The 57,671-nt window shown below is 47.2% G+C and carries 55 protein-coding genes and 1 tRNA gene (1 of these 56 running past the window's edge); 27 read left to right on the top strand and 29 right to left on the bottom strand.

Translation table 11 applies throughout. The features are described from left to right. The first annotated feature begins 20 nt into the window (after window positions 1-20). Window positions 21-93 (top strand) — tRNA-Lys (locus T495_RS0110790). Window positions 94-154: 61 nt separating this feature from the next. On the opposite strand, the gene T495_RS0110795 is transcribed toward T495_RS0110790, so the two are convergent. The 6 genes from T495_RS0110795 to gyrA all read right to left on the bottom strand — a co-directional run bounded on the left by T495_RS0110795 (window position 155) and on the right by gyrA (window position 7,355). Then, complete coding sequence (locus T495_RS0110795; protein WP_231495095.1) at window positions 155-781, bottom strand: DKNYY domain-containing protein; 627 nt, start codon at window positions 779-781, stop codon at window positions 155-157. A 5-nt stretch (window positions 782-786) separates the two neighbouring features. Beyond that, window positions 787-1,284 (bottom strand): nitroreductase family protein, encoded by a 498-nt coding sequence (locus tag T495_RS0110800; RefSeq protein WP_033148703.1) that lies wholly within the window; start codon window positions 1,282-1,284, stop codon window positions 787-789. 10 nt (window positions 1,285-1,294) lie between these two features. After that, window positions 1,295-2,227, bottom strand: a complete 933-nt coding sequence (locus tag T495_RS0110805; RefSeq protein ID WP_028904263.1) for a UDP-glucuronic acid decarboxylase family protein — start codon at window positions 2,225-2,227, stop codon at window positions 1,295-1,297. A gap of 64 nt (window positions 2,228-2,291) precedes the next feature. Further along, on the bottom strand, window positions 2,292-3,437 hold the full coding sequence (locus tag T495_RS0110810; protein WP_051652007.1) for an SGNH/GDSL hydrolase family protein: 1,146 nt from the start codon (window positions 3,435-3,437) through the stop codon (window positions 2,292-2,294). Window positions 3,438-3,513: 76 nt separating this feature from the next. Beyond that, a complete protein-coding gene (locus T495_RS0110815) occupies window positions 3,514-4,728 on the bottom strand; it encodes a hypothetical protein (RefSeq protein ID WP_033148704.1) in 1,215 nt (404 codons plus the stop codon). A 71-nt stretch (window positions 4,729-4,799) separates the two neighbouring features. Then, a complete protein-coding gene (gene gyrA / locus T495_RS0110820) occupies window positions 4,800-7,355 on the bottom strand; it encodes a DNA gyrase subunit A (protein WP_033148705.1) in 2,556 nt (851 codons plus the stop codon). A 241-nt stretch (window positions 7,356-7,596) separates the two neighbouring features. Between gyrA and T495_RS0110825 the strand changes: the two genes are divergently transcribed. Then, on the top strand, window positions 7,597-10,119 hold the full coding sequence (locus T495_RS0110825) for an ATP-dependent Clp protease ATP-binding subunit (RefSeq protein ID WP_033148706.1): 2,523 nt from the start codon (window positions 7,597-7,599) through the stop codon (window positions 10,117-10,119). Between the two features lie 43 nt (window positions 10,120-10,162). Here T495_RS0110825 and T495_RS0110830 read toward each other — a convergent pair whose 3' ends face one another. From T495_RS0110830 to T495_RS0110870, 9 genes are all read right to left on the bottom strand, one after another. Then, window positions 10,163-12,097: an NAD(+) synthase gene (locus T495_RS0110830; protein ID WP_033148707.1), complete on the bottom strand. Its 1,935-nt coding sequence runs from the start codon at window positions 12,095-12,097 to the stop codon at window positions 10,163-10,165. Beyond that, a complete protein-coding gene (locus T495_RS0110835) occupies window positions 12,094-12,792 on the bottom strand; it encodes a DUF2027 domain-containing protein (protein WP_051652008.1) in 699 nt (232 codons plus the stop codon). The genes T495_RS0110830 and T495_RS0110835 overlap by 4 nt, the downstream gene beginning before the upstream one ends. A gap of 93 nt (window positions 12,793-12,885) precedes the next feature. Beyond that, entirely contained in the window at window positions 12,886-13,488 is a 603-nt protein-coding gene (rsxA, locus tag T495_RS0110840; protein ID WP_028904259.1) for an electron transport complex subunit RsxA, read from the bottom strand. Between the two features lie 3 nt (window positions 13,489-13,491). Next, window positions 13,492-14,076 (bottom strand): RnfABCDGE type electron transport complex subunit E, encoded by a 585-nt coding sequence (locus tag T495_RS0110845; RefSeq protein ID WP_033148708.1) that lies wholly within the window; start codon window positions 14,074-14,076, stop codon window positions 13,492-13,494. Window positions 14,077-14,079: 3 nt separating this feature from the next. Further along, window positions 14,080-14,709, bottom strand: coding sequence for an RnfABCDGE type electron transport complex subunit G (locus T495_RS0110850; protein ID WP_033148709.1), 630 nt, complete (start codon window positions 14,707-14,709; stop codon window positions 14,080-14,082). Further along, window positions 14,706-15,698, bottom strand: coding sequence for an RnfABCDGE type electron transport complex subunit D (locus T495_RS0110855; protein WP_033148710.1), 993 nt, complete (start codon window positions 15,696-15,698; stop codon window positions 14,706-14,708). The genes T495_RS0110850 and T495_RS0110855 overlap by 4 nt, the downstream gene beginning before the upstream one ends. 38 nt (window positions 15,699-15,736) lie before the next feature. After that, window positions 15,737-17,104, bottom strand: a complete 1,368-nt coding sequence (gene rsxC, locus T495_RS0110860) for an electron transport complex subunit RsxC (protein WP_033148711.1) — start codon at window positions 17,102-17,104, stop codon at window positions 15,737-15,739. Beyond that, entirely contained in the window at window positions 17,101-17,982 is an 882-nt protein-coding gene (locus T495_RS0110865; RefSeq protein ID WP_033148712.1) for a Fe-S cluster domain-containing protein, read from the bottom strand. The genes rsxC and T495_RS0110865 overlap by 4 nt, the downstream gene beginning before the upstream one ends. A 25-nt stretch (window positions 17,983-18,007) precedes the next feature. Beyond that, entirely contained in the window at window positions 18,008-18,421 is a 414-nt protein-coding gene (locus T495_RS0110870; RefSeq protein WP_028904254.1) for a SoxR reducing system RseC family protein, read from the bottom strand. Between the two features lie 152 nt (window positions 18,422-18,573). Here T495_RS0110870 and T495_RS0110875 point away from each other — a divergent pair, with 152 nt between their 5' ends. Then, window positions 18,574-19,014 carry a hypothetical protein gene (locus tag T495_RS0110875; RefSeq protein WP_028904253.1) on the top strand — a complete coding sequence of 147 codons (441 nt, stop codon included), beginning with the start codon at window positions 18,574-18,576 and terminating at the stop codon, window positions 19,012-19,014. Here T495_RS0110875 and T495_RS0110880 read toward each other — a convergent pair. From T495_RS0110880 to T495_RS0110910, 7 genes are all read right to left on the bottom strand, one after another. After that, window positions 19,011-19,646 (bottom strand): hypothetical protein, encoded by a 636-nt coding sequence (locus T495_RS0110880; protein ID WP_155950138.1) that lies wholly within the window; start codon window positions 19,644-19,646, stop codon window positions 19,011-19,013. The genes T495_RS0110875 and T495_RS0110880 overlap by 4 nt on opposite strands. A 10-nt stretch (window positions 19,647-19,656) precedes the next feature. After that, on the bottom strand, window positions 19,657-21,141 hold the full coding sequence (locus tag T495_RS0110885; protein WP_033148713.1) for a family 10 glycosylhydrolase: 1,485 nt from the start codon (window positions 21,139-21,141) through the stop codon (window positions 19,657-19,659). Further along, window positions 21,131-23,833 carry a methionine synthase gene (gene metH / locus T495_RS0110890; protein WP_051652009.1) on the bottom strand — a complete coding sequence of 901 codons (2,703 nt, stop codon included), beginning with the start codon at window positions 23,831-23,833 and terminating at the stop codon, window positions 21,131-21,133. Before metH ends, T495_RS0110885 begins: the two co-directional genes overlap by 11 nt. Before the next feature lie 14 nt (window positions 23,834-23,847). Beyond that, complete coding sequence (gene smpB / locus T495_RS0110895) at window positions 23,848-24,330, bottom strand: SsrA-binding protein SmpB (RefSeq protein ID WP_028904250.1); 483 nt, start codon at window positions 24,328-24,330, stop codon at window positions 23,848-23,850. Window position 24,331: 1 nt separating this feature from the next. After that, window positions 24,332-24,835 carry a DMP19 family protein gene (locus T495_RS0110900; protein ID WP_033148714.1) on the bottom strand — a complete coding sequence of 168 codons (504 nt, stop codon included), beginning with the start codon at window positions 24,833-24,835 and terminating at the stop codon, window positions 24,332-24,334. Window positions 24,836-24,868: 33 nt separating this feature from the next. Next, entirely contained in the window at window positions 24,869-25,684 is an 816-nt protein-coding gene (locus tag T495_RS0110905; RefSeq protein ID WP_033148715.1) for an MBL fold metallo-hydrolase, read from the bottom strand. A 75-nt stretch (window positions 25,685-25,759) separates the two neighbouring features. Further along, complete coding sequence (locus T495_RS0110910) at window positions 25,760-27,958, bottom strand: BamA/TamA family outer membrane protein (protein ID WP_033148716.1); 2,199 nt, start codon at window positions 27,956-27,958, stop codon at window positions 25,760-25,762. A gap of 94 nt (window positions 27,959-28,052) precedes the next feature. On the opposite strand from T495_RS0110910, the gene T495_RS0110915 reads away from it, so the two are divergent. From T495_RS0110915 to T495_RS0111015, 20 genes are all read left to right on the top strand, one after another. Then, entirely contained in the window at window positions 28,053-28,796 is a 744-nt protein-coding gene (locus T495_RS0110915) for an RNA methyltransferase (protein WP_033148717.1), read from the top strand. Window positions 28,797-28,995: 199 nt separating this feature from the next. Then, on the top strand, window positions 28,996-29,730 hold the full coding sequence (locus T495_RS0110920; protein ID WP_033148718.1) for an RHS repeat-associated core domain-containing protein: 735 nt from the start codon (window positions 28,996-28,998) through the stop codon (window positions 29,728-29,730). Next, window positions 29,720-30,343, top strand: coding sequence for a hypothetical protein (locus tag T495_RS0110925; RefSeq protein WP_028904244.1), 624 nt, complete (start codon window positions 29,720-29,722; stop codon window positions 30,341-30,343). The genes T495_RS0110920 and T495_RS0110925 overlap by 11 nt, the downstream gene beginning before the upstream one ends. A 38-nt stretch (window positions 30,344-30,381) precedes the next feature. After that, window positions 30,382-30,915, top strand: coding sequence for a hypothetical protein (locus T495_RS0110930; protein ID WP_155993602.1), 534 nt, complete (start codon window positions 30,382-30,384; stop codon window positions 30,913-30,915). 187 nt (window positions 30,916-31,102) lie between these two features. Next, window positions 31,103-31,618: a hypothetical protein gene (locus tag T495_RS0110935; protein ID WP_155993604.1), complete on the top strand. Its 516-nt coding sequence runs from the start codon at window positions 31,103-31,105 to the stop codon at window positions 31,616-31,618. A gap of 58 nt (window positions 31,619-31,676) precedes the next feature. Next, complete coding sequence (locus T495_RS0110940; RefSeq protein WP_155993606.1) at window positions 31,677-31,877, top strand: hypothetical protein; 201 nt, start codon at window positions 31,677-31,679, stop codon at window positions 31,875-31,877. Window positions 31,878-32,014: 137 nt separating this feature from the next. Beyond that, complete coding sequence (locus tag T495_RS0110945) at window positions 32,015-32,626, top strand: hypothetical protein (protein WP_155993609.1); 612 nt, start codon at window positions 32,015-32,017, stop codon at window positions 32,624-32,626. A gap of 71 nt (window positions 32,627-32,697) precedes the next feature. After that, a complete protein-coding gene (locus tag T495_RS0110950; protein WP_155993612.1) occupies window positions 32,698-33,360 on the top strand; it encodes a hypothetical protein in 663 nt (220 codons plus the stop codon). Beyond that, on the top strand, window positions 33,357-33,779 hold the full coding sequence (locus tag T495_RS0110955) for a hypothetical protein (protein WP_155950104.1): 423 nt from the start codon (window positions 33,357-33,359) through the stop codon (window positions 33,777-33,779). Before T495_RS0110950 ends, T495_RS0110955 begins: the two co-directional genes overlap by 4 nt. Before the next feature lie 340 nt (window positions 33,780-34,119). Further along, entirely contained in the window at window positions 34,120-34,581 is a 462-nt protein-coding gene (locus tag T495_RS0110960; RefSeq protein ID WP_028903833.1) for a hypothetical protein, read from the top strand. A 165-nt stretch (window positions 34,582-34,746) separates the two neighbouring features. Beyond that, window positions 34,747-34,977: a hypothetical protein gene (locus T495_RS0110965; protein ID WP_028903832.1), complete on the top strand. Its 231-nt coding sequence runs from the start codon at window positions 34,747-34,749 to the stop codon at window positions 34,975-34,977. Between the two features lie 521 nt (window positions 34,978-35,498). Further along, window positions 35,499-36,614 carry a peptide chain release factor 1 gene (prfA, locus tag T495_RS0110975; protein ID WP_033148725.1) on the top strand — a complete coding sequence of 372 codons (1,116 nt, stop codon included), beginning with the start codon at window positions 35,499-35,501 and terminating at the stop codon, window positions 36,612-36,614. A gap of 29 nt (window positions 36,615-36,643) precedes the next feature. Then, on the top strand, window positions 36,644-37,507 hold the full coding sequence (gene pyrF, locus T495_RS0110980) for an orotidine-5'-phosphate decarboxylase (protein ID WP_028903829.1): 864 nt from the start codon (window positions 36,644-36,646) through the stop codon (window positions 37,505-37,507). Between the two features lie 33 nt (window positions 37,508-37,540). Further along, the gene (locus T495_RS0110985) at window positions 37,541-38,770 is read left to right on the top strand and encodes an HD domain-containing protein (protein WP_033148726.1); all 1,230 of its coding nucleotides are present in this window, start codon (window positions 37,541-37,543) and stop codon (window positions 38,768-38,770) included. 39 nt (window positions 38,771-38,809) lie between these two features. Next, the gene (lpxD, locus tag T495_RS0110990) at window positions 38,810-39,853 is read left to right on the top strand and encodes a UDP-3-O-(3-hydroxymyristoyl)glucosamine N-acyltransferase (protein ID WP_033148727.1); all 1,044 of its coding nucleotides are present in this window, start codon (window positions 38,810-38,812) and stop codon (window positions 39,851-39,853) included. A 90-nt stretch (window positions 39,854-39,943) separates the two neighbouring features. Beyond that, the gene (locus T495_RS0110995) at window positions 39,944-41,335 is read left to right on the top strand and encodes a bifunctional UDP-3-O-[3-hydroxymyristoyl] N-acetylglucosamine deacetylase/3-hydroxyacyl-ACP dehydratase (protein WP_155993649.1); all 1,392 of its coding nucleotides are present in this window, start codon (window positions 39,944-39,946) and stop codon (window positions 41,333-41,335) included. Between the two features lie 21 nt (window positions 41,336-41,356). After that, window positions 41,357-42,130: an acyl-ACP--UDP-N-acetylglucosamine O-acyltransferase gene (gene lpxA, locus T495_RS0111000; protein WP_033148728.1), complete on the top strand. Its 774-nt coding sequence runs from the start codon at window positions 41,357-41,359 to the stop codon at window positions 42,128-42,130. Continuing rightward, complete coding sequence (gene miaA, locus T495_RS0111005) at window positions 42,117-43,037, top strand: tRNA (adenosine(37)-N6)-dimethylallyltransferase MiaA (protein WP_033148729.1); 921 nt, start codon at window positions 42,117-42,119, stop codon at window positions 43,035-43,037. The genes lpxA and miaA overlap by 14 nt, the downstream gene beginning before the upstream one ends. Further along, entirely contained in the window at window positions 43,018-45,510 is a 2,493-nt protein-coding gene (locus T495_RS0111010; protein WP_081832101.1) for a transglycosylase domain-containing protein, read from the top strand. Before miaA ends, T495_RS0111010 begins: the two co-directional genes overlap by 20 nt. Continuing rightward, entirely contained in the window at window positions 45,510-47,282 is a 1,773-nt protein-coding gene (locus T495_RS0111015) for an ATP-dependent RecD-like DNA helicase (protein WP_028903823.1), read from the top strand. Before T495_RS0111010 ends, T495_RS0111015 begins: the two co-directional genes overlap by 1 nt. Here the strand turns inward: T495_RS0111015 and T495_RS0111020 are convergent. Then, a complete protein-coding gene (locus tag T495_RS0111020) occupies window positions 47,279-47,731 on the bottom strand; it encodes a nucleoside deaminase (RefSeq protein WP_033148730.1) in 453 nt (150 codons plus the stop codon). The two genes, T495_RS0111015 and T495_RS0111020, sit on opposite strands and share 4 nt — an antisense overlap. 40 nt (window positions 47,732-47,771) lie before the next feature. Here T495_RS0111020 and T495_RS0111025 point away from each other — a divergent pair, with 40 nt between their 5' ends. Both T495_RS0111025 and pyrH read left to right on the top strand, forming a co-directional pair. Continuing rightward, window positions 47,772-48,503, top strand: coding sequence for a biotin--[acetyl-CoA-carboxylase] ligase (locus T495_RS0111025; protein ID WP_051523112.1), 732 nt, complete (start codon window positions 47,772-47,774; stop codon window positions 48,501-48,503). Between the two features lie 11 nt (window positions 48,504-48,514). Then, a complete protein-coding gene (pyrH, locus tag T495_RS0111030) occupies window positions 48,515-49,225 on the top strand; it encodes a UMP kinase (RefSeq protein WP_028903820.1) in 711 nt (236 codons plus the stop codon). A 26-nt stretch (window positions 49,226-49,251) separates the two neighbouring features. Here pyrH and T495_RS0111035 read toward each other — a convergent pair whose 3' ends face one another. Genes T495_RS0111035 through T495_RS0111045 form a run of 3 tightly spaced genes read right to left on the bottom strand, consistent with a single transcriptional unit; the run spans window position 49,252 to window position 51,033 of the window. After that, window positions 49,252-49,611: a DUF4834 family protein gene (locus T495_RS0111035; protein WP_197020388.1), complete on the bottom strand. Its 360-nt coding sequence runs from the start codon at window positions 49,609-49,611 to the stop codon at window positions 49,252-49,254. 15 nt (window positions 49,612-49,626) lie between these two features. Then, the gene (locus T495_RS0111040) at window positions 49,627-50,310 is read right to left on the bottom strand and encodes a phosphatidylcholine/phosphatidylserine synthase (protein WP_033148869.1); all 684 of its coding nucleotides are present in this window, start codon (window positions 50,308-50,310) and stop codon (window positions 49,627-49,629) included. A 33-nt stretch (window positions 50,311-50,343) separates the two neighbouring features. Beyond that, window positions 50,344-51,033: a phosphatidylserine decarboxylase family protein gene (locus T495_RS0111045; protein WP_033148732.1), complete on the bottom strand. Its 690-nt coding sequence runs from the start codon at window positions 51,031-51,033 to the stop codon at window positions 50,344-50,346. Window positions 51,034-51,175: 142 nt separating this feature from the next. On the opposite strand from T495_RS0111045, the gene dnaE reads away from it, so the two are divergent. Together dnaE and trxA are read left to right on the top strand one after the other, a co-directional pair. Beyond that, window positions 51,176-54,907, top strand: coding sequence for a DNA polymerase III subunit alpha (gene dnaE, locus T495_RS0111050; protein ID WP_033148733.1), 3,732 nt, complete (start codon window positions 51,176-51,178; stop codon window positions 54,905-54,907). Between the two features lie 68 nt (window positions 54,908-54,975). Then, on the top strand, window positions 54,976-55,290 hold the full coding sequence (gene trxA / locus T495_RS0111055; RefSeq protein ID WP_028903815.1) for a thioredoxin: 315 nt from the start codon (window positions 54,976-54,978) through the stop codon (window positions 55,288-55,290). A gap of 22 nt (window positions 55,291-55,312) precedes the next feature. Here trxA and tsaE read toward each other — a convergent pair whose 3' ends face one another. The 3 genes in view from tsaE to T495_RS0111070 are tightly spaced (at most 12 nt apart) and all read right to left on the bottom strand, a layout consistent with a single transcriptional unit that may run on beyond the window. Next, window positions 55,313-55,726 (bottom strand): tRNA (adenosine(37)-N6)-threonylcarbamoyltransferase complex ATPase subunit type 1 TsaE, encoded by a 414-nt coding sequence (gene tsaE / locus T495_RS0111060; RefSeq protein ID WP_028903814.1) that lies wholly within the window; start codon window positions 55,724-55,726, stop codon window positions 55,313-55,315. A gap of 7 nt (window positions 55,727-55,733) precedes the next feature. Further along, window positions 55,734-57,311: a bifunctional response regulator/alkaline phosphatase family protein gene (locus T495_RS0111065; protein WP_033148734.1), complete on the bottom strand. Its 1,578-nt coding sequence runs from the start codon at window positions 57,309-57,311 to the stop codon at window positions 55,734-55,736. A 12-nt stretch (window positions 57,312-57,323) separates the two neighbouring features. Beyond that, a protein-coding gene (locus tag T495_RS0111070) for a tetratricopeptide repeat protein (RefSeq protein WP_081832102.1) crosses the window boundary here: on the bottom strand, window positions 57,324-57,671 show its final stretch. 2,505 nt of this gene lie beyond the right edge of the window; the window shows 348 of its 2,853 coding nt (coding positions 2,506-2,853); the start codon falls outside the window, past its right edge; the stop codon is at window positions 57,324-57,326.

The raw sequence follows: 57,671 nt of genomic DNA on the forward strand, positions 1-57,671 counted from the left end.
TTAAAGACCACCAAAATGATGCACCCGTAGCTCAGTTGGTAGAGCACCTGACTCTTAATCAGGGTGTCCAGAGTTCGAGCCTCTGCGGGTGTACAAAGAAAAGAGATAAGCATTGAGCTTATCTCTTTTTTCGTTTTAGAAACATCTACTTCTGCTATTCAAGTTTCCGGCCTTTATAATAATCGTTGAAGGCATCCTTGGCATAGCCGTCGCCAGTATATTTAAATGTTGCTGCAGAAGCGCCTTTAACTTTCTTTCCAAAGTAATATACATTGAACGCATCCTTGGCATAACCACCTTCCATCAACTTGAATGAAGTTGCTGAAGCATCAAGCTTTTTGCCATGATAAAACACGTTGAAGGCGTCCTTGGCGTAACCACCACCAACCTCCTGGAAAGATGATGCCGAAGCGTCAATCTTCTTGTCGCCATAGTACACGTTGAATTGTGATTTATAATAGCCATGGCGCCCTTGACCATGATCATACATATCACGGGTTTCGCGAAAATGTGTGGTAGCACGATCTTTCAAACGGAACGTAGCTGGGTCGACATATTCGAGAATACGACCATTGAGATATACATTATCCCGATCCTTAGCATAGCCGCGCCCCAAGTCCACAAAGCTATGAGCATCGGCATACTTCAGGGGCTCATGACCAAAATACACCTGACCATGGGAAACATCATATGTTTGTGCCTGGATTGAGACACTCCACCCTATCAGTCCTATCACCATGAGTGACTTAAGAGACAGGCCAGCATTATTCAATTTTCTCATACGCATTACTTACATATTTCCGCAATCTCCTTACGTTTCTTCTCCTTAGGCTCGTCGGCAGCATAACCGATGGGAATCAGCACAGCAGGCTCCTCATTGTCGGCAAAGGTGAAGAGCTGCTTACACTTCTCGGCATCGAAGTTGCACACCCAGCAAGTAGCAAGTCCCTGCTCTGTAGCAGCCAGACACAGATGCTCCACGGCAATGGCTATATCGATATCGCCATGATGCTTACCGTCCTTGCGCACCCATTCCTCGTCGTGCAGGATGCTGCAGATAATGTACATCGGAGCAGAATTGAACCAATCGCGGCTATAGCACTCCTGAAGCTTTGCCTTGTCAGCCTCATCCTTCACCACACGGAACATCCATGGCTGTTTGTTGACTGCCGAAGGGGCAAAGCGCACACACGCCATCACATAGTCCAGCTTCTCCTGTTCCACACTCTTCTCCTGATAGCTTCTACAGCTATATCTCTGCTTTACTAAATCTAAAAAACTCATATTCTTCTTTTTAAATTTTGGTTTTGAAATATTCTATGGTCTTTGCCAGACCTTCGTCAAGCTTTACTTTTGGTTCCCAATCCAGCTTCTCCTTAGCCAACGAGATGTCGGGGCGACGCTTCTTGGGGTCGTCAGATGGCAGGGGACGGAATATAATCTTGCTCTTTGAACCAGTCATCGCGATTACCTTCTCAGCCAGTTCCAACATGGTGAACTCGCCAGGATTACCGATATTCACCGGACCAAGGAAATCATCGTCACTGGCCATCATCCTGGTCATTCCATCTATCAGATCAGAGACATACTGGAACGAACGTGTCTGAGTGCCATCACCGTAGATGGTGATATCCTCACCACGCAGCGCCTGCATGATAAAGTTTGAAACAACCCGACCATCATTCGCGGCCATGCGTGGACCATAGGTATTAAAGATGCGTATGACCTTGATGCGAACACCATGCAGACGATGATAATCGAAAAACATCGTCTCTGCACAACGCTTGCCTTCGTCATAACATGAACGAATACCTATCGTATTGACGTTTCCCCAATACGACTCTGGCTGAGGATGAACAGCAGGATCGCCATACACTTCGCTTGTTGAAGTCTGAAGTATCTTACATTTCGTTCTACGAGCCAGTCCCAGCATGTGATAGGCGCCAAAGACAGATGTCTTGGTGGTCTGTATCGGGTCGTTCTGATAATAAACCGGTGAGGCGGGACATGCCAAATTGTAAATCTCATCGACCTCTGCCCAATACGGCTGACATACATCATGACGAACAATCTCAAAATTATGTTCGCCTAACAAATGCCAGACATTCTCTTTACTACCGGTATAAAAGTTGTCGAGACAAATCACGTCATTGCCCTCACTGACCAATTTTTCGCAAAGGTGGCTGCCTATAAAACCAGCTCCCCCTGTAACTAATATTCTTTTCATGATTACATTGTTTGGTTATTATTGTAGATAGATAGTCCTTTTTTCCTATTTGGCAGACAGATATTCATCGTCGCGTACCAGCACCTTCTCTATTATGCCAACATACATGATGTGCTGCAGCCTGGGCCATAGCCTCATAGGCTCGCTCGCTGGGATGCAAGTGGTCGCCACTATCAAAACCGTCGGCAAATGCCTTAGGATTACTGTTACTACGCACAGCAGCATCGAAATCAATACATCCGTCAAAAACAGGTGACGTGCGTAACCACTCGTTAAACCGCTGTCGCATCATGTCGCGCTGTTCGTTATATGTACGCCAACCGTAGATAGGCAACAAGGTACCGCTCCATACTTTCAGTCCCATGGCCTTAGCAGGTTTTACATAGATATCCTCAACACCATGCTCCATCTCCTCTACTGTTGGCAGATCGCTCCAGGGGCGGAACGGATTGACATCCTCGCCCACAGGGTGGATAATATCGTTGATGCCATGCTGGATGATGACATCTGACGCACCTGCCACATTCATCTCGATAGGAAAACGTGTGGCACCTTTCAAGCCGTAAGCCTGATAGGTAATACAATCATACTGACGCAGGATGCGCGTGCCACTCACAGCACGGCGGATAATGGAAACATTGGAGCCAAGCGCCATCTCTGCCATATAATCAGGCCACGACTGCGCGGTGATAGAATCGCCATAGCATACTACAGCGTGATTATCGGGCGATGTGAGTACATCGATGGTATTCAGAAAGTAGAACCAGTTGGTATGTCGTGTCAGATTGAGTGGCAACTCAGTTGCTTCGGCATAGTCGCCATAGGTGTAGAAGCCCTTTGATAACGGACCTGTAATGAGCGTGCCGCTATTCATCTGCGTATAATCAGCCAGATAGAAGCTCACGTTGATGATGTCGCCCATATGGACAGCGTGACTGATGGCATCGCTCTCAGTCTCCTTTCCCGGCATCAACGTCACTTGCGTTTCGCCACCGAAGGTGATAGGCGTATGCTCTACAAATACCTTCGAGAGAACCACGGGTTCTGTGCCTGTCAGGTTGGAAAAACGGAAACGCAGCTGACTGCCGCCAAAGGGCATACGGATAGGATAACGCAGCGTAAGGTCCTTGGCATAGATGGCCTCCCCGCGGTTAGTGATAGAGGTAGCATTGCCCCAACAAGCCACCCATTTCTGTTCTTGATTCGTCATGTATTGTTGTTTTGCAATAAAGAGGCCCGCCATTCATTGGCAGGCCTCATCACGGTTTATCTATATAAATCGTAGATTAGTGCATATCCTGCTCAGCCTGCTTAGTCTCAGCAGCATTCTCGCCATAGTAGTTGTAGTAGGCATTGTAACGGTTGTAACCCCACTTAGCCTGCAACATATCTGGATCGAGCTGCTTAGCCTTGTCGAACATATCGATAGCCTGCTTGTAGAGCTCCTTCTTCTTGGCAGCATCCTCGATATTCTGAGCCTCTACACTATAAGCAGTACCTGCATAGGTAGCGATGATAGCGTTGTCGGGCTTAACCTCGAAGGCCTTCTTCAGATAAGGGATAGCCTCAGATGCCTTGTTAGCCTGCAACAGAGCCAGACCCTTGTCGGCCAGAGCTACGAAGTTGTTAGGATCCTTTGCCAGTGCATCGTCGAGAATTTTGTTAGCCTCGGCGTCATTGCCCAAGCCCAGCAGTACATTGTACAGCTTCTCCATAACACCGTTCACCTTGTGCTCGGCATAAATACCCTTCAGGTTCTCGGCATACTTTACTGAATCGTCCTTTGTCTTCAGACCATCACCCAGAATCTCGAGTTTCAGGTTGAGGGCATTCTCATACTCCTCAGGATCCTTCATGGCTACATCAGCAAGCTCGAGGGCCTTAGCCATATCCTTATCCTGGTAAGCGAAGATTGCAGCAAAACGAGCTACCTGACCGAAGAAAGGCTTCTGTGCCTCGCGGTCCTGAGCCTTGAACATAGGTGCAGCATCGCTCTCGGTAAAGAGCTGCCAGTACTTACGAGCTGAAGCATTGTCCTTAGCAGTAAGGGCATCCTGACCAGCGTTAACCAGTGTGTTACGTGGAGCAAGCCACAGGCGCTGAGCGTTCTTAGAGGCAAACTTTGGAGCCACCTTACCCTTCTCGTTAGGCTTCTGATCGTACTTATCGCACTCAAGACCTGCAACGAGGGCATTGTATGCCATCTCTGACATCAGCTTGGTGTCAACGGGCTTCTCTTCCTTACCCATCTGCTTAGCCAGCTGGTTCTCGGTCTGAATGGTGCTCTGAGCGTCGAACTGAGCCATAGCCAGATCAACGAGCTTGTTGTATGCCTTAGCCTTCTCAGCATCGCTGGCGAGAGAGCCAAGATTGCTCTTTACAAGTGCTTCTGCTTCTGCATAGGTCTTTGCCTTGAGGATTGCCTTCAGGGCGTCACTGTCACCGGCAAATGCGGTAGCGCTTGCTACCATCATTGCTGCCATTACAAATAATTTTTTCATAAGCTTTAAAATTGGTTATACCATTAATATTGATTGATTTTACTCATTTGACGTATCAACTTTCTGATGGTTTAATCCTTTGTCTCGGGTGTAGTCTCAACGGTTCCCTCGACGGTACCCTCAGTAACAGCCTCATCAGCAATCTCAGCTTCCTCGATATCCTCGTCCTCAGCCTGAGAGTGCATCACCTTACATACAGAAGCGATTACATCATTTTTCTTTGTCAGGTTGATCAGGCGAACGCCCTGAGTAGCACGGCCCATCACACGAACATCGGCCACCTTCAGGCGGATCAATACACCACTCTTATTAATAATCATCAGATCGTTCTCATCGGTTACTACCTTGATAGCTACCAAGCGACCAGTCTTCTCGGTGATAGCGAGGGTCTTCACACCCTTGGCACCACGAGCAGTCTTACGGTAATCCTCTACCTCAGAACGCTTACCATAGCCATTCTCGCTGACAACCATGATAGTCTCAGTATTAGGATCGTTCACACAAACCATACCTACAACTTCATCATCGCCACCATCGAGACGCATACCGATTACACCGGTAGAAACACGACCCATGGTACGTACATCATTCTCGTCGAAACGCACAGCACGACCATTACGGTTGGCCAACAGCAGTTCGTTATGACCATTGGTCAAGCGAACACCAACAACCTCATCGCCCTCGTTAATATTGATAGCAATCACACCATTGGCGCGTACATTCTTATATGCATCCAGACAGGTCTTCTTGATAATACCCTGCTTGGTTGCGAATACAACGTAGTGCGACTTCAAGAACTCCTCGTCATTGAAGTTCTTGATACGCAGAACGGCATTAATAGAATCATCAGGATCGATGTTCAGCATATTCTGAACGGCACGGCCCTTTGAGTTCTTATCGCCCTCAGGTATCTCATAACACTTCTGCCAGTAGCAGCGACCCTTCTGGGTGAAGAACAGCAGAGTGTTATGCATGGTGGCAGGATAGATATACTCTGTGAAGTCGTTGTCGCGATGACGGGCAGCCTTTGAACCCATACCACCACGACCCTGCTCGTGGAACTCAGACAGTGGTGTACGCTTGATGTAACCCATGTGCGAGATAGTAATTACAACAGGATCATCGGGATAGAAGTCCTCTGCATTGAACTCGTGATCGAATGGAATAATCTCTGTACGACGCTCGTCGCCATACTTCTCCTTCACCTCGAGCAGATCCTGTTTCATCACCTCCTTACAACGCTCAGGGTTATCCAATATCTCCTGCAACTCGGCGATGAGTTTCTGCAGGTCGTCGAACTCCTGGTGGAGCTGATCAACACGCAGACCTGTGAGCTGAGCCAGACGCATATCTACGATAGCCTTCGACTGAAGCTCATCCAGATTGAAGCGCTGCTCCAAGTTACGCTGAGCATCGGTTGGGGTCTTAGAGTTACGAATAATATGCACAACCTCATCGATATTGTTAACGGCAATAATCAAGCCCTCGAGGATATGTGCACGTTCCTGTGCCTTGCGCAGGTCGTACTTAGTGCGACGAATGGTCACATCGTGACGATGCTCAACGAAGTACTTCACGCATTCCTTCAGTGAAAGCAGACGTGGACGGCCCTTTACCAGAGCGATGTTATTCACTGAGAATGAGCTCTGTAAGGCAGTCATCTTAAACAGCTTGTTCAACAGTACATTGGCATTGCAGTCGCGCTTACAGTCAACTACAATACGCATACCCTGACGACCTGACTCATCGTTTACATTAGCAACACCCTCAATCTTGTGCTGGTTTGCCAAATCAGCGATATAAGCCACAAGGTCAGCCTTATTGACACCGTAAGGAATTTCTGTTACAACAATCTTATCATGCGTTTCGCCGCTTTCAATCTCAGCCTTGGCACGCATCACGATACGACCACGACCTGTCTCATAGGCATCCTTTACTCCCTGAAGACCATAGATATAAGCACCTGTTGGGAAGTCAGGACCAGGGATGAACTGCATCAGACCATCGGTATCGATATCAGGATTGTCGATATAAGCACAGCAACCATCAATCACCTCGCCCAAATTGTGGGTAGGCATATTGGTAGCCATACCTACAGCAATACCGTTACCACCGTTAACCAGCAGGTTAGGAATCTTGGTAGGCATCACAGTTGGTTCCTCGAGCGAGTCGTCGAAGTTAGGAGCCATATCAACGGTTTCCTTGTCCAGGTCGTCCATAATGTGCTCACCCATCTTTGAGAGTCGACACTCAGTGTAACGCATGGCAGCTGGTGAGTCACCATCAACCGAACCGAAGTTACCCTGACCGTCAACAAGGGTGTAACGCATGTTCCAATCCTGTGCCATACGAACCAAGGCACCATATACAGAAGAGTCGCCATGTGGGTGGTACTTACCAAGCACCTCACCTACCACGCGCGCACACTTCTTATAAGGCTGTGTAGATACGTTGTTGATGTTCATCATACCGTAGAGGATACGGCGGTGAACTGGCTTGAAGCCGTCGCGAACATCTGGAAGGGCACGTGCCACAATGACTGACATTGAGTAGTCGATGTAGCTCGATTTCATCTCTTCTTCGATGTTGATCTTAATAATTCTGTCGTTGTCGAATGTTTGATCCATCTTTTTATTTTACTATTTAACTATATACTTTTTTGTCGTTTTCGCGTTTAAGGCCATTTTTAAGCCCGCTGACGCGTTTTTAACCGTGCAAAGGTAATTATTTTTTTGCGACCTACCAAACCTTTTAAACTATTTTATGGGAAAATATTTCGTTTTTGTGGCATGATGTTTGCAAGATTTGTTGTATCTTTGCAAAAGATATAATTAAATTAGGTATAGAATAATAGACAGAAAGATTGATATGACAACGCAATTTTCGCCAAGACTATCGGAAATATTAGCCTTCTCACGTGAGGAGGCTGCCCGACTTGCTAGTCGTTCCGTAGGTCCAGAGCACTTGTTACTGGGAATTCTCAGAAGCAAGGACGGACCAGTCATCGACTTGTTTAGCCGCCTGAACCTGGATATGCAATCGGTGAAAACTGAACTGGAAACAAGAGTCAGACAAGACGAACTGACGGAATCCATTCATGCCACTGACCTGACACTGAACGAGCAAGCCAATAATGTATTGAAACTCGCCGTTCTTGAAGCCAGACTACAAAGAGCGGCTACTATTGAAGAGCAACATCTGTTGTTAGCTATCTTACACGACATGGCCAACAACGGTGCAAAGCAAGTATTAGAACAGTTCCATATGACATACAATGAAACATCTGCCATGCTGTTTGCACCCAAAAACACCAATGTGAGCAATGGTATCGGACTTCCAGATGAAGAGGAGGAAGAGTATGAAACCACTGGTAGCAGCAAGGGCAGCAATAGTTCGAACGCCACTACCACCCAAAAGAGGCCAAACTCGAAAACGCCTGTGCTCGACAGCTTCGGAACGAATCTGACCAAGGCAGCTGCTGAAGGGCAGTTAGATCCCTGTGTAGGCCGCGAGCGCGAGATACAGCGTGTAATCGAGATTCTGGGTCGTCGTAAGAAGAACAACCCTATCCTGATTGGTGAACCTGGTGTTGGTAAGAGTGCCATCGTAGAAGGTTTAGCCCAACTCATTGAGAAACATCATACCAGTCCAATGCTGTTTGGCAAACGTATCTATACACTCGACATGACAGGTGTTGTAGCAGGTACTAAGTATCGCGGACAATTTGAGGAACGCCTGAAGGCCCTCATGAAAGAGCTCGAAGCCAATCCTGACATCATTGTATTCATCGACGAGATACACACGATTATCGGTGCAGGATCTACACCAGGTTCGATGGATGCAGCAAACATCCTGAAACCTGCTCTGGCCCGTGGCACTATCCAGTGCATTGGTGCCACTACACTCGACGAATATCGCGAGAGTATCGAGAAAGATGGAGCATTAGAGCGCCGTTTCCAGAAGGTTCTGGTAGAACCTACTACTAACGAGGAAACACTACAGATTCTGCACAACATCAAGGATCGTTACGAGCAGCATCATCACGTCACCTATACAGACGAGGCGTTGGAAGCTTGTGTCAAATTGACAGACCGCTACGTCACCGACCGTTTTATGCCTGATAAGGCTATCGATGCGCTCGACGAGACCGGTTCGAAAGTTCACTTGGGCAATGCACAGATTCCACCTGAGATCATTGAGAAGGAAAAAGAGATGGAAGAGGTGAAGGATAAGAAACAAGCTGCCGTAAAGAATCAGAATTACGAGTTAGCCGCAAGCTATCGTGACCGCCAACTGGCACTCGAAAAAGAATTGAAGGAACTCAACGAACGCTGGAGCAATGGCGAAGGAGAGGAACGTCAGGTTGTAGATGCCGACCAAGTAGCCGAAGTGGTGTCGATGATGACAGGAGTACCAGCTCAGCGTATGGCAGAACAAGAAGGTATCCGCCTGAAAGGCATGGCTGTAGAACTGAAGAATGCCGTGATTGCTCAGGATGCCGCTATCGACAAAATGGTCAAAGCCATCCAACGCAATCGCGTGGGATTGAAGGAACCCAACCACCCCATTGGCGTATTCATGTTCTTAGGTCCTACGGGTGTCGGCAAAACCTATCTCGCCAAGAAGTTGGCCGAGTTTATGTTTGGTAGCAGCGACGCCTTGATCCGTATCGACATGAGCGAATATACCGAAAGCTTCAACACCTCGCGCTTGATTGGAGCACCTCCGGGATACGTAGGCTATGGCGAGGGTGGACAACTGACAGAGCGTGTACGCCGTCACCCCTACTCTATAGTCTTACTCGACGAGATTGAGAAAGCACATTCAAACGTGTTCAACCTGTTATTGCAGGTGCTTGACGAAGGACGTATGACAGATGGTAACGGACGATTGGTTGATTTCCGCAATACCGTTATCATTATGACCTCGAATGCAGGAACACGCCAGTTGAAAGACTTCGGCCGTGGAGTTGGTTTCGGTGTTACAAACAGTACAAGTCTGATGCTGAACGATAAGGACAAGCAGAATGCACGTGACATCGTGCAGAAAGCTCTCTCTAAGCAGTTCTCACCCGAATTCCTGAACCGTCTCGACGAGATTATCACCTTCGACCAGTTGGATCTGGATGCCATCAAGCGCATTATTGATGTCGAATTGAAGGGATTATATCATCGCATCGAACAGATAGGTTATCATATTGACCTAAGCGACGAAGCCAAGGAGTTTGTTGCCGCCAAGGGATACGATGTACAGTTTGGTGCCCGACCGTTGAAACGAGCCATCCAGAACTATCTGGAAGATGGTATCAGCGATATTATCGTGAACGGCGATATCAAACCCGGCGATACGATACACATTACATTAAAAGAAAATGAGTTAGCATTCAGCTAACTCATTTCTTTTTTATCGTGTTGATACTTGTCATTGCTTTCGCTTAATCGAGGCTTTCGCATTCTTTCAACCAGAGAGCACTCGAAGCATCGCTCGGCATACGCCAATCACCACGGGGCGAGAGGCTCACGCTTCCTACTTTAGGGCCATCAGGCAGACAAGAACGTTTGAACTGCTGATTGAAGAATCGGCGACAGAATGTAGTCAGCCATTTTTTCACAGTCTCCTCATCGTAGAGTGCCGGCTGACCGTCCTTAGATGTGCAGAACGCACGCTGAGCCAAGAGGTAAATCTTCTTCGGACTGTAGCCATAACGCATGAAATAATAGATAAAGAAATCATGCAACTCGTAAGGACCTACCAAATCCTCTGTTTTCTGTTTGATATTACCATTTTCATCAGCAGGAATCAGCTCGGGCGATATCGGCGTATCAATGATATCAAGCAATGTCTCGGAAGCCATCTCGTTTGCCACATAACGAACCAAATAGCGAATCAGCGTCTTAGGTACACCCGCATTCACACCATACATCGACATATGGTCGCCATTATATGTTGCCCATCCAAGTGCCAGTTCCGATAAATCGCCAGTTCCAATTACAATAGCATTCTCCTTATTTGCCACATCCATCAAGATCTGGGTACGCTCACGAGCCTGCGAGTTCTCGTAAGTAATATCATGAACCTTAGCATCGTGATTGATATCAGCAAAATGCTGGGTTACCGCCTTTGCAATACTGATTTCACGGATGGTCACACCTAATGCTTCCATCAGTTTCAAGGCGTTGTTATAAGTACGGTCAGTCGTACCGAAACCTGGCATGGTAATACCAATGATACCCTGACGGTCGAGCCCTAACTTATCAAAAGCTTTCACCACCACCAACAACGCCAACGTAGAATCAAGTCCACCGCTGATACCAATCACAGCCTTCTTTCCATTGATATGGTACAGACGTTTTACCAGACCCATCACCTGGATATTCAGAATTTCCTCACATGACTCCTCCATATTCTCGCTCTTAGGAATGAAAGGATATGGATCGATATTTCTGAATAGCGTAAAGTCACGTGGTGATACGGCTTTACAATTAATCAAACGAGCATGTGCGCCACGTTGCGCATTGATGAAGGTGGTATTAGTACGACGCTCCTCATGCAGTGCCTCGATGTCAATCTGACACATCTTCAACTGTGGCTGGAGAGAGAAACGGCTACCTTCTTCAAGTAATCTACCATTCTCAAAGATGATGGCATTACCACCATAGACCACATCCTGTGTCGACTCACCGAACCCACAACTGGCATACACATAACCACTGATCATGCGTGCACTCTGCTGAGCCAGAAGTGATTTCAGATAAGCATGCTTACCTATCAGCTCATCGCTGGCAGAGAGATTGAAGATGATATCAGCACCTGCCAGCGAAAGATTATTGCTGGGTGGTGTTGGCGCCCAGACATCCTCACAAATCTCTATTCCGAATTTCACCCCATCACTGGTGACAAACACCTGAGGCTCGGCAGAGATATGCACTGGACTACCAGCAAAATAGATATCAGTAGGATTAAGATCCTGTGACGACGCAAACCAGCGCTTCTCGTAGAACTCTCCATAGTTAGGCAGATATACCTTGGGAACGATACCTAATAAAGAACCACTCTGAATCACAGCAGCACAGTTATACAACAAACCGTTGACAACCACTGGCAAACCAACAATCGCTATAACATTGAGTTTGCGCGTAAAATCGAGCAGTTTTACAATACCGTCCTCTGCATGGTCCAACAGAAGTTGTTCCTTGAAGAGATCCTGACACGAATAGCCAGTGATACAGAGCTCAGGAAACACCATAATCTCCACACCACGTCCTTCTGCTTGTGCTATCAGACTCTCAATCTGTTGGATGTTATAATCCACATCGGCCACTTTAACCGTAGGCACAGCAGCTGCTACGTTTACAAATCCGTATTTCATAACTTTACTTTTTGTACGTCGTTCTCAATTAGTGTATATATCAGTGCAGGTTGCTCAAAGAAATCATTCTCACAGAACGCATGCAACTTATAGAACTTCACCGTATCCACTCGTACCTGCGCATTGACGGGCGACTTCAGCAGATAGTGTTTGTCGCGCTTGTAGGCTATAAACTGCACGCAGCAATGCTCCATATCGTTCAGATCCTCGCGTCCAAACTCCTCAATAAACTCTTTGCAGTTGGGTTCAATCTCGCCTTCGGCTCTCAGCTTCCAGGCACTACCTTCAGCTGTCATATATACATAGCGCAGATAGTAGTTGGAATCATTCACTAAATAGGTTTCGAAACGACTCTGTGATAATTCTTTTATCTCCATCGGCACAAAAGCCAAGAAAGCACTCAACTTGTCGCCACCCTTTCGTTCCTCTGGTTTTGCCTTGAAAGTGATAGGTCGATCGGCAGGTTCTATCTCAGGTTCTTCTTCCTCTTCGATAGTCTGACGGGCTTTTGCCTTTTGTTCTACCATTCTTGAGGTCTCATAGTTCTCCTTACCAACCACAACCACCTCATTAATCATCATGGGCATCTGGAAGCCATCCTCATCTTCTACCAATACTATATTCTTTCCTTGAAAGCCAGCCACCTTTCCGCCACCGACTTCACTCAGGAATCTCACTTTATCTCCAATTTTCATCTCAATAATTATTCTTATTTTTCGGGGGCAAAGTTAAACAAAAAAGCCCGAACTACAAAATAGTTCGGACTCTTTTTAGTAGTCAGTTGTTATTTAATCGATGCCGAAAAGCACTTTCAGTCCTCCGTCAACTCCCGAGAATCCCATAAAGGCCAAGCTCAGGAGACCTGCAGAAAGCATCACAATAGCCATTCCCTGCATGCCCTTTGGAATTTTAACCAATTCCAGTTGCTCACGCATACCGGCAAATACGGTCAGTGCCAAACCGAAACCAATAGCTGTTGAGAATGCATAGACTACCGATTGCAGCAGATTGTAATCTTTCTGAATAACCAGAATGGCCACACCCAATACGGCACAGTTTGTTGTTATCAGAGGGAGGAAGATACCTAATGCCTGATACAAAGCTGGCGACACTTTCTTCAGAACAATTTCCACCAACTGTACTAACGAAGCAATTACGAGAATAAATGCTATCGTCTGAAGATACTGCAGTCCGAAGGCATCAAGCACATATTTCTGAACCAACCAAGTAACGATAGTGGCAAGTGTCAGCACAAAAGCAACAGCTGCCGACATACCTAACGAGGTATCAATCTTCTTGGATACGCCAAGGAACGGACAGATGCCGAGGAACTGTGACAACACGATGTTGTTCACAAAGATGGCGCTAATGAAAATAAGTATATATTCCATAACTTAAGCGTTTCTAAGTTTGTTAACGATTGCAATCAGGAAGCCCAGAGTGATAAAAGCACCTGGTGGCAATACAAAGAGCAGGATATTGAATGTCTCAGGCAACAATGTAAAGCCAAAGATAGAGCCAGCTCCAAGCAGTTCACGACAGATACCTAACAGTGTCAGGCCCAAGGTAAAACCAAGACCGATACCGATACCATCAAACAGAGAAGCAACAGGTGAATTCTTAGCGGCAAAAGCTTCAGCACGACCAAGTATCACACAGTTCACCACAATCAGAGGTATAAATAATCCCAATGATTTATCCACCTCAGGCAGATATGCTTTAATCACCATCTGAAGGATGGTAACAAAAGCAGCAATCACCACGATGAAGACAGGAATACGCACCTTATCGGGAGTGACTGATTTCAGACAGCTGATAACAAAATTCGTGCAGATAAGTACCGCCATCGTAGCGAGTCCCATGGACATACCATTCATGGCCGAAGTGGTTGTGGCCAATGTAGGACACATACCCAGCATCAAGACGAACGTAGGATTCTCCTTGATGATACCATTCTTAATAATCTGTATTGTGTTCATACCTTAATCCTCCTTTACTTTTTGAGTTGCACCCGTTTCTGCATCAGCTGCAGGTGTAGCCTTGTAAGCGTTATAAGCATTATTGACAGCCAACAGAAAAGCACGACTGGTAATGGTCGATGCCGTGATTGCGTCAACCTGTCCACCATCCTTCGACACCGTGAGAGGCTGAGCAGGCGACTTTCCGATGATATCACCCTTCTCCCCCTTCTGGAACCACTTATCAGCCTTAGCGCCCAAACCGGGAGTCTCAGCATGCTCCAGCAGCGTATAACCTAAGATATTACCCTCTGGATTAAAACCTACCAGCACCTTCAGATCACCGCCAAAACCACCAGTTGTCGATTCTACAGCTGCACCGAGATCTTTGTTTTGGGCATCCTGAATCTGATAGATAATATAAGTCATTTCCTTACCCTTGGCATCGTTCTGTTTCACCGTATCAGTCTTGGCAACTTTCAAGTTGTCAACACACATCACGTTTTTGATACCATCGGCCAGAGCTTTGGCTTTCTGGTCGTTGATAGGACCTTCAGTCAGGTGGTTCACAAAAGCCAGGATACCACCCATGATAACTGCTACCGACGTCAGTACCAGCACCATATTCAGTAATGATGATTCTAACTTTTTCATTTTGTTACCTCCCCGAATCGTTTTGGTTTTACGTAATTATTGATGAGTGGTGTGAACGCATTCATAATCAGAATAGCGAACGACATACCCTCTGGATAAGCACCCCAGTTTCGGATCACTACCGTCAGGAATCCGATGGCAATACCATAGATGAGTTGTCCCTTGGCTGTCATCGGGCTCGTCACATAGTCGGTTGCCATGAAGATAGCTCCCAGCATCAGACCACCCGAAAGAATCACCGAGATAGGATCAGCATAAGCAGGATTAGCGAGATGCAACAAACCAGCAAATACGAATACCGTAGCGATGATTGATACAGGAATATGCCAGGTGATTATCTTTTTCCACAACATATAGGCCAGACCCAGCAACAAGGCCAGCGCACAAATCTCACCCATCGCACCTGCGCCATCAGGATGATTACCCAGGAAAAGGTCAAGCGATGAAGGTAACTTATCGAGTATAGACGCGTCGCCGCTCTTGATGGCTTCCTTCATGATAGAGAGTGGTGTTGCACCAGTCTCTGCATCGAGATAGCTGCCCAGCTGACCAACCTTTGGCCAAGTGGTCATCTGTGCAGGAAATGCTACCAGCAATGCTGCACGACCAACGAGTGCGGGGTTAAACAGATTATTACCTAAGCCACCAAACGTCATCTTAGCCACACCGATGGCAAAAAGCGCACCGATAATGATGATCCATACCGGCAGGTTTGATGGCAGGTTGAAAGCAAGCAACAGACCTGTGAGAATGGCAGAGCCATCGAGCACTGTATTACGTTGCTGCTTAAGGATATACTTGCTGATAGCCCACTCAAAGAATAAGCAGGCAGCCACGCTGGATGCTGTTACAACAACCGAACCCAGACCGAAGAAATAGAACGATACGAGCAGGGCGGGCATCAGTGCAATGATGACGCCGTACATGTTGCGCTCTACGGTATCGGTACCATGGGCATGTGGCGATAATGAAACAATTAACTTACTCATATTGAGAATTTACATTTTTACAATTTACCAATTACCATTTATTTCTTGGCGGCGCGTGAACGGATAATTCCCATCACAGTGCTCTTACCCAAGCGGATATTGTCGAGCAACGGACGATGCGCTGGACATGTGAACTGGCAAGAGCCACACTCGATACAGCTCACGATATCCTCACTTTCTGCACGCTCCCAATTCTTCACATCCGACAGTTTAGCCAACAGATACGGCTCCAATCCCATCGGACAAACACCTACACACTTGGCACAACGGATACAGGGCTGCGGCTCCTTACGGCGAGCTTCATCATCGCTGATGATTGTCACCGAGTTGGTTCCCTTACAGATAGGCACCTCTACCGAAGTCAGTGCCTTACCCATCATCGGTCCACCGGCCAACAGTTTATTGTCGCCTTCAGGCATACCACCACAAGCCTCAATCAGATCCTTCATGGGTGTACCCATACGCACCAGGAAGTTACCTGGGTTCTTAAGTTTCTTTCCTGTCACAGTGGTATAGCGTTCAAAGAGTGGTTTGTTCTTCATCACAGCCTCGTAGACAGCGAAAGCCGTACCAACATTCTGCACGATAGCACCCACGTTCACAGGGATGGCAGGAGGTGCAGGAACCTGACGCTGGATGACCGCATCTACCAACTGTTTCTCACCACCTTGCGGATAACGTTGTTTCAGGGGCACCACCTCTACCTGATACTTGGTACCACTGAATTTCTTAGCACATTTCTCAGCAAGCAGCTTGATAGCAGCAGGCTTATTGGTTTCGATACCAATATATCCTTTGGTCACCTTCGCTCCCATCATCAGGAGTTCGAGACCCACCAATATCTCATCGGCGTGCTCCATCATCAAACGATAGTCGGCTGTGATATAAGGTTCACACTCCACAGCGTTAATAATCACGCATTCAGCCTTGGCCGTTGGTGGTGGTGTCAACTTAATAAAGGTGGGGAAACAAGCACCACCCATACCAACAACACCAGCATTTTTGATACGTTCTACAATCACCTCAGGCGTCAGGTCGGGATGTGCTTCAACCGTCTCCAGTTTATCCGAACGGTCGATTCCTTCTTCCCAGTCATCGCCTTCCACATTGATGATGATCACAGGCTTACGATAGCCTGTGGCATCGATAGCGGTATCAATCTTGAATACTGTACCACTGACCGACGAAAAGATAGGAGCCGAAACGAATCCACCGGCTTCGGCAATCATGGTGCCAACCTTCACCTTGTCACCTTTCTGTACCACAGGCTTGGCAGGAGCACCGATATGCTGTCCCAGTGGGAAAATGGCCTGTTTGGGCAGTTCTGCTACCTTTGTTGGTACCTCGTGAGTCAGCTTATTCTCTTCTGGGTGAATACCACCTATACTAAATGTTCTGATCTTCATGCTTTTGCCTCCTCTTCTTTTTTAGGTTCTTTGGGCTTTGGCGCAGGTGCTGGTGTGGGGAAGTTTACATCCACAATCGCATGTTTAGGACATACGGTCACACACTTACGACACAAACGGCACTTTTCGAAATCGATGTAGGCCAGGTTGTTCTCCACGGTGATAGCACCGAAGTTACATTCCTTCTCACACTTACCGCAACCGATACAACTTACGGCACAAGCCTTCATGGCAACAGGTCCCTTGTCCTTGTTCACGCACGACACGAAGACTCTCCTACCCTTCGGGCCTTTCTTACGTAGTTCGATAATGTTTCTTGGACATGCCTTAACACATGCGCCACACGAGGTACACTTGTCGTCATCAACCTCGGGGATACCTGTCTCAGGATTCATGTGAATGGCGTCGAACTGACAAGCAGCCACACAATCGCCGCATCCTAAGCAACCGAATCCACAAGCAGTCTCACCAGCGCCACAGGCATGCATGGCAGCACAAGTGCGCAGGCCAGCATACTCAGCAACCTTTGGACGATGTTCACAGGTACCGTTACATCTTACTACGGCTACCATCGGTTCTGAATTAGCAATTGCCATTCCTAACAAGTCGGCCACCTTTCCCATCGTCTCGGCGCCGCCTACAGGACACATCAGTCCGTCAAGGCTTCCGGCATCTGCACCTTTCACGAGTGCATCGGCCATACCGCTACATCCTGGAAATCCGCATCCACCGCAATTGGCACCAGGCAGCAATTCGCCCACCTGCGCAATACGTGGATCTTCATAGACAGCGAACTTCTTGGAGGCTGCAAAAAGCACAATAGCCGCTATCAGTCCGATAGCTCCAAGTACAATTACTGCAATCAAGATGAAATTCATACTCTATTTGTTTTAGTTACTAATTTTATGATTCTAATTGGAATGATATCTGTTTCTGTATCCGATCTTTCAGTACCCATAGCGCCAGATAATAAGGTATCAGTGCCGCGATGGCCGCCAGCGCCGACAACCCCTCGTCGCCCAATAGTTTCAGAGCAATCATCAGCACACTTATTAATAATAAGAAAGGTACGCCGAAGCCTAATAGCAAAGCGCGGTTAGCCACATCCTTCGATGCCCACACTGTCACCTCCTGACCTACGGTATAACCAGCGGTGTTATGACAGAACACATCTACGATCTTCACTTTCGACTCGGCAGCATTGCAATGCGATGCCACCTTACAGGCTGCGCACGCAGAAGTCTGGACGATCTGCACCTTAATGCAACCATCGCTTATGCTTTTAATAATTCCCGAATGTGATATCGTATTACTCATCGATTTGCTATGTAGACATTACATTTTGCAAAGGTACGACAATCTACTGAATAAAACAAGCGAAAACGTGGTTTTTTTATAAAAATATTCGTAATCGTTTGCAATTACAAAAGTTTTTTTATACTTTTGCCACAGATTAATAATAAAAGAAGATGAAGACAACCGAACTGACATTCCAGCAGATTGAACGTGCTATCCGCAAGATAGCCGACAAATTTCCTCCTTCCGAAGAGGCTTCCGTCATGACTGATATCCACATGCGCGTTACTCAGGAGACGGGTGAATTAATGGCTTTCGACGACAACGATGAGGAAATCAACCGATGCATTATTGAAGATTGGATCGGCGATACTTCAGATAACTTCTTCGACGAGATTCCCTCGGTGATTCGTAAGAGTTTGGACAAGATGAAGGATACCATTGAGAACATGTCTATCCTCAAGCCTTTCTCATTTGTACTGGAAGACGACGATAAGGAGTCGGTGGCAGAACTCTATCTGGTTGACGACGAAACGGTCATCATTGATCCCGACTTGATGGAAGGTCTGGAAGAAGATCTTGATGCCTTCCTCAAGAAATTGCTGGAAGACTAATACAACTCCTCACTTTTCTGCAATAAGAAGTTACGCGTTGCATCCAACGTGTACACTTCCTCTGTACGTGTTCTGGCCTTCTCCTTCGAGTAGTCCATCAGATGGATTTCATAATCGCTGGTGATGGTGAAATACTGTAGTATCTCCTCATCACCATCGAGATCCTGTTCCTCATCCTCATTGATAGCATACAGACACAGTTTGTCTACCGGCATATAATCGTCATCGAGCGAATAGAGCCACAACGAATAGCGGTCTTCGTCCTCATCAGCAGCCAGCAACATCAAGCGGGCACCAATAGATTCGGACAAAGAGATGGCTTTCTGTTTGTCATGTCCTTCCAATTCAAGCGCTTTGGCAATATCCTGCGGCACCGGTTTGAAGTTGGGAAGATACCTCACAAACTCCTCGGTATAGGCGATAGGAAGCGGCAACAATTCCAAACTGTCGTAGAACATCTTGAGCGGATTGTCCGAATGCTTTAAGTTGATACCTTGAGCCTCTAAACGTTCCCTGATTTCCAGCTGTTTGATGCTGTCCAACTTATGCTGCATCTCTTCGGGCGACAGACTTCTGCCTCCACAAGCACACAACAATAATAATCCTAATAAACCTCCTATCAATCCTTTCATAACGCCTTCGCTATAGTTTTATTTTCTTCGTTGCCGGCTTACTTTCGTTCTGGATGCGGTTCAATGCAGTAACCACATAGGTCCACTTCTCCTTGCCCTCATTGTATGGCAGTTTGTAGAAGAACTTATCGGTGATAGTAACAATCTTCGAAGGATCGTTCAGATTCACCTTCTCGCCTTTGGCAAAACGATACACAACATATTTCTCTGCATTGCTTTCCCAATGCTTACTGCTTGGCGATATCCAGAACAGGATATAACCGTCCTCAGTCCATACAGGCGACAGTTTCTTCACCTTCTTTGGTGCCTTATTGCTGATGAACGGCATTTCGGGCTGGAGGGCAGGATGCTTCCAGTACACTTCGCGGAGCGATGTGCCATAGTTGCCCACATTATCTACAGCCGCTTTAGCATACCACAGAACAGTACCCTTTACGGCAGGATTCTGGCGATGCAAATTCATCTTGGCACCCAACTGATGCTGGTTGGGATTCTGAGGATCGGCATATTTCACCGTGCGTTCCACATCCTCGCCAATTACCAACGGACGAACAGCAGCGTGCTGACTCCACCATTTAATAAGGGTTGCATAATCAGCGGCCTTATTTCCTATCTCCCAGTACAACTGAGGAACACAGTAATCCAGCCATCCGTTATTCACCCATAACAGGATATCAGCATACAAATCGTCGTAGTTCTGAGTACCATTGGTATTACTACCCACTGGCGAACTCTTCTTGTTACGATAGATGCCAAAAGGCGAGATGCCCACCTTCACCCAAGGCTTCACCTCATGGATGGCCTTGTAGAACTGCTCGATAAACAGGTTCACATTATAGCGGCGCCAATCATTCTGGTCCTTGATGCCGTTAGAGTGATCATGGAACAGCTCATCATCAGGTATGCTCAAACCCTTTACCGGATAAGGATAGAAATAGTCGTCCATATGGATACCGTCCACATCGTAACGCGCCACGATATCCTTGGCCACCTCACAGATATAATCGCGATTCTCTTCGATTCCAGGATTCAGGATAAACAGCTCATCGTATGCGAAACAGTTTGCAGGCTTACGAATCGCGATGTGATTCTTTGCCAACACATTGGTACCCTTGGTCTTGGCTCTGAAGGGATTAATCCAAGCATGCAGTTCCATGTCGCGCTTATGACACTCCTCAATCATCCACTGCAAAGGGTCCCAATAAGGGCTGGGCGCCTTGCCCTGAACACCTGTCAGGAATCGGCTCCATGGCTCTATCTTACTCTCGTAGAGGGCATCGCACTCTGGGCGTACCTGGAAGATAATCACATTCACACCATCCTTCTTCAGCTCGTCGAGCTGATAGGTCAATGTCTGCTGCATCTTGGCGGTTCCCATATTCTGGAACTGTCCGTTCACGCACTGTATCCATGCACCGCGCATCTCTCTCTTCTGCGCATTTCCTGCCACTGCCATCAGCAGAGCGATGGCCATCAAAACTAATCTATTCTTCATATCTGGGTTTATTCTTTCTTGCTTCTTCGAGTGACACAATCTGCGCTTGTTCCTGATGATATTCCTCACGCAGGTTATCATATTTCTTATCAAGTTCGTGCTCCACGGTCTGCTTATCGGCCAACAGCTTGGCAGCCATCAGCGCATTCTGCGAAGCATCCTTCATCCACACCACAGGACCACCGTAAACGGGGGCTATCTTCAACGCTACATGCAGTTCGCTGGTAGTGGCGCCACCAATCATGATGGGAATATCCAGACCAGCTTTCTTCAGCTCCTCAGCCACGTTCACCATCTCCTCCAAACTGGGAGTGATCAGTCCGCTCAATCCGATGATATCCACATGTTCCTCCTGGGCTTTCTTCACTATCTGGTCGGCGGGCACCATGACACCCATATCCACCACCTCGTAGCCGTTACAGGCCATCACCACACTGACAATATTCTTACCAATGTCGTGAACATCACCCTTCACGGTTGCCAACAGCACTTTACCTGCCGAGGTCGTACTCTCGGTTTTCTCGGCTTCTATGAAGGGTTGCAGGATATCTACTGCCTGCTTCATGGTACGGGCGGTTTTCACCACCTGAGGCAGGAACATCTTACCTTCACCGAACAGCTTTCCCACCTTGTTCATACCCGCCATCAGCGGACCTTCGATAATCTCTACCGCATGTTCAAACTTAGCCAATGCTTCCTTCAGATCCTCTTCGAGAAAGGTACCGTCGCCCTTCACTAAAGACTGGGCCAGACGGTCCTCTACCGACGTCTGAAGGCGATCCTCAAAAGGGCGTTTCTCCGCACTTGCTCCCCCAGCCTCTTTCTTGGCCAACTCCTCCTCCATGATTTTGCCAGCCAACTCGATGAGGCGCTCAGAGGCACCCTTCTTACGATTCAGCACAACGTCTTCAATAACCTCAAGCTGGTCTTGAGGAATATCAGCGTAAATTACTTTCGTAGAAGGGTTTACGATACCAAAATCCATACCATGCTGAATGGCATGATAAAGGAATACGGCATGCATTGCCTCACGGATATAGTTGTTACCACGGAACGAGAAACTCAGGTTACTCACACCGCCGCTAACGTGCGCGCCTTTCAGGTTTTCATGAATCCAACCCGTTGCACGGATAAAATCGGCGGCATAGGCATCATGTTCCTCCATACCCGTAGCAATGGCCAGGATATTCGGGTCGAAGATAATGTCGAGCGGGTTCATGCCTACCTGTTCGGTAAGAATACGGAAGGCGCGCTCAGCAATCTCAATACGTCGCTCATACGTGGTAGCCTGTCCTTCTTCATCGAAACACATCACTACCACCGCAGCGCCATAGCGCATCACATCCTGTGCGTGCTCAATAAACTTCTGTTCACCCTCTTTCAGTGAAATCGAGTTCACAATGCTCTTGCCCTGCACACATTTAAGTCCAGCCTTGATGACCTCCCAGTTCGACGAGTCGATCATTACAGGCACCTTGGCAATATCCGGTTCGGCGGCAATCATGTTGAGAAAGGTGGTCATTTCCTGTTGGGCATCCAACAGACCATCGTCCATATTGATATCAATCACCAGCGCTCCGTCGCTCACCTGCTTACGGGCTATCGACAGAGCTTCGCTGTAATTCTTTTCCTTGATAAGTCGCAGGAATTTGCGTGAGCCCGCCACATTACAACGCTCACCCACATTTACAAAATGTACCTCTTCGGTGACGTTCTGCAGTTCCAATCCCGACAACCACATCGTGCTCGGCATAGAGGCTGGCACATGGGGCTTCTTGCCTACCACCAATGGCTGGTACAAGCGGATAAATTCATCAGTGGTACCACAACAACCACCGATGATGTTGACGATACCCTCGTCCACCAGTTCACCCATCTTAGGCGCCATACTCTCGGCAGTCTCGTCATAGAGTCCGAGCGCATTAGGCAATCCGGCATTAGGATAGCAACTGATATAGTATGGGGCTTTCTGGGCCAGTTCGCGGATAAAGGGTTTCATCTGCGTAGCACCAAAAGAGCAGTTCAATCCGATAGAGAATATGGGATACGTGCTAACGCTGGCCAGGAAGGCATCGAGTGTCTGTCCTGAGAGTGTTCTGCCCGCCAGATCGCTCACAGTTACCGAGAGCATAATGGGCAGCTGTAATTGCCTTTTCTCCATCACCCGCATAGCGGCATCGATGGCACACTTGGCATTCAGTGTATCGAAGATGGTCTCTATCAACAAGGTGTCAACCCCGCCCTCAATCAGTCCGTCAACCTGTTCCATATAGGCATCCAACAGTTCGTCGTATGTAATGTCGCGGAGCGCAGGATTGCTGACGTCAGGCGACATCGACAGGGTTTTATTGGTCGGTCCTATCGAACCAGCCACGAATCTTGGTTTTTCCTCTGTAGTAAATTTGTCGGCTTCGATGCGCGCCAACTGAGCACCCTTGCAAGCCATTTCCCAAGCACGCTCCTCTAACTGGTAGTCAGCTTGCGAAATACGTTGGCTGCTGAACGTATTGGTCGTAATGATATCAGCGCCGGCTTCGAGGTATTTACGATGAATTTCCGACACCACTTCGGGGCGCAAAAGGTTAAGTTCATCGCTGTTACCTACCTTACCGATCACAGCACCAATCATCGTTCCCATGGCTCCATCGAGTATGAGAACTCTCTCGTTTATGATCTCGTTTAGTTTACTCATGTCTTACTGTTCAATCACTTCCAAACTTTCATTGCACGGTCCATCTCACGGCGATCCTCCTTCTCTTTCAGCGTCTGTCGCTTGTCGAACTCCTTCTTACCCTTACACAGCGCCACATCCACCTTGGCACGACCTTTCTCGTCGATAAACACCAGGATGGGCACAATGGTGTAACCCGTCTGTTTGGTGGCACTCTCTAAGGCACGGATCTCTTTCTTGTTCAACAGCAGTTTGCGGTCGCGCTTCATCTCGTGGTTGTTGTACGAACCGTAGAAGTAAGGGCTTACATTCATGCCCTTCACCCAGAGTTCGCCGTTGATCACCACGCAATAGGTGTCAACCAGACTCGCCTTTCCCAGTCGGATACTCTTGATCTCCGTACCCGTCAGCACGATACCAGCTGTATAGGTATCGATGAAGAAGTACTCGAACGAGGCCTTCTTGTTGCGAATCTGCACCGGACTCTTTTTCCTTATCTGTTCCTCAGTCTTATTCATATCACTTAATAGTTGCGAAGTTCTCGAGATGATCATCGACATAATGTGCGATGTCGCTCACCCACTCCTCTTCGTTCTCAATAAAGATGTCGTCGAGGTTCTCGAATTCCGGATACTGCTCAAACATGGCCATGAAGTCCTCGTCGCTCTTCTCTGTTTCTATCTCCTCACGATATTTCAGCCACAGCGTGTGGGCATCGTAGATCAGCTTCGATGGCGCACGCATATCCCACTGGCGTAAGGCTTTAGCCAGCGGATTCTTGAAGATAAATGGTCCGTAGCCGTTGTAGATGAGCTGTACGAAACCACCATCCATCACCTCTTCGTGCAGGATACTCCAAGCCAATAGCGTCAGCTGGTCGGCATTGAGCTGCTGCATACTCTCGGCTGTCAGTTCGCCGCCAATGGCGTCGTAGATAGCCTTTACAAACACATCCAGGAATTCATCCATTCCCTCCATGGCTGCCTTCTGCAGCTCTTCATCCTTTACAATTACCTCGACCATCTTTTTTTGACTATTTGATAATTTATACGATTGTTACGCCTCGTTATTCTCGAGTTCATAGACACCAGTAGGCGTTTTGCGCTTAAGCACTTCGAGTTTCAAGTCCTTACCAGGAATCACGCCATGACTGCGCAGGATGGTCTCCACCGTCTTACGGGCCAATTCGGGGTGATTATTCTCTTCGCTCAGATGGCATAGCCACACATGCTTAAGTGCTTCGGTCATATTCTCCACTAAGGCTTCGCCGCACTCCATGTTCGACAGGTGTCCGTTGCCGCTTCTGATGCGCTGCTTCAGATAATCGGGATAAGGCCCCGTCTTCAGCATCTCTACATCGTGGTTAGCCTCAATGACCAGATAGTTGGCACGACGGATGCTGGCGCAGATATCCTCTGTGATACGCCCCACGTCGGTAATTACCACAAACACAATACCCTCAACCTCAATCTCGTAGCCCACATTCTCAGAGGCATCATGAGGCACCGCAAAAGGTTTCACTTTGAAGTCGCCAAGGGTGATACTCTCACCTGGTACTATTTCTTTCTTATGGTCAGCCGATACTTTGCGGGTAATGCAATAGTTCTTATCTATTCCCTCGTGCACTTTGTGCGTAGCATAGACAGGCAGATTCATGTCATGACTCAGGGCTCCTACTGATTTGATATGATCAGCATGATCGTGTGTTATCAGGATGCGCTTCACAGAATTCAACTGAATACCGTATTCCTTACAGTATTTCTTCAGTGTGCGTATTCCGATGCCTATATCTATTATCAGCCCGTCTGTCGCAGTGCCCAGATAATAGCAATTACCGCTGCTACCGCTTCCAAACGATATAAATTTCAACATGTCGTATAATAATTTTCGTGCAAAGGTACTAAAATAATATGAAACGGCACCCGCTTTTCACATTATTTATTAATTTTAGAATGGCATACCTACTGCGAAGTGAAAAGCCAAATCGCGCGACAGACGTGGGTGCAACAACGGGTAGTGATCGTCTGATTCTATCTCGAAAGCGGGGTTCACCGCCTTCATACCCAAATCGAAGCGCAGGATAAAATAGTCAAAATTTAATCTTACGCCCATACCATAGCTAACCGCCAGATCGCTCAACAATCGACTAAAGGTAAAACGTCCGCCTTCCTGACCATTATAATCCCTGAAAGTCCATATATTACCAGCATCCACAAAGAGTGCGCCATTAAATTTCCAGAATAGCTTGGTTCTGTATTCCGCATTCAAGTCGAGCTTCATATCGCCCGTCTGTGTAATAAAGTTTATACGCCCGTCTTTATCCTTATAGCGACCTGGTCCCAAGCTTCTCACAGTCCATCCTCTGACGCTGTTGGCACCACCCGAGAAGTAACGTTTCTCGAAAGGCAGCACGGTCGAGTTGCCATACGGATAAGCCAGCCCCACACCGATATGGAACACCAACTGGTCGTTAGTACCTCGCATCAGCTCCTGGGTATAATCAAAGTCGCCCTTCACATACTGGGCATAGGCAATATTAAAGAGCGTGTATTGTCCCGTCTCGCTGTTCTTCGAGGCGTTCAGCAGTTTCGAACTGATATTCAGCAGATTACCAGCCGTTTCCACATTCGCCTTCAGAGCCACATGACCGTTATTATACGCATAACCGAAGCCCATACGCATGATAAAGAGATCCTCGTAGTTATAGCGAAGGATAGCGTTATAGTTCGTCTCATTGTCTAAATACTCCTTCTTGAAGGTCTCGCTGATCCAGGGCATGAACACATAGTTCAGGTTCACCAGATCAAAGCGGTAGCTGTCGTGATGATTCTGCGGTTTCCACTGGTACGACCAACCAGCAGTGAGCACACGACGGTGGAACTCAGGACGGTCTTGCGTGTCGTAAATCAGTGACAGATCGCTCGTGGCAAGTGTTCTGCGACGGAAACTGCGACTCAGGAAAGGCATGATGAATCGTGGGAACGAGAGTCGCGTCTCAACACTATACTCCGTAAAGTTCCGATGACTATACCCCTCCAGACCCTTGATGGCCTCGTAGGCACCACGCAGCTGCAGACTGAAAGTCTCGGAGCCACGAAACAGGTTACGGTTCTGATACGTCAGCGATGCAGCCGCACCGAAATCACCAGCCGTATTCGTACCCTCAGGTTGAAAACTGATGGTCGATGGCTTGTTGGTCTGTATCTGTATCTTGGCGTTGAGCAGTGTTGTATCGGGCTGCTGTTCAAAAGCAATATTAGTGTACTTCACCGCTCCCAAACGTCCGAAGTGGTTATACGTGTTCTGCAGTTTCTCTGCCGAATAAGGACCACCCGCCTCTAAAAAGGTATTCTCGCTGAGCACCTTCGGACGCAGATGCAGCCGCTGCTCCTCGCCGGAACTTTCATACGCGATATCATCGATAAGATAAACTTTGTGCTGCTGTTGCAGACGCAACTTCAGGTTCACGCCGTGCTGCTGTTCATCTTTCTGAGCCGCATAGGTAATATACTCCTTATGAAAACGGAAATAACCGTTATTCTGCAGATGCTGCGTCATCTGGTTGCGTTCGGCCGACAAGGTCTCCACACTGAACTGCATACCGGGGTGCAAGAGCGAACGACGGTGCTTCATCAAACGTGCAACCGTCGTATCCTCGATTTCATATTCCAGTTCACGCACGAAATACGGCTGTCCCGGATGCAACACATAGACGGCATCCAGCTTATGTTTCTTCTGGTCAGTGTACAGTTCAACCTGGGCATCCAGATAGCCTTTGTTCTGCAAAGCCTGCTGCAGGTCCTTACAGGTCATCTGAGCCTGCACCGAGTCGTAGATCACCGGCGCCTCGCCCATCTGGCGCAGCGTACGGTTCACCCATGAGCTATCCTTACCAGCCAGCGCATAGACACCTAAGGGCAGTTTCACGGCCGAAAACCAGCGCGAGTTACCCTTCTGGCGTACATAGCCCTTCAGTTGACTGGTACTGATATCGCAATATTTTCCATCGGCCACCACCTTGACGTCATCCAACAGATAACTGCCTTCCGGAAGGTCGCGCGTTACCGAGCAACTGCACACCAATAGTGCCGCTGCCGACAAGCATACATATGGTAAATACCTATATTTTTCTCTTTTTCGACTCATTTTCGCTGCAAAATTAATAAAAACTCTCAATTCTTAATTCTAAATTCTCAATTAATTCGTATCTTTGCACAGAATTTTCGCATTTTTATAGTATATGATCAGCAAAAATCAGATAAAATACGTGCATCAGCTCGAACTCAAGAAGTTTCGCAAGCAAGAGGGTCTTTTCATAGCCGAAGGACATAAGGTGGTTGGCGATTTGTTGGAAGCCGGTTTCACCCCTCGTCAGTTATTCGCTACTTCCGACTGGCTTGCCACCAATCAGATGGCAGGCGCCATTGAGGTCACCCCCGACGAGCTCACACGTCTCTCACTCCTGCAGCACCCGCAACAAGTGCTCGCCCTCTTCCCTATCCCTGAGACATCAGCCATCAGCCTAGACAGCTCTGCCCTCAGCCTTCTCCTCGACAATGTTCAGGACCCAGGCAATCTGGGCACCATCATCCGCATAGCCGACTGGTTCGGCATCTCCACCATCTACTGTAGCGAAGGTACTGTCGATGCTTGGAACCCTAAGGTTATCCAAGCCACAATGGGTTCTATCGCCCGCGTACAGATTGTATATACCAACCCCATCCAACTGTTCGACAGTCTGCCCGCCGACTTCCCCATCTACGGCACTTTCCTCGATGGCGAGAATATCTACACCCAGTCACTTTCGCAGCATGGCATCATCGTCATGGGCAATGAGGGTAACGGCATCAGCGAAACCGTTCGTGCCCGCGTCACCCACAAACTGTTGATCCCCGACTTTCACCAAGGCGACACGGCCGACAGTCTCAACGTAGGCGTTGCCACCGCCATCACCTGCAGTGAGTTCCGCCGCCGCAGTCTATAGAAGTCATCCAAAAAGTGATTAATCATACGTCGTTTTTCTCTAAGTACTTTTCACGTGCAAAGTAGTTAGCGCGCAATAATTCTTTAGGTACTTTGCAAAATTTTCATAAAAGACTACTATCCATTGTTAAAACATGGTGTTGATATTAAAACTTTTACTATCTTTGCCATGGTTATTTAAATAACTAAAAGCCATTGATATGAAACCCTATTATCCCTTCGGCGCCCCATACGCAGACAACTCAGCCGCCACAAATCCCGACTTCCAACCCTACAAATACAATGGCAAGGAACTCGATAAGATGCATGGCCTGAACACTTACGACCACGGCGCCAGACAATATGACCCAATCCTGCTAAGATGGGATAGAATAGATCCATTGGCAGAAGATTATAGAGGAATCAGTCCGTATGTGTATTGTGGAAATAGTCCTGTGAAGTATATTGATCCGGATGGAAATAAAAAAACACAAAGAAGTAAGGCTACTGGAATTGAAGTTGAAATAGATTATTATGCACCAAGAATTAGAGGAGGTGGATATTATCATTCAAGATCACGTGAGAGCCTATTTGTAGAAGATGCGAGTGAGTTGAGTGATTTGATTAGAAAGTATGACCATGATTGGTCCCAAACAAGTACAGAACAGGCAGTTCTAATTCTACATTCATGTGCAACGTCTGAGTTTGCTCAGAAAATTTCCGGGGCTCAGGAGTTTCAGAATGTAATTATTATAGCTCCTACAGAAAATGTTCATACATCATCAAATGGTGATGAAAGGATTGCTACTACAATTAATGAAAAAACAGGTGAAGAGGTTGAAGGTCATTGGGAAGTATATCTTAATGGGAAGCCACTTGTGGACGAATCTGGAAATCCTATAACTTACCCCTCGGATAGTCAAGTTGGAACAAAAGGTTTTGAATATGGATTTTAAACTTATAAAGCTTGTAGGCAAACTACTTGTTTGCATATGTATTTTTCTGTCATGCAGAGGTATCCAGAAATCGTCTATAGATGATTTTCAGATTGTATGGGCGACTGATTATTCCGAAAATGGACTGGATTTTTTGCTGAATAAGGATACTACATATATATATCCTGATAGTACGTTTCTCCTAAAAAAAGGTATGTCATTTTACTCTCTCTCTGATCAGGAATATAGCTTAGCTAAAGATATTCTTAGGAATTACTTTAACTACTATCTTTACGATAGAGATGGTTGTGTTAATGAGGAGCCTTTTCGGCTAAGAAAGTATTTCCGCCAATATGTTGGCTATAAGAAAAATGATTCGATATATGTTTATGTAAATCTATATACGCATTTCCCAATAATTCGAGAACCAGAATGCATGTGTACAATCAGTCCAAGTCAAAATGTACTTGTATACAAAGAAGAAGGGGGTAGGAATTACGGAACTGCAATTATTGATATAGCCAACAAGATGGTAATATATTTCAAAGTGAATTCTACGGATTCGAACTATAAAGCAGGAGGTTACTCAGAGAAGGAATTAAAAATTCTATTTCCTCATATGGAAAGTGAATAATCAAGTAATCACACGAAGATAGACATAATAAGTTATATATGAAACTGAAATTATTATTACCATTATTGCTATCTGGAGCGATGCCGGTCTATGGTCAGGTGAATCTGTCTGGCATGGTGCCAGAATCGGCCGACAGCTTGCAGAAATGCAAAATCCGCTACTTCTCTCCCGGCAGAGGCGGGATGAACAGAGTATGGGACTTTTCCAAAAAGCTGGGCTCTAAGGAGTCTTCGCAGGTGATGTTTATGAAAGACAGCACAGGCATGGTGTCGGTCATTGAAACCGGTAATATCACCTACGACTGGAACAACAACCCGAAACAGATATACTTCACCAACGGCAGCGTGACGAAGTATGTATATAGCACATCAGGCAAGAAGCTACGTGCTGTTCACTATACCGCCAAGCCGAATATCACCAGAACCTGGGGTGTGAAGCCTGCCGAGCTGACATCATCGCAGATATTGCAAGCAGACTCTACGGACTATCTGCTTGGCGGCAGCCTCACCCTCAAGAACGGCAAGGCGATGCTTCACCCTCTTTTTATGGTGAAGGGAACGATGGTAACTTAGCCGCAAAGATGAAAATTCCCGTGTTTGTATTAGGACATAACAATAATGTTTATGGTATCGTCAGTAATAGAGACCAGTATTCAATATTTTCTTTACCTGGGAATTTCAGTAAAGTGAGCAGTTTACTCAGAACAAATTTATCATTTGCAGAATACATTAAAAATAACAATTGGCAAATTTAATTTTTATGAATAAAATATTTTATTGTCTAAGTACACTTTGTATATTTTTCTATGGTTGCTCAAATAAAACGAACATAGAACATACAGGCATACCTGTTTCAATAATCAACAAAAGTTTATTGAATCAAATTGACTATTATATAGGTAAATACCCTTACAATGACACCTTATTGATTTTGTCAGACATTGATGAAAATTGGTTAGACAATCAGAAAATCCATGACTATTGGATAATTGGTCCGGCATATAGCGAATTTATCTGTTCTAGGAAGGATATTTCTTTATTCTTCAAGTACAACAATACCATTATCTTTTTGCAATCATCACTTAGTGGGCTAACCGATTCTTCATATATAAAAAGAGAGTATCCTAAGAATAGGAATCAAGAGAATAGCCATGAAGTTGAAAAATTATTTTATAAGCACGCAATCGTATGTGAACAAGATTCTAATGGAACGTTTAGTTTTGTTACAGACGAGGTGAAAAAACGTGTAGATTTTGTGGCTCCACCAATAGAATAAATAAAAAGGACCTATGTGATTCACGGAATCGAGAAAGAGAAATTATGGGGTTAAGAAAATGATCATTATCGAATTTGTGATGTATTTTTATGAAACAGAAATTATTACTACCATTATTGCTATATGGAGCGATATCAGTCTATGGTCAGGTGAATCTGTCTGGCATGGCACCAGAATCGACCGACAGCTTGCAGAAATGCAAGATCCGCTACTTCTCGCCCGGCAGAGGCGGGATGAACAGAGTATGGGATTTTTCTAAGAAACTGATAATTCATATGGAAAAGGTCCAGGGATTTGGAGTACTATAAAAAATGGTAAATACACGACCTCCCAATATTCTGGAATGAGAGACCTAAAGCCTGGTACGAGTGGATTTGAATACAAATAATATTTGCAATGAAAAAAATAAATTCAAGAAAGAGAGTATACTCTACAGTGTTTTGCATCGCTTTAACAACATCTTTCGTGTTGTGTTATTTGCCTTTTGTCCAGCTTAATGATATTGATGCTGAGGAATACCTTGGCGGATATCTTGATGACTCTTGGCATGATCGGATACTGGAATTGAAATTACGCTTCCAACTATATCCCACATGTTGGTATATTCATAAAGGTGATGTCTATTCTGAAATACCGTTGCTTTATGGTAATAGTGCCCCACGAAAAATGACTATCAAGTTTAATTGGGACAATAGTATCACACTTATTGATGGGGCATATAGATACGATTTGAATGTAGTCCGTGTTGTTACAAAACCACAATTGTTTCTATTCAAGCCTAAGTTGTATCCCAATGTATATGATTCAGACGATTATTATCCTTTACAGAATCATGAAACAGAAGACTCTCTATTTAGCGGAGTTTTTATGTATGACAAGAAGGATAATGGAATAGGAATCTATCGTCAAAAAAGTATGTTGCCGTTTGGAGGCAGACGCATTGGTTTTATAATTAGTATTGACGGGAAAGAGGGCTTAACAGGTAAAGAATCACCATTTGATTATTAAAAACGTGTAGAATAAAATGGAATCAATGGTTAAATGAAGTTATCATTACAACCATTTGTAAAAAATCACATATGAAACTGAAATTCTTACTATCATTATTGCTATCTGGAGCGATGCCGGTCTATGGTCAGGTGAATCTGTCTGGCATGATGCCAGAATCGACCGACAGCTTGCAGAAATGCAAAATCCGCTACTTCTCTCCCGGCAGAGGCGGGATGAACAGAGTATGGGACTTTTCAAAGAAACTGGGCTCCAAGGAGTCTTCGCAGGTGATGTTTATGAAAGACAGCACAGGCATGGTGTCGGTCATTGAAACCTTTAAGAATAGCTACTATCGTACAACCCCCGACACGCTTGTACTCCTTGGCAGTGAAACGGCGTTGGAAAAACGTGCGTATGTCGATGATAAGATCTCCAAGAGATTCCCGCTTGTATATGGCGACTCTATCAGCATGCCTTTCCGATGCGAAGGCATGTATTGTGGTAATCATCCTTTCCGTGAGTTAGGTGTAACCACCATTAAGGTTGATGCCATGGGGGCTATCGTACTGGCCGAGAACGATACGGTAGATCATGTCAGACGAGTACATACCATTGATTCCTATTCTATCTGCATGGATATTCTATCTTTAGTAAACGATGCAAATAAAGGTCTTAATAAGACCGGGATGCAGATTGTTTATAGAAGAACGGGAAGTGATGTTAATAGTTATGATTTAGACGTGGTAAGATGAAACAGATTGTATATATATCGTTATTTTTGTTTTGTGTCATGTCTTGCTCAAAAGGATATGATAAAGCAAGGCTGATAGCTGGCGATAGCTGTCAGTATTGGTATTATGCGCATTCAGATCCTGATGTCAAAACAAAATTCTACATGTATTTTGATCGTGAAGGAAGGATGTATACTCTCGAAGAAAGATATGCCGACAAGAAATTCTATCTCCATGATGTAGATGACGTGGAAACTATTCCAACATGGTCTATGGTGAATGATTCTGTTATTGAAATGGGTTCACTCAATTGGAAATTGACCATTGTGAATGATACTTTTCTTATCATCACGACAGACGAATACCACTGGGGTGATACTTTGTATAAAGTGACTGATGCATATTTGCTGAAGAAACTACAAAAAGTTCCCATTCCGTAAGGGCAAAAGGATTGAAGGGAGGTGAGAGTGATCATTACAACCATTAGTGATATATTATTTATGAAACTGAAATTATTACTACCATTATTGCTATCTGGAGCGATGTCGGTCTATGGTCATGTGAATCTCTCTGGCACGGGACTGTCCCCTGACATGCGAGATATCTGATTCTTATGGAACGACTGAGACAAAATCGGTACAGCAGCAAACCAAAGATCGCTCACATGATGTGCCTCATTGGGAAGCGGGTGGTATAAAGACAGATAATGGTAAGCCTGAAATGAACAAATATGGAAGGCCCAAATTAAGAAATTCAAAAAGTAAAGCAGAATACGAATAAATGGAAACATTGGAACAAAAAAAGCGAAAGCTTATTGGCAAGATTAAGTATCTTGATAAATATATCAGAACACTTAATAGAATCATTTTAAAGGGAGTTGAACCAACAATGTTATTATCTGTTGTTGAAACAGATAATATATATCCTTTGAGTTTAATTTACAAAACTGTTAATAAAAGAACCTTGGATTTTTGTGATAAAAAAGAAGAATGGGGAATGATAAAGGATATTTTTGGTAATAATCCTTTGTATATTTGGTTAACACATGGTAGTGAATGTGGTTTGTGTCCCTTGGAATCAATAGATTTATTTAATATCGATTTTGATTATGAAGATGACCCAGAAGGAATAATCGTTCTGATTACACATGATTTTTCTAAAAAGATAGTTTTGGATTTTTATGAGGAGAGTAATGGAAAGAAAATAGATATTATAGTTAAAAGTATTATTAAGAAGAAGTAAAGCGTCTGTCATCCCCTGGCAATTACAACAGGCAATTCAAATAATACAAACAAAAAAATGAGAATGGACTTGAAAAATAGATTCATGGTATTATTAATAATTCTACCATTATTATATAGTTGCTCAAAATTTGAGAATAAACTTTCTCAATATATGTAGAAAGATATGCCTACATGTACAGATACAACATATTGGCGCATAGTTGATTTGCAGGATGTTGTAGGCGTCAAGTACGATAAATTGTTTCTAATAGGATCTGATTTCGAAGAAGATATTGCAAGAGAAACTGGAAAAAGCTTTTTCCAGCCTTGGGGATGGTTGCGTAATCATAAAAGTAAACCTTGGGGGCATGGGGTGTCACTCAAAAAAGGAAAGGAATCTGAATGGACAAACTAAGATAGCTATTAAGTCTCTTGGTGTTTGCTTCTGCTTCGATGTTGGCACAAAGTACAGGGCAGAACTCTGGATTCACAGGGGCGGAGAAGGTAATCATTATAATTATTAGTGATATGTTGCATATGAAACTGAAATTATTACTACTATTATTACTATCTGGAGCAATGTCGGTCTATGGTCAGTTCAACTGCCTAATAATCGTAAAAACTTTTTGTTAGAGTTGCTGACTTAAGTAAATTCAGTCGATTTTTATGCTGAGTTAATTCGATTGATGATTTGAGCTGGCTCGATTGATCGTTTGAATTAACTCGCGGTTTTTCAGTCACCCCTACGATATCAAAAAACGATCAATAATGTGTCACTATTTCTCTAAGATATGGGCCACTCAATCCTTGTATTGTTGATTCACATTGCAAAAGTAGCCATAAAAAACAGAAAAACAGCATTTTAGCGAAAAAATATTTTGATATACGGGCTTTTTTCCGTAACTTTGCAGCCCAAAATAATACATATATAAACAAATGGCAGAAACAAGTAACAGCATTCTACAGAAACTGGACGGACTGGAGGCACGATTCGAAGAGGTTTCAACCTTGATTACCGATCCCGCCGTGATTGCCGACCAGCAGCGATTCGTAAAACTGACAAAGGAATACAAAGATCTGGGCGATATCATGGATGCCCGCAAACGTTATATTGCATGCTTGAACGGCATCAAGGAGGCTAAGGATATACTGGCTAACGAGAGTGACCCCGAGATGAAGGAGATGGCACGCGAAGAGCTGGCTATCAACGAGGAATTGCAGCCACAGTTAGAGGAGGAAATCAAGATTGCCCTCATTCCGAAGGATCCCGAGGATGCCAAGAACGTAGAAATGGAAATCCGCGCAGGAACAGGTGGCGATGAGGCTGCCCTGTTTGCCGGCGACCTATTCAAGATGTACAAGAACTTCTGCGAGTCGAAGGGCTGGCAGGTTGCTATTACCTACGTATCCGAAGGGGCCGTAGGCGGTTTCAAGGAGGTTGACTTCTCTGTATCAGGAGCCGATGTTTACGGCACACTGAAGTACGAGAGTGGTGTGCACCGCGTGCAGCGTGTGCCAGTGACCGAGAGTAACGGACGTATGCAGACGAGTGCTGCCACCGTGGCCGTGTTGCCCGAAGCTGATAAGTTTGAGGTACACGTAAACGAGGGCGAAATCAAGTGGGATACCTTCCGTAGTTCGGGTGCTGGTGGTCAGAACGTAAACAAGGTTGAATCGGGTGTACGCCTGCGTTACATGTGGAAGAACCCCAACACGGGTGAGACCGAGGAAATCCTGATTGAGTGTACCGAGACCCGCGACCAGCCTAAGAACAAGGAGCGTGCGCTCTCTCGCTTGTACACCTTTATTTATGATAAGGAGCACCAGAAGTACGTAGATGATATCGCCAACCGTCGTAAGAGTCTGGTTTCTACTGGCGACCGTTCGGCCAAGATCCGCACCTACAACTTCCCACAGGGCCGCGTGACCGATCACCGTATCGGCTATACCACTCATGACTTGCAGGGATTCCTGGGCGGCGATATTCAGGCCATGATCGATGCGCTGACCGTTGCCGAGAATGCCGAGCGCATGAAGGAGAACGAACTTTGATTCATTGAACATTAAACATTAAATCAGATATGACCAGAAAAGAACTGATTGAACAGATTCGCGAGAAGCAGAGCTTTCTGTGCGTGGGACTGGACACAGACCTGGACAAGATGCCCAAAGGCCTGAAGGAGATTGTAAAGAAAGAGTATGAAGAGGAGGAGATGATCTTCGGCATGCTGTTTGAGTTTAGCACCCGCATTATCGATGCTACAGCCCCCTACTGCGTGGCCTACAAGCCTAACCTGGCCTTCTACGAGGCTTACGGCATTGAAGGTATGGCTGCTTTCGAGGGCATTATCGAATATCTGCAGGAGAACTATCCCCAACACCTGATTATAGCCGATGCCAAGCGCGGCGATATCGGTAACACATCGAAGATGTACGCCAAGACTTTCTTTGAGCAGTACAACGTAGATGCGCTGACCGTTGCCCCTTATATGGGCGAAGATAGCGTAACACCGTTCCTGGGCTACGACGGCAAATGGGTGGTACTGCTGGCTCTTACCAGCAATAAAGGCAGCCACGACTTCCAGTTGATGAAGGACGAGAATGGCGAGCGCCTGTTTGAAAAGGTACTGAAGAAGAGTCAGGAATGGGGCAACGACGAGAACATGATGTACGTAGTTGGTGCCACACAGGGACAGATGTTTGAGGACATCCGTAAGCTGGCTCCTAACCACTTCCTGCTGGTTCCTGGCGTTGGTGCTCAGGGCGGCAGCTTAGAGGAGGTTTGCAAGTACGGCATGATTAAGGACTGCGGTCTGCTGGTCAACTCATCTCGCGGCATCATCTACGCCTCGAACGAGAAAGACTTTGCCGAGGTAGCCGGACAGAAGGCCGAGGAGCTGCAGCAGCAGATGGCCAAGATCCTGGCAGATGCCGGCATCTGCTAAAGATCAAAGTTCAAACTTCAAAGTTCCAAGTTTGTGGGCGAGGTTAAGATCATTAACGACCCGGTATTCGGGTTTATCAAAATACCACAAGGCATACTCTACGGGATTGTAGAGCACCCCTTATTTCAGAGGCTGAACCGCATCAATCAGTTGGGGTTGGCCTCTGTGGTGTATCCTGGGGCCAGGCATACGCGATTCCAGCACTCCTTAGGTGCTTTCCACCTGATGAGCGAGGCCATTCTGAACTTACAGCAGAAAGGCAACTTCATCTTCGATTCGGAAGCCGAAGCCGTACAAGCAGCCATCCTGATGCACGATATCGGTCATGGCCCCTTTTCGCACGTACTGGAGAACACGCTGATTAGCGGCATCAGCCACGAGGAGATATCACTGATGATGATGGAAGAGATCAACCGCTCGATGAATGGACAGCTGAATCTGGCCATCTCTATCTTCAAAGGCGAGTATCCGAAGAACTTCCTGCACCAGCTGATTTCGAGTCAGTTGGATATGGACCGACTGGACTACCTGCGCCGCGACTCGTTCTATACCGGTGTGACCGAGGGTAACATCGGCAGCGCACGTATCATCAAGATGCTCAACGTGGTAGACGACTCGCTTGTAGTAGAACAGAAAGGTATCTACTCGCTGGAGAACTACCTGACCACCCGCCGGTTGATGTACTGGCAGGTATATCTGCACCGCACATGCGTGGCCTACGAGAAGGTATTAGTCAATATGCTGAACCGCGCCAAGTGGCTGATCCGAAACGGTCAGCAGGTGTTTGCATCGCCTGCCCTACTCTATTTCCTGGAGAACGACATCGACGCCAAATGGTTCGCATCGCACCCCGAGGCGCTGCAGTACTACAGCGAACTGGACGACAGCGACATCTGGAGCGCCATGAAGGCCTGGAAGCACCACAGCGACAAGATCCTCGCCACGCTGGCCACCGACATGCTGGACCGCCACATCTTCAAGGTCGAAGTACTGGAGAATGAGCCTACGCCCAAACGTTTGGACGAACTGAAACATACCATCGCCGAGAAGATGGATATCGCCTACGAAGACGCCCACTATCTGATGAGCCTGAACACCATCCAGAAGGACATGTACAACGTGGACGATGACAAGATACAAATACTTTACAAAAATGGCGAGATCAGAGACATTTCTGAAGCCTCGGAATTGCTAAATGTTCAGTTACTATCAAAAAAAATACGAAAATATTATCTTTGTTATCAAAGATTTGAAGAAAAATAGTTATCTTTGCACGGATATTAAAATTAATAATTGCAAATTATGGAGTTTACAGCCAAACAAATTGCAGAACTGATTCAGGGAAGAGTGGAAGGCAATGAGAATGCAGCCGTCCGCACTTTTGCTAAGATTGAAGAGGGCGTTGAAGGAGCCATTTCATTCCTTTCAAACCCCAAATATACGCATTATATTTACGACACCAAGTCGAGTGTAGTACTCATCAACGAGGACGTAGAGCTTGATAAACCAGTTAGTTGCACACTCATCCGCGTAAAAAACGCCTATGAGTGCGTGGCCAAGCTGTTGCAGTTCTACGAGTCGATGAAACCTGCCAAGACCGGTATCGACCCATTGGCATCTATCTCGCCTAAAGCCAAGATTGGCGAGAACGTGTATATCGGTGCCTTTGCTGTGATTGGCGACGGTGCTGTTGTAGGCAACGGCACACAGATCTATCCCCACACCGTGATTGGTGATGGCGTGCAGGTAGGCGAAAAATGTCTGTTCTACCCTCACGTAACCATCTATCAGGGATGTAAGATTGGAAATAACGTGACAATACACGCTGGCAGCGTGGTAGGTGCCGACGGATTCGGATTTGCACCTAACACCGAGGGCTACGACAAGATTCCACAGATTGGTATCGTAGTTATCGAGGACAACGTAGAGATTGGTGCCAATACCTGTATCGACCGTTCTACCATGGGACAGACCGTTATCCACAAGGGTGTGAAGCTGGACAACCTGATTCAGGTAGCCCACAACTGTGAGATTGGCGAGAACACCGTGATGAGTGCTCAGGTAGGACTGGCTGGTTCGACCAAGATCGGCGCCTGGTGTATGGTCGGCGGTCAGGCAGGATTTGCAGGTCACATCCAGGTGGCCGACAAGACCTTCGTAGGTGCCCAGTGCGGTGTGATCAGCAACACCAAGGGTAATGGTGAGCAGCTTATCGGTTCGCCCGCCGTTAATCCCAAGATGTACTTCAAGGCACGTGCCATCGATGCCAAGCTGCCCGACATGTATCGCCAGGTAGCAGCCCTGCAGCGCGAAATCGACGCCCTGAAAGAAAAACTGGAGAAATAATAATTTAGCAACGGACTACAGGACTGAAAGAAAAAAAATTCCTCGTGATAAAAAAATCCTAAAGTCCTGTTGTCCGTTGCAAAAAAGAAAATAAATGATATGAAACAGAAAACACTGAAAGGCAGTTTTTCGTTGTTCGGAAAAGGACTGCATACAGGTTTGAACCTGACTGTTACATTCAACCCCGCACCAGAGAATACTGGTTACAAGATTCAGCGTATCGACCTCGAAGGACAGCCTATCATCGACGCTATCGCCGAGAACGTGATCGACACACAGCGCGGTACTGTGCTGGCCAAGGGCGACGCACGCGTATCAACCGTAGAGCACGGTCTCTCAGCACTCTATGCCTTAGGCATCGACAACTGTCTGATCCAGGTCAACGGTCCTGAGTTCCCTATTCTCGACGGTTCAGCCATTCTCTATGTGAACAAGATCCAGGAGATAGGTATTGAGGAGCAGAACGCCCCCAAGGACTACTATGTGATTCGCAAGAAGATTGAGATCAAGGATGAGCAGACTGGATCGTGCATCACTATCCTGCCCGATGATGCTTTCACCATCACCGCTATGTGCTCGTTCGAGAGCAAATTCATCAACTCGCAGTTTGCTACACTCGATGATCCAAAGAAATATGCCACCGAGATTGCCAGCGCACGTACTTTTGTATTCGTACGCGACATTGAGCCCCTGTTGCAGGCCAACCTGATCAAGGGCGGCGACCTGGACAACGCTATCGTTATCTACGAGCGTCAAACCACACAGGAGCGTCTGGACATGCTGGCCGACATGCTGCATGTTGAGCATCGCGACGCCACCGATCTGGGTTATATCCAGCACAAGCCTCTGCAGTGGGAGAATGAGTGTACACGCCACAAGCTGCTCGACATCATCGGCGATATGGCGCTGATCGGTAAGCCCATCAAGGGTCGTATCATCGCTACACGTCCTGGTCACACTATCAACAATAAGTTTGCACGCCAGATGCGCAAGGAGATTCGCAAGCACGAGATTCAGGCGCCCATCTATGATCCCAACGAGGAGCCCATCATGGACGTGAACCGTATTCGCGAACTGCTGCCCCACCGCTACCCCATGCAGTTGGTAGATAAGGTAGTAGAGCTGGGTGCAACCACTATCGTAGGTATCAAGAACATCACCTCTAACGAGCCTTTCTTCCAGGGCCACTTCCCACAAGAGCCCGTTATGCCAGGCGTACTGCAGATTGAGGCAATGGCACAGTGCGGCGGACTGCTGGTACTGAACACACTGGAGGAGCCCGAGCGCTGGAGCACCTACTTCATGAAGATTGACGATGTGAAGTTCCGTCAGAAGGTGGTTCCTGGTGACACCCTGATCTTCAAGGTTGAACTGCTGGCTCCCGTACGTCATGGTATCTCTTCGATGAAGGGCTACGTATTCGTGGGCGACCACGTAGTAAGCGAGGCCACCTTCACCGCCCAGATTGTAAAGAATAAGTAAAGTTCAAAGCTCAAAGAAAATATGGCAAATCAGATACATCCAATGGCTATTGTCGACCCCGAGGCAAAACTGGGCGACAATAATATTATCGGCCCTTTCTGCGTGATCGACAAGAACGTAGTAATCGGCGACAACAACAAGCTGTATAACAGCGTAACACTGCACTTTGGTACCCGTCTGGGTAACAACAACGAGATTTTCCCAGGTGCTTCAATCTCTACCAAGCCTCAGGACCTGAAGTTCCAGGGCGAAGAGACCACCTGCGAGATCGGCGATAACAACTCTATCCGCGAAAACGTCACCATCAGCCGTGGTACTGCCTCAAAGGGTAAGACCACCGTGGGTAACAACAACCTGCTGATGGAGAATATGCATATCGGACACGACTGTGAGATTGGTAACGGCTGCATTATCGGCAACTCTACCAAATTTGCCGGCGAGGTTGTAGTTGATGATAACGCTATCATCTCTGCCTGCTGCCTGTTCCACCAGTTCCTGCACGTGGGCGGTTATATCATGTTCCAGGGTGGTAGCCGTACCAGTCAGGACATTCCTCCCTACGTGATTGCTGGTAAGGAGCCTATCCGCTATGCTGGTGTGAACCTGATCGGTCTGCGTCGTCGTGGTTTCTCTAACGAGACCATCGAGGCCATCCACGATGCCTACCGCATCATCTACTCAAAGGGGGTGATGAAGGAAGGCGTGGCCGAAGCACGCGCCAAGTACCCCGACTGCAAGGAGGTAGAATACATCTGCTCGTTCATCGAAAGTTCAAAAAGAGGTGTCATCCGCTAAGACGCTCATCGTCATCACAGGGCCGACGGCAGTAGGTAAGACAGCCTTATGCCTCGATATAGCCCAACACTTTGGCATCCCTATCATCAATGCCGATTCAAGGCAGATATATAAGGAACTGAAGATTGGCACGGCAAGTCCAACAGCTGAGCAGCTCACACAAGTAAAACATTACTTTGTGGGCTCGCTCTCATTGAACGACTATTATAGTGCTTCGCTCTTTGAACAACAGACACTGGAGATTCTGGAACAGGAATTCCGTGAACACGACTTCGCCCTGATGGCTGGTGGCAGTATGATGTACATCGATGCGGTATGTAATGGTATTGACGATATCCCTACCGTTGACGATGTGACACGCGAGACGCTGAAACGCCGACTGGCCGACGAAGGACTTGAAGCCTTAGTAGCAGAACTGAAGGTTCTCGACCCAGAATACTACGACATCGTAGACAAACAAAACCCACGCCGCGTGGTGCATGGATTAGAGATTTGCCTGATGACAGGTAAGACCTATACCTCGTTCCGCAAGCGTGAAACAAAGCAACGCCCCTTCCATATCGTGAAGATCGGACTGAACCGAGAGCGCGAGGAGCTCTACAACCGCATCAATCACCGCGTAGATGAGATGATGGCCGAAGGGCTGCTGGAAGAAGCCAAAAGCCTTTACCCCATGCGACAGATGAATGCGCTGAACACCGTAGGATACAAAGAGATGTTTGCCTATCTGGACGGAACATGGACACTCGAAGAAGCGGTGGAACGCATCAAGGGCAACACACGCAGATACGCCCGCAAACAATTAACATGGTATAAGAAAGATGAACAGATAAGGTGGTTTCACCCAAACGAAAAAGAACAAATAATCAGTTACATATCTCAAGACTATGAGCAACGAAACATCTAACAAATACATGGGCATGCTGAACATGGCCCTGCAGAAAATCAAGGGCCTCTGGCCGTGGTACAAAGGATTGTATCAGGGACGCGCATGGTATATCAAGACCTTGGTGGCTATCGCATCACTCATCGTAGCCTTTTTCCTCTACTTGGGTGCTGTAGATATCAACTTCCTGTGGTTGTTCGGTAAGTCGCCATCCATGTCGACGATCAAGAACAAACGTCCGGCAGAAGCGTCAATGATCTATAGTGCCGATGGCAAGCAGATAGGAAAATTCTTCAGCGAGAACCGTACACCTGTCGGCTACGAGGATGTAAATCCTGCGTTCTGGAAGGCGCTGATCGACACTGAGGACGAGCGTTTCTACAGTCATCATGGTATTGATTATCAGGCATTTGCAGCCGCTCTGAAAGATTATGCTTTACATCACGACGCGCGTGGTGCATCGACCATCACACAGCAGTTGGCCAAGAACTTGTTCCGAACACGTTCTGAATACTCTACAGGCTTGTTAGGCAATATCCCTGGTATCAAGATGTTGATCCTGAAGAGCAAGGAATGGATTACCGCCTACAAGCTGGAACTGTTTTTCACCAAGAATGAGATTCTGACCCAGTATGCCAATACCGTCGATTTCGGTTCGAACGCCTTTGGTATCAAAACCGCATGTAAGACTTACTTTGGTTGCTCACCCAAGCAGCTCACCACTGAGCAGGCCGCTGTTCTGGTAGGTATGCTGAAGGCTACCACCTATTATAACCCGCTCATCAACCCCAAGAACTCGCTGAAGCGACGCAACATCGTTCTCGACCTGATGCAGAAGCATGGCGACCTGACAAAGGAAGAATGCGACTCACTGAAGCAGTTGGAGATTAAACTTGACTACAGCGTGGAGAACGCCTACGACGGTGAGGCCAACTATTTCCGAGAGGCTGTAGCCGACTTTATGAAGGACTGGTGTGCCAACTATTATGGTGAAAACAAAAAATACGCATACTATACCGAGGGTTTGAAGATTTACACAACACTTGACACCCGCATGCAGAAATATGCCGAAGAGGCAGCTGTCAAGCAGATGCAGCAAGTGCAGAAATCCTTCAACGCCCACTGGGGATCAACCAATCCCTGGCAGGATGAGCGCCATGTAGAGATTCCTCACTTCATTGAGGACCTGGCCAAGAAGACACCTTATTATAAATATCTGAATCGCAAGTTCGATGGTAATCAGGACTCTATCGATTACTATCTGAACCTCCCTCATACAGTCAAGTTATTCGACTATGAGAAGGGCTATATCGAGAAAGAGATTTCAACCCTCGACTCACTACGCTATATGGAGCGCTTTATGCACTGCGGATTTGTGGCCATCGAGCCTCAGACCGGACACGTAAAGGCATGGGTGGGCGATATAGACTTCAAGACCTGGAAGTATGATAAGGTGACCGCTATGCGCCAGCCTGGTTCTACCTTCAAGCTGTTCGTTTATACTGAGGCCATGAATCAGGGCATCACGCCTTGTGACACCCGTAAGGACGAGTACTTCTCGATGAAGGTCATGGATCACGGCGAGGAGGTGACATGGGCACCAACGAATGCTGACGGACGCTTTACCAACTCGGATATCACTCTGAAGCAGGCTTTCGCTATGAGTATCAACTCGGTAGCCGTTCGTCTGGGTCAGGAGTGCGGTATCGACAACATCGTAAAGACTGCCCACGACATGGGTATCAAGAGTAAGCTCGACGCTACCCCAGCCTTGGCATTAGGTTCGAGCGACGTGAACCTGCTGGAGATGGTGAGTGCCTACTGCACACCTTGCAGCGGTGGTGTTCAGCATGATCCCGTCTTGGTCAGCAGGATTGAGGACCGCGACGGTAACGTGATCTACGAAGCACCTACCGATGGCAAACAGGCCATCCCCTATCGTAGCGCCTTCCTGGTACAGCAACTGCTGATGGGCGGAATGAGCGGTACCAGTTCGCGATTGAGAGGTTTCGTAGGCTACGATATCACAGATACCGACTTCGGTGGTAAGACAGGAACCTCCAACAACCACTCTGATGCCTGGTTCATCGGCACCACACCTAATCTGGTTTGCGGTGCATGGGTTGGTGGCGAGTATCGCTGTATCCACTTCCGCACAGGTATGTTGGGTCAGGGTAACCGCACAGCGCTACCCATCTGCGGCTACTTCTTAGGTAGCGTACTGAAGGATCCTGCCTTCAAGAAGTATCGTGCTAAGTTTGCTGCACCACGCGATGCCGACCTCAACCAAGCCATGTATGGCTGCGGCGGTTATCTCGCACTCCCCTCTGATTCTGATTCCATTGGTGTCGATTCACTGAGAATGGCCGATGGCGAAGAACTGATAGAGGTTCAGGGCGATGGCCCCCAGAAGCCGCTCGAGGGCGACAACGAGAATGCCAACCAGACACCAACACCCAACAATAACGGCGAAGCTACAGAGAAAAAAGACTAATGCACGCAGAACAGCAACTTGATCTGGACAACAAAGAGTGGCAAGACGCTCTCCAGATCATCAACTATACACGGCGCTCGCTTTTCCTGACCGGAAAAGCGGGCACTGGTAAATCCACCTTTCTGCGCTACATATCCCAAAACACCAAAAAGAAACATGTAATCCTGGCACCAACAGGCATCGCTGCCATCAATGCCGGCGGCTCTACATTGCACAGTTTCTTCAAGCTACCCTTTCATCCGCTATTGCCCAACGACACGCAATATGACTGGCGACACCTGAAGGAAACCCTGAAATATACCGGAGCCCAACGCAAGCTGATACGCGAGGTTGAACTGATTATCATCGACGAGATTTCGATGGTCAGGGCTGACATCATCGACTTTATTGATAAGGTACTGCGCGCCTATACGCGCAACCCAGAGCCCTTTGGCGGCAAACAACTGCTGCTGGTTGGCGACATCTACCAGCTGGAACCCGTACTCAAGGACGAGGACCGTCAACTATTACAGCCTTTCTATCCATCGCCGTATTTCTTCAATGCGAAAGTGTGGCAGGTTATGCCGATTGTTTCGATAGAGCTGCGAAAAGTGTATCGCCAGACAGACGATAAATTCATAGCCATCCTCGATCGTATCCGTAACAACACCGCTACGCCTGGCGACCTGAGCGCCCTCAACACCCGCGTAGCATCCAGCACCACACACCCAACACCACACACCCAACTATCCATCACACTGGCTGCCCGCCGCGATACGGTGGATTTCATCAACGAGCAGAAACTCGCTGCCCTCGATGGCGATATCAGCATGTTTAAGGGGGTGATTAAGGGCAACTTCCCTGAGTCGTCACTCCCTACCCCCATGGAACTGCAACTGAAACCTGGGGCACAGATTATCTTTATCAAGAACGACAAAGAGAAGCGCTGGGTCAACGGCACACTGGGCACCATCGAATACATCGACGAAGAAGAGGGCATCATCGGCATCATCACTGAGTCGGGATTAGAATACGATGTAGAGCGCGACATCTGGGAGAACATGCGCTATACCTTCAACGAGAAGGAACAGAAAATCGAAGAGGAACTTTTGGGCACCTATACCCAGTTCCCTATCCGACTGGCTTGGGCCATAACTGTTCACAAGAGCCAGGGTCTCACCTTCCAACAGGTATCAATCGATTTCGGTGGTGGAGGCGCCTTTGCCGGTGGTCAGACTTATGTTGCCCTCTCACGATGCACATCGCTCGAAGGTATCACGCTAAAAGCGCCACTGCGTCAAAGCGATATCTTCGTCAGGGCCGAAGTAGTGAGATTCGCCAACCAGTATAACGACCCGCAAACCATCAACCAAGCCCTTCAGGAAGGCAAGGCCGACCGTGAATACCGTGATGCCATCAGGGCGTTCGACAAAGGCGAGTTCGGAAAGTTTCTCGACAACTTCTTCAAAGCCATCCATTCGCGCTATGATATCGAGAAACCACATATCAAGAGATATATCCAGAGGAAACTGGAGATTATCAACCGGCAGAAACGGGCCATCATCGAAATACAGTCACGACACGAGACCGAGATAGCCAAGCTGAGGGAAGAGCTCAATGCCAAGAATAACCTGCTGAAACGCCTGGCAGCCGAATACACCATCATGGGACGCGAATGCGAACGCGAACACATGCTCGATGCTGCTATCCGCAACTACCAGAAGGCTCTGGAACTATATCCAGAAGCCGGCGATGCGCAACGAAGATTAAATAAACTACAGAAAAACAACTAACGCTTGGATTTAAAGAAATCCTGCATCAGCTGCCGGCACTCTGCTTCGAGAATACCGCTGGTTACTGTTGCTTTAGGATGAAAAGCCCTGGGAGCCAGATCATGGTAGCCACGCTTCTCGTCAGAAGTGCCATATACTATACGCGGAATCTGCGCCCAACCTATAGCACCAGCACACATCGTACAAGGTTCTACCGTAACGTAAAGCGTACAATCAGTCAAGTATTTGCCACCTAAGGTGTTGGCCGCAGCTGTAATAGCCTGCATCTCTGCATGAGCAGTAACGTCGCACAATGTCTCAGTCAGATTATGCGCACGAGATATGACGCGGTCCTTGCAAACCACAACTGCACCAATAGGTATTTCGCCCACTTGCAACGCTTCATGAGCCTCATCAAGGGCCATTTGCATATACCGCTCGTCTTTTTTTTGCTGTTCTTCTGTAATCATGTTGCAAAATTACGATTTTTTTCTTAACTTTGCAAACGAAATGATGGATTTTAAGATTGTACACATCGAAGAAACAGATTCTACCAACCGTTGGATGAAGGATATGATAGATCAGCACACCATTGAGGAGACACAAGACCCAATGGTGGTGGTGGCTGAATACCAAACGGCAGGACGAGGTTGCGGAACAAACTCATGGGAGTCGGAAGCAGGCAAGAATCTATTATGTTCGGTGTTGATACACCCCCAAAAGGTATCAGCCAGAACGCAATTCATCATTACGCAGATCGTTTCAGTAGCACTTTGTCAGACTCTGAGTCAGTATATCAGCGCCCCGATAGAAATTAAGTGGCCTAACGATATATACGTAGGCGACAAGAAAATTTGCGGCGTACTGATAGAAAACCGCATTCACGGCCGACGTATTAAGGACTGTATCATCGGCATTGGACTGAACATCAATCAGACCACATTCAGAAGCGATGCGCCTAATCCCGTATCCATCAAGCAGATTACAAATAAGGAAGTGGATCGCGATGAATTCCTGAACACCTTTCTGAGTCTGCTTGACAAGGCCTGCAACAACAAGAACATGCATCAGGACTATCTGAACAGATTATACAGGCGAGAAGGCAAACACCCGTTTATGACAAAAGGCATCCGTTTCGAAGCCAGTATCGTTGGCGTCAACGACGATGGCCGCCTGATGCTTCAGGACGAGAAAGGTGTAGCGCATTTGTTCGCATTCAAAGAAGTACAATTCATTATATAATAATAAGGTATATGGCAAGATTTAAGAGAATTCTTTTAAAGCTCTCAGGCGAGAGCTTGATGGGAAAGCAGGGCTACGGCATCGACCCTGAGAGATTGAGTGACTATGCTAACCAGATTAAGGAGATTGCCGGCATGGGTGTACAGATCGGCATCGTGATTGGCGGTGGTAACATCTTCCGTGGTCTCTCTGGCTCACAGAAAGGTTTCGACCGTGTAAAAGGCGACCAGATGGGCATGTGCGCCACGGTCATTAACTCGCTGGCACTCAGTTCTGCCCTTGGCGCTGTTGGCGTGAAGAATAAGGTGCTTACAGCCATCCGCATGGAGCCTATCGGCGAGTTCTACACCAAGTGGAAGGCCATCGAGGCTATGGAGGCTGGTTATGTGTGCATCTTCTCAGCAGGAACAGGTTCACCCTACTTCACCACCGACACTGGTTCAAGTCTGCGTGGTATCGAGATTGAGGCCGACGTGATGCTGAAGGGTACCCGCGTAGATGGTATCTACACTGCCGACCCCGAGAAGGATCCTACAGCCACTAAGTTCGATGATATCACCTACAAAGAAGTATTGGCTCGTGGACTGAAGGTGATGGACCTGACAGCCATCTGCATGTGTCAGGACAACAACCTGCCTATCTACGTATTCAATATGGATGTAGTGGGAAATCTGAAGAAAGTTATGGATGGCGAGCAGATTGGCACGCTGGTTCACAACTAAATAGAAAAATTCGAAGAAGCCTGCTATCAGCGGACTTCTTCGAACTCTACATATTCATCGTCGCCCTTATCGAAGATCTTCTTGTCTTCCTGGCGCTCATCGATAATCGTAACACCACCGCTTGTAGTTGTTCTACGAGTGGTTTTTTGTTGCTTCTCACGAGCCCTGCGGGCGTCCTGACTATCAGTCTTACGACTGCTTTTGAAATAATCTTCACCAAAGGGATTACGATCCTTCTGCTCGTTACGTCTGTCACGGCGATAGAAGAAATCTTCGGCATCTTCACGCATACGCTTCATGTTGCGATACAACACGTTGATAACGATGATAGCGATAATAGCCAGAGCAATAAAGCCGAATACAATAAAGGCTACAAGAGTCTTCATAAAGACCATTTTTACTTACTTGTTTGTTAAAACTGCAATCTTAGACAGCAATACGTACCACGCTATGATGGCCGCAAAGCCGCTAACTCCCAAAAGGAGTAACAGAGGAATACATGATATTACGAATATATACTTAATTTCATTACCTTTCCATCCCCAATGCTTGAACTTGAGCGCAAACATAGGTATCTCGGCTATCAGCAGGTAGCAACTTACGAAAGTGCCAAGAAGTATCACCCACACTATTCCATCGAATGCGATATCGTTCTGCTGCAGTCCCAATATAAGGGATCCCCAAAAAAGGGCGTTGGCAGGTGTAGGCAGTCCGATGAATCCCAAAGCCTGACGCTCGTCGAGATTGAACTTAGCAAGACGCAGGGCCGAGAAGGCTGCCATCACGAATGCCAGGAACGGAACAAACGGCAGGTCGATGTGGAATGTGCACAGATAGCTGAACACGATAGCCGATGGAGCGAAACCGAAGGTGATATCATCGGCTAGCGAATCGAGCTCCTTACCGATAGGTGATGAAACGCCCAGCAATCGGGCACTCATGCCATCAAAGAAATCGAATACAGCTCCGATGACGATGAACAGCAGCGCCATCTCGAAATCGCTAAGAAAAGCGAAATATGTAGCGATACAGCCCGAAATAAGGTTGCAGCAGGTTATTGTATTTGGAATATGCTTTTTAATCATTGAACATTGACCATTGAACATTGAACATTGACATTACGCCAACTTAGCGATGACGGTCTGATCGCCTGTGGTGGGCTGATCCATAGTGACACAAGCCTTGGCGGTAATTGGCAGATACACATCCACGCGCGAACCTAACTTAATAAAGCCCAAGTGCTCATCGATGTAGCACTCCTCGCCATCCTTGGCGTAAGTCACGATACGACGCGCCAAAGCACCAGCAATCTGACGCACCAGAATGTCCTGGCCATCAGGTGTGGTAATCATGATGTCGGCATGCTCGTTCTCCTCGCTGGCCTTAGGCAGCCAGGCCTTATGATAGTTACCATTGAAGTGCTTTACAAACTTTACCTTTCCGTCAACAGGATACCAATTGGCATGCACATTGAGCGGACTCATAAAGATAGAGATCATCAATCGCTTATCGTGGAAATAAGTATTCTCCTCAGCTTCCTCCACAACTACAATTCTGCCATCAGCAGGAGCTACTACCATTTTTTCTGTATCGCCATTAAAATAGCGAATTGGACAGCGATAGAAGTTTAATGCTATCAGCCATGCGGTAACGAAAACAACAACGAAAATCCAGAAAGGAATTGTTGTCTCAAGTCCATACCACAATAATGATCCTATAAAAAATATAGCCAAGGCACTGAGTGTCAACTCGTTAGTACCTTCACGATGAATTCTGATCTTTTTCAGTTTCTTAATTCTTTCTCCCATTAGTTACAACTCGATTGTTTCTTTCTGGGTGCAAAGGTACATTTTTTTTTCGAGTGTTACAAACTTTTCACGCTTTTCTTTTGGTAATCTCGAAATTTAAGCGTACCTTTGAACCTCAAAATTAAGCATTTCAGACAAAAAAATGGAAGATTTCGTACATCTACACGTACATACATATTATTCGATTCTCGATGGACAATCGAGCATCAAAAAGCTTGTAGACAAAGCTATCGGCGACGGCATGAAAGGCATGGCGATTACCGATCACGGCGACATGTTCGGCATTAAGGAATTCCACGACATCTGTAATGGTGTAAACAAACAGCGCAAGAAAGATGGGCTTGAACCATTCAAACCTATCTTCGGTTGCGAGATGTATGTGGCACGCCGCGGCGACATGATGCTAAAGGAAGGCAAAGAGGACCTTGGTGGCTACCACCTCATTGTGCTCGCCAAGAACCAGAACGGCTACAAGAACCTGATTAAACTGGTTAGTAATTCGTGGGTAGATGGTTTCTACAACCGTCCGCGTACAGACCACAAGCAGCTCGAGAAATATCACGAGGACCTGATTGTGTGCTCGGCTTGTATTGCCGGCGAGGTGCCAGCTAAGATTCTGAAGGGCGATATCGAAGGTGCAAGAAAGTCGATCGAGTGGCATAAGAATCTGTGGGGCGACGACTATTATCTGGAGCTGCAGCGCCACGAGGTGACCGACCCCAGCATCCGAGCCAATCGCGAAACATTCCCACTCCAGCAGCAAGCCAATAAAGTACTGATTGAGTTGGCCAAGGAATATGGTGTGAAGTTAGTATGTACCAACGACGCCCACTTTGTAGATAAGGAGAATGCTGAAGCGCACGACCACCTGTTGTGTCTGGCTACTGGTAAGGACCTCGACGATCCAACCCGTATGCTCTATTCCAAGCAGGAGTGGTTTAAGACGCGCCAGGAGATGAACGACATCTTCAGCGATGTGCCTGAGGCACTGGCTAATACCGTTGAGATATTAGATAAGGTAGAGACCTACAGTCTGGATGCCGACCCTATCATGCCTTTCTTCCCCATCCCGGAGAGTTTCGGTACCGAGGAAGAGTGGCGACAGAAGTTTACCGAGGACGATCTCTATAAAGAGTTCACCTGCGATGAGAATGGCGAGAACCAGCTGTCGCCTGAGAATGGCGAAAAGAAAATCAAGAAATTAGGAGGTTACGACAAGATTTACCGCATCAAGTTCGAAGCCGACTATCTGGCGAAACTGGCCTACGAAGGCGCCACTAAGCGCTATGGCGATCCTCTTTCGAAAGAGGTTGATGACCGTATTCGCTTTGAGCTGCATATCATGAAGACCATGGGTTTCCCTGGTTACTTCCTGATTGTGCAGGACTTTATCAACTCGGCTCGCGACGAATTGGGCGTGATGGTAGGTCCGGGTCGTGGATCGGCCGCTGGTAGCGTGGTAGCCTATTGCTTAGGTATCACCAAGATCGACCCGTTGAGATACGATTTGCTGTTCGAGCGTTTCCTGAATCCTGACCGTATCTCGCTGCCTGATATCGATACCGACTTCGATGATGACGGACGAGGCAAGGTGCTGAAATGGGTAATGGACAAATACGGTCATGAGAACTGTGCCCACATCATCACTTATGCTTCGATGGCTACCAAGAACTCTATTAAGGATGTTGCGCGCGTAGAGAATGTGCCACTGGCCATATCAAACGCCCTGTGTAAGGCAATCCCCGACAGACTGCCGGATGTGGATGGCAAGACGCCCAAGATGAATCTGACGAATGCCATCAAGGCCGTACCAGAACTGCAGGAAGCAGAGACTTCGACCGACCCACGCATTGCCAACACGATGAAGTACGCCAAGATGCTTGAGGGAACGGTTCGTGGAACTGGTATCCACGCCTGCGGATTCATTATCTGTCGCGACCCGATTAGCGATCATGTGCCCGTATCTACCGCCGATGACCCTGACTTCAAAGGCACCAAGACCAACTGTACACAGTACGATGGCCACGTGATTGAATCGACTGGACTCATCAAGATGGACTTCCTGGGCCTGAAAACCCTGTCGGAGTTGAAGGAGGCTTGTGCCAACATCAAGCGTACACGAGGCATCGATGTGGATCTCGATACTATTCCCATCGACGACCCCAAGACATACGAACTATACCAGAAAGGACGTACCATCGGTACCTTCCAGTTTGAGTCGCAAGGAATGCAGAAATACCTGCGCGAACTGCATCCAACGGTATTCGAGGACCTGATTGCGATGAACGCACTCTATCGCCCAGGACCTATGGACTATATCCCATCATTCATCGCCCGTAAGAACGGCCGCGAGCCCATTACTTACGATATCGATTGCATGGAGAAGTACCTGAAGGACACCTATGGCATTACAGTGTACCAGGAGCAGGTGATGTTGCTGAGCCGCCAGTTGGCCGACTTCACACGAGGCGAGAGTGACGCGCTGCGAAAGGCCATGGGTAAGAAGAAGAAGGACATCGTTGACGCCATGAAGCCTAAGTTCATCGATGGCGGTAAGAAGAACGGTCACGACCCGAAGATTCTGGAGAAGATATGGGCCGACTGGGAGAAGTTTGCCTCGTATGCGTTCAACAAGTCGCATGCTGCCTGCTACTCATGGGTAGCCTACCAGACAGCCTATCTGAAGGCCAACTACCCTGCCGAATACATGGCTGCCATCATGAGCCGCCGTCGCGACCAGATTACAGAAATCACCAAGCTGATGGACGAATGTAAGCAGATGGGCATAGCCACACTGGGACCAGATGTAAACGAGAGTTACGAGAAGTTCGGTGTGAACCATCATGGTGAAATCCGTTTCGGCTTAGGCGCTATCAAGGGCATGGGCGATTCGGCTGCGCTCGCTATTATCGAAGAGCGCGAGAAGAACGGCCCATATAAGGACATCTATGATTTCGCCCAGCGTGTCAACTACTCATCGGTTAACCGCAAGGCCTTCGAATCGCTCGCACTGAGTGGTGGTTTCGACAGCTTTGGCTTTCGCCGCGAAGATTTCTTTGCCAAGAACCAGAAGGGCGAAACATTTATTGAGACCATTTGTCGCTATGGTCAGCTGTACCAGCAGGAACAGGCCGAGATGAAGAATTCGCTGTTCGGCATGTTTGGCGAGGGCGTAGAGATAGCCCAGCCCCAGCCCCCCAAGAATGATGTACGCTGGAGCGACATTGAACGACTGAACAAAGAGCGCGAGCTGGTAGGTATCTATCTGTCGGCTCACCCACTCGATGAGTATAAGATTATCCTCGACAACCTCTGCAACACAAAATGTGTCGAATTGGCAGACACCAACAAATTGTCTGACCGCGAGGATGTCATACTGGGTGGTATTGTGACAGGTGTCAAGACAGGCTTCACCAAAACGGGCAAGCCCTATGGTGTTGTCACCATCGAAGATTTCGAGGGTTCAGGCGAACTGTTTATGATGGGCGAGGAATGGGGACAGCGTGCAGGCATGTTCTCGATAGGTGCGTCGGTCTATGTCACAGGAAAGGTACGTCCACGATTCCAGTATAATGAGAATGGTCCGAAAGACCTGAAGATTGGCGGCGTAGAGTTCCTGCAGACCATTAAGGAGCGTGCCATCGACCGTATCACCATCTCGCTGGTTACCGATCAGCTGAACGATCAGATAGTAGCCGACCTGACAGAGCTGATTAACGAGAATCCCGGCACCACGAAGTTGTTCTTCCAGCTCCGTGATTCGCATGGGGGCAACCACGTGTTGCTGCGCAGTAAGCGCGAGGGGGTCAACGTCAAGCACCAGCTGATTGATTACATCGAACAGCACGAGATGCTCTCCTACTCCATCAATTAATGGCATGCTATTTGCAGAAAAAAAATTATAGTTCACATAGTATTCACATAATTAAACAGAAAAGAACAATGGAAGTAACAATCACAAAAGAAAACTTTGCAAGTTTGAAGGCTGGCGACCAGCCTTTGGTAGTTGATTTCTGGGCTACATGGTGTGGTCCCTGCCGTATGGTGGCTCCCATTATCTCTGAGCTGGCCGAGCAGTACGACGGCAAGATCGTTGTTGGCAAGTGCGACGTTGAGGACAACGAAGATCTGGCTGCAGAGTTTGGTATCCGCAACATTCCTACCATCCTGTTCTTCAAGAACGGCGAAGTAGTAGACAAGATTATCGGCGCTCAGTCGAGAGCTAAGTTTGAAGAGAAATTCGAAGCACTGCTCTAAGCGAACAGTGCTACGCCCCTGATTATCCGACGGTAACTACACGGTTGCCGTCGGCTTTTTCTTCTATCGTTACCTTCACTGCATCCTCAGGCAACACATCCTCTATCAGCTCGGGCCATTCAATGAGACAGAGGCAACCACTGTAGAAGTAATCCTCATAACCCATATCGTAAACCTCCTCGAGTTTTTTGATACGGTAGAAATCAAAGTGATAGATACTCTCACCCTCACCCGATGTATATTCGTTGATGATAGCGAAGGTGGGCGATGTAATCACATCGTCAACGCCCAAAGCTTCGCAGATAGCTTTGATAAATGTTGTTTTTCCGGCTCCCATCTTGCCATAGAAGGCAAACACACGACGATCACCCATCTGGGCGATAAACTCACGGGCAGCTTCCCCGATCTGGTCTAAACTGTTAATCTTGATTTCCATATGCTATTTATCTTTTCTTTCCTGTCAGTGTAATGAGCGGCACAATCATCTCTTCCAAAGAGATGCCTCCATGCTGGAAGGTGTCGCGATAATACGATACATAATAATTGTAGTTGTTGGGATAAGCGAAGAACGCATCGCCCGTAGCAAACACATAACTCGTAGAGAGATTGGGCGAAGGCAGAAGCGCCTTACGTGGGTCCTTGATAATAAAGAGACTCTTGTTCTCATCATATCCTAAGTTCTTGCCCAGCTTGTAGCGCAGATTGGTATTGGTATTGCGATCGCCCACAATCTTCACAGGCTGCGTACAGCGGATACTGCCGTGATCGGTTGTCACAATAACCTTGCAGTCCATCTGTGCCAGCTGACGGAAAAAGCCGCTGATGACAGAATGGCGGAACCACGACAGCGTAATAGAGCGATAGGCACTCTCGTTGTTGGCCAACTCGCGCACCATCTTCGACTCTGTTCGCGCATGACTCAGCATATCGATAAAGTTAAACACCACCACATTCAGCGGATTCCTCTCAATCTGGTTCATCTGCTGCATCAGCTTTTCGGCATCAGCCTGGGTATTTATCTTATGATACGAGAATGTCTCTTTACGACGATAGCGCTCCAGCTGGGTGCGGATAAGCGGCTCCTCGTTCAGGTTCTTCCCTTCCTCTTCATCCTCATTCACCCATAAATCAGAGAACATCTCCTGGATTCTATTCGGCATCAGACCACTGAAGATGGCGTTGCGCGCATACTGCGTTGCAGTTGGTAGAATACTGTAATACAAATCCTCATCGACATCGAAATACTCGCTCAGTTCGCCAGAAAGCACACGCCACTGGTCGTAACGGAAGTTATCGAGCACTACGAGGAACACCTTTTCGCCAGCAGAGAGCAGCGGGAACACCTTGGTCTTAAAGATGTCGGGCGAAAGTACAGGCTTATCCATCGACAATTGCCCATTGCCCATCGACAATTGAGATATCCAGTCCAGATAGTTCTTCTTCACGAACTTCGCAAAGCCGTTGTTCGCCTCTTCTTTCTGCATCTGCAGCATCTCCGTCATAGAGCTTTCTGTAGAACTGAGCTCCAGTTCCCAATGCACCAGACGCTTATACACATCCACCCAGTCGTGCCACGTCCGGCAATCCATGATCTGCATCGCTATCTGCTGGAAGTTCTGCTGATACTGACTTTGTGTAATCTCTGTCTCGATGGCCTTACGGTGAATGTTCTTTTTCAGCGCCAGCAGTATCTGGTTGGGGTTGACGGGTTTTATCAGATAGTCGGCTATCTTCTGTCCGATGGCCTGCTCCATGATGTTCTCCTCTTCGCTCTTGGTAACCATCACCACAGGCATCGACGGACAGATCTCCTTGAGTTGACGCAGGGTTTCGAGTCCGCTGATACCAGGCATCTGCTCATCGAGCAGCACCAGGTCGAAATTGCGCTGACGACATTGCTCTATGGCATCGGTACCGTTGCTAACGGTCACGATATCATAGCCTTTCTTCTCGAGGAACATGATGTGTGCCCTCAGCTGCTCAATCTCGTCGTCTACCCAAAGTAGTAATCCGTTTGTCATATATCTCAATGTTTACCAAAAATCATCATCAAAATCAAATGCTGACTGCTGTTTCTTCTTCGTTGCCGACTTCTGTGGCTCAGCAGGTTTCTCAGGTGCGATATCCTCAATGTCGGGCGTCTCAAGGTTCTCTGGAATAATAAGCAGATTATCCTTGCTCACCTGCATGGGTGCCAACTCGCGCTCGTAGAACTGCTGATACTCGTCGTAGCCGATTCTGACGCCCAGGTACGGTAGGTTTTTCTCACTAACCAGCAAACGCATAGTGCCAGCGATATGGGTGCGAAGAGCCTCGTTGTCATAGAGCATACGGACATATTGCAAAGCCTCATCGAAACTCTGGAAGCCACTCACAATCAT

This window comes from Prevotella sp. P6B1 (genome assembly GCF_000702825.1).
Classification (GTDB): Bacteria; Bacteroidota; Bacteroidia; order Bacteroidales; family Bacteroidaceae; genus Prevotella.

Excerpts from the sequence above, each read along its gene's own strand:
- T495_RS0110905 (WP_033148715.1), bottom strand. The coding sequence starts at position 25,684 with ATGTTGAAATTTATATCGTTTGGAAGCGGTAGCAGCGGTAATTGCTAT.
- T495_RS0111010 (WP_081832101.1), top strand. The coding sequence starts at position 43,018 with ATGAGCAACGAAACATCTAACAAATACATGGGCATGCTGAACATGGCC.
- gyrA (WP_033148705.1), bottom strand. The coding sequence starts at position 7,355 with ATGGATCAAACATTCGACAACGACAGAATTATTAAGATCAACATCGAA.
- tsaE (WP_028903814.1), bottom strand. The coding sequence starts at position 55,726 with ATGGAAATCAAGATTAACAGTTTAGACCAGATCGGGGAAGCTGCCCGT.
- pyrF (WP_028903829.1), top strand. The coding sequence starts at position 36,644 with ATGACCAGAAAAGAACTGATTGAACAGATTCGCGAGAAGCAGAGCTTT.
- T495_RS0110940 (WP_155993606.1), top strand. The coding sequence starts at position 31,677 with ATGATCATTATCGAATTTGTGATGTATTTTTATGAAACAGAAATTATT.
- lpxA (WP_033148728.1), top strand. The coding sequence starts at position 41,357 with ATGGCAAATCAGATACATCCAATGGCTATTGTCGACCCCGAGGCAAAA.
- T495_RS0110945 (WP_155993609.1), top strand. The coding sequence starts at position 32,015 with ATGAAAAAAATAAATTCAAGAAAGAGAGTATACTCTACAGTGTTTTGC.
- T495_RS0110920 (WP_033148718.1), top strand. The coding sequence starts at position 28,996 with ATGAAACCCTATTATCCCTTCGGCGCCCCATACGCAGACAACTCAGCC.
- T495_RS0110915 (WP_033148717.1), top strand. The coding sequence starts at position 28,053 with ATGATCAGCAAAAATCAGATAAAATACGTGCATCAGCTCGAACTCAAG.
- T495_RS0110825 (WP_033148706.1), top strand. The coding sequence starts at position 7,597 with ATGACAACGCAATTTTCGCCAAGACTATCGGAAATATTAGCCTTCTCA.
- T495_RS0111045 (WP_033148732.1), bottom strand. The coding sequence starts at position 51,033 with ATGGGAGAAAGAATTAAGAAACTGAAAAAGATCAGAATTCATCGTGAA.
- T495_RS0111025 (WP_051523112.1), top strand. The coding sequence starts at position 47,772 with ATGATGGATTTTAAGATTGTACACATCGAAGAAACAGATTCTACCAAC.
- T495_RS0110925 (WP_028904244.1), top strand. The coding sequence starts at position 29,720 with ATGGATTTTAAACTTATAAAGCTTGTAGGCAAACTACTTGTTTGCATA.
- T495_RS0111020 (WP_033148730.1), bottom strand. The coding sequence starts at position 47,731 with ATGATTACAGAAGAACAGCAAAAAAAAGACGAGCGGTATATGCAAATG.
- T495_RS0110910 (WP_033148716.1), bottom strand. The coding sequence starts at position 27,958 with ATGAGTCGAAAAAGAGAAAAATATAGGTATTTACCATATGTATGCTTG.
- T495_RS0110835 (WP_051652008.1), bottom strand. The coding sequence starts at position 12,792 with ATGAAAATTGGAGATAAAGTGAGATTCCTGAGTGAAGTCGGTGGCGGA.
- prfA (WP_033148725.1), top strand. The coding sequence starts at position 35,499 with ATGGCAGAAACAAGTAACAGCATTCTACAGAAACTGGACGGACTGGAG.
- T495_RS0111035 (WP_197020388.1), bottom strand. The coding sequence starts at position 49,611 with ATGAAGACTCTTGTAGCCTTTATTGTATTCGGCTTTATTGCTCTGGCT.
- T495_RS0110900 (WP_033148714.1), bottom strand. The coding sequence starts at position 24,835 with ATGGTCGAGGTAATTGTAAAGGATGAAGAGCTGCAGAAGGCAGCCATG.
- T495_RS0110885 (WP_033148713.1), bottom strand. The coding sequence starts at position 21,141 with ATGAAGAATAGATTAGTTTTGATGGCCATCGCTCTGCTGATGGCAGTG.
- T495_RS0110865 (WP_033148712.1), bottom strand. The coding sequence starts at position 17,982 with ATGAATTTCATCTTGATTGCAGTAATTGTACTTGGAGCTATCGGACTG.
- dnaE (WP_033148733.1), top strand. The coding sequence starts at position 51,176 with ATGGAAGATTTCGTACATCTACACGTACATACATATTATTCGATTCTC.
- smpB (WP_028904250.1), bottom strand. The coding sequence starts at position 24,330 with ATGAATAAGACTGAGGAACAGATAAGGAAAAAGAGTCCGGTGCAGATT.
- T495_RS0110930 (WP_155993602.1), top strand. The coding sequence starts at position 30,382 with ATGAAACTGAAATTATTATTACCATTATTGCTATCTGGAGCGATGCCG.
- T495_RS0110870 (WP_028904254.1), bottom strand. The coding sequence starts at position 18,421 with ATGAGTAATACGATATCACATTCGGGAATTATTAAAAGCATAAGCGAT.
- T495_RS0110875 (WP_028904253.1), top strand. The coding sequence starts at position 18,574 with ATGAAGACAACCGAACTGACATTCCAGCAGATTGAACGTGCTATCCGC.
- T495_RS0110880 (WP_155950138.1), bottom strand. The coding sequence starts at position 19,646 with ATGAAAGGATTGATAGGAGGTTTATTAGGATTATTATTGTTGTGTGCT.
- rsxC (WP_033148711.1), bottom strand. The coding sequence starts at position 17,104 with ATGAAGATCAGAACATTTAGTATAGGTGGTATTCACCCAGAAGAGAAT.
- T495_RS0110850 (WP_033148709.1), bottom strand. The coding sequence starts at position 14,709 with ATGAAAAAGTTAGAATCATCATTACTGAATATGGTGCTGGTACTGACG.
- rsxA (WP_028904259.1), bottom strand. The coding sequence starts at position 13,488 with ATGGAATATATACTTATTTTCATTAGCGCCATCTTTGTGAACAACATC.
- T495_RS0110955 (WP_155950104.1), top strand. The coding sequence starts at position 33,357 with ATGAAACAGATTGTATATATATCGTTATTTTTGTTTTGTGTCATGTCT.
- T495_RS0111065 (WP_033148734.1), bottom strand. The coding sequence starts at position 57,311 with ATGACAAACGGATTACTACTTTGGGTAGACGACGAGATTGAGCAGCTG.
- T495_RS0110855 (WP_033148710.1), bottom strand. The coding sequence starts at position 15,698 with ATGAGTAAGTTAATTGTTTCATTATCGCCACATGCCCATGGTACCGAT.
- T495_RS0110830 (WP_033148707.1), bottom strand. The coding sequence starts at position 12,097 with ATGAAATACGGATTTGTAAACGTAGCAGCTGCTGTGCCTACGGTTAAA.
- metH (WP_051652009.1), bottom strand. The coding sequence starts at position 23,833 with ATGAGTAAACTAAACGAGATCATAAACGAGAGAGTTCTCATACTCGAT.
- lpxD (WP_033148727.1), top strand. The coding sequence starts at position 38,810 with ATGGAGTTTACAGCCAAACAAATTGCAGAACTGATTCAGGGAAGAGTG.
- T495_RS0110810 (WP_051652007.1), bottom strand. The coding sequence starts at position 3,437 with ATGACGAATCAAGAACAGAAATGGGTGGCTTGTTGGGGCAATGCTACC.
- pyrH (WP_028903820.1), top strand. The coding sequence starts at position 48,515 with ATGGCAAGATTTAAGAGAATTCTTTTAAAGCTCTCAGGCGAGAGCTTG.
- T495_RS0111040 (WP_033148869.1), bottom strand. The coding sequence starts at position 50,310 with ATGATTAAAAAGCATATTCCAAATACAATAACCTGCTGCAACCTTATT.
- T495_RS0110795 (WP_231495095.1), bottom strand. The coding sequence starts at position 781 with ATGAGAAAATTGAATAATGCTGGCCTGTCTCTTAAGTCACTCATGGTG.
- T495_RS0111015 (WP_028903823.1), top strand. The coding sequence starts at position 45,510 with ATGCACGCAGAACAGCAACTTGATCTGGACAACAAAGAGTGGCAAGAC.
- trxA (WP_028903815.1), top strand. The coding sequence starts at position 54,976 with ATGGAAGTAACAATCACAAAAGAAAACTTTGCAAGTTTGAAGGCTGGC.
- T495_RS0110800 (WP_033148703.1), bottom strand. The coding sequence starts at position 1,284 with ATGAGTTTTTTAGATTTAGTAAAGCAGAGATATAGCTGTAGAAGCTAT.
- T495_RS0110950 (WP_155993612.1), top strand. The coding sequence starts at position 32,698 with ATGAAACTGAAATTCTTACTATCATTATTGCTATCTGGAGCGATGCCG.
- T495_RS0110935 (WP_155993604.1), top strand. The coding sequence starts at position 31,103 with ATGAATAAAATATTTTATTGTCTAAGTACACTTTGTATATTTTTCTAT.
- T495_RS0110815 (WP_033148704.1), bottom strand. The coding sequence starts at position 4,728 with ATGAAAAAATTATTTGTAATGGCAGCAATGATGGTAGCAAGCGCTACC.
- T495_RS0110960 (WP_028903833.1), top strand. The coding sequence starts at position 34,120 with ATGGAAACATTGGAACAAAAAAAGCGAAAGCTTATTGGCAAGATTAAG.
- T495_RS0110845 (WP_033148708.1), bottom strand. The coding sequence starts at position 14,076 with ATGAACACAATACAGATTATTAAGAATGGTATCATCAAGGAGAATCCT.
- T495_RS0110805 (WP_028904263.1), bottom strand. The coding sequence starts at position 2,227 with ATGAAAAGAATATTAGTTACAGGGGGAGCTGGTTTTATAGGCAGCCAC.
- T495_RS0110965 (WP_028903832.1), top strand. The coding sequence starts at position 34,747 with ATGCCTACATGTACAGATACAACATATTGGCGCATAGTTGATTTGCAG.